Here is a 55426-nt window from a genome sequence, read left to right as displayed (position 1 = left end):
CCGCCACCGCCGCCCGGACCCGCATGTTCCCCTCGTCCGCGCGGTGCAGATGCTCCTCCGGCCAGTCGTCCCGGCCGAACTCGTGCGCCCCGTAGAGCAGCAGCGCGGCCTCCTGGGGGTGCGTGCGACTCCACGCGACCACGTGCCGGGAGGCCGCCCGGCCCCCGGCCCGCGGCCCGTCCCCTGAGCGCAGGGCCGCGAAATAGCCCTCCTGGAAGCCCTCGACGGTGCGCAGCCACACCTCGGCGAGGAGTGCCGGGCGGCCGGCGAAACGGTGGTACAGCGAGCCGCTGGGGGCGCCGACGGCCTGGGCCACCGCGGACATGGTGACGCCCGAGGGCCCGTGCGCGGCCGCCAGCCGTACGGCGGCGTCGAGAAGCTGCGAGATGTCGAAGCGAGGTGGCCTGGCCATGTTCTAGAGGGTACTCTCCATAATATTGGAGGGAGCCCTCCAAAACCGTCCCTCCCTGCGCCGGGCTCGCGCCTGCCCACGAGCCGGCGCCGGCCCCACACCTCACGGAAAGGCCGCCCGATGGGTGTCTACAACGTGCACGAGCGGGTGCTGCCCGTCCCCGACGCCGAGGCCGGCCTGCTGCTCGACGGCCTCTCCGGCACCGGCGACCGGCTCTGGCCGGGCCGGGACTGGCCCCCGATGGTGTTCGACGGCCCGCTCGCGGCGGGCGCCGCCGGCGGCCACGGCCCGGTCCGCTACACCGTCGCCGCGTACGTCCCGGGCCGCTGGGTGCGCTTCACCTTCAGCGGCCCGCGCGGCTTCGACGGCTTCCACGAGTACACCGTCCACCCGCTCGGACCCGAGCGCACCCTGCTGCGCCACACCCTCGCCATGCGCGCCCGCGGCCCGGCCCGGCTCAGCTGGCCGCTGGCCTTCCGCCAGCTCCACGACGCGTGCCTGGAGGACAGCCTGGACCGCGCCGAACACGCCTGCACCGGCCACGTCGCCCGGCCCGCCCGCCGGAGCCGCTACGTCCGCCTGCTGCGCCGCCTCGTCCACTGAGCGCCCTCACGGCCCAGCGGGATCACCAGCAGCCGGCCGGACAAGACCAGGACCGCGGCCGCCAGCACGGCGCTCGCGCCCACGCCGCACCACAGGGGAGTGCGACGCGGCAGCAGCACCGGTGCGACGGCCGGGCCGGCGAGGGTCACCGCCGCCGGACGGGTGGCGGTGACCCTCATCCGAACGGCGCGTAGCGCGCGACGCCGCCGAACACAGCGCGCCGCCGCCCCCCACACGCGGAGGGGGCGGCGGCACTCCCGGCGCCAGCCGGGCCTGTGGGGGGGCTTGTGGGGTCTTGTGGGGGGTGGGGCTCAGAGGGTCTCAGCCGTGGTGGCGGGCGGCCTTGCGGCGGGTGGTGGCGAACAGTACCCCGGCACCGGTGGCCAGCACGGCCGCACCACCGATGGCCAGCGGGGCGGTGGCGGAGTCACCCCCGGTCTCGGCCAGCCGCTGCCCGCCGACCGGCTTGGCGTCCCCGTCGGTCCGCGCGGCATTGCCGGCGGCCTTCGGGACGACCGCACCCTGGTCCGCGGCCGGCGCACCGGCCCCCTTCGCGGGCGCCGTCACGTCGTGGCCGCCACCGTGGTGACCGTGTCGGCCCATGTCCATCGAGGACTTGTCCGCACCCGCCGCGAGCTGGCCGTCGGTCGGCGCCGAGGCGGCCGGCGCGGGAGCCGCGGGCGCCGCGGCGGACCCGGAACCGCCGCTGCCCTTTCCGAACACCACGTCCGAGCAGGTGTAGAACGCCTCGGGGCTGTCCGACCGCTGCCAGATGCTGTAGATCAGGTGCCGCCCGGACCGCTGCGGGACCGTGCCGTCGAAGACGTACTCCCCGTTGGTCAGCTTCGGGTCGGTGACCTTCACGAAGGGCTTCGACTCCAGGTCCGACCACTTCAGCGGCTTGGCCGGGTTGTAGCCGGGCTTGGTGAGGTAGAGCTCGAAGGAGCCCTTGTGCGGGGCGGTCGCCTTGTAGCGGAACGTGTGCTTGCCGGCCCGCACCTTGGACGCCGGCCAGTCGGCGCGCGGCAGGTCCAGACCCTTGAACTCGGCGTTGCCGGCGCTGCAGAGCTTGCCGTCCGGGATCTTCTCCTTGGACCTGCCGCCGGCGTTGCCGTCCCGCACCCCGTTCCAGTCGTAGAACGCCTGCGCCCCGCCGGCCTGCACGGCCGCCTTGCACGCCGCGGACTTCGGGCTCTCCGGCCCCTCCGCGTAACAGGCCAGAACCCGGCTGACCGGGTCCGACAGCGAACCGTGCGCGACGGCCGGCCCCGCGCACAGCACGGTGAGCGCCAGCGGCGCGATCCCGGCCAGCGCGAGCCGGGTGGCCTTGCGACGAACGGTCATGGTGGGGGTCTCCTTCATCAGATGCGTCGAGCGGGGAGAAGCAGCGGGCGCAAGAGGCAGCCGAAGGTGGGGGGTCGGAACGCGGACACCGGCGCCGCCCCCCGGAGACCGGCGCCGACGGCCCGCAATGCCGCCTTGCGAGAAGCACGCTAGCCCCGCTGAACAGCCAATTCGCCCCCGAAAGCGGGTTGCTGAGGATCTTTATGGCGCCCTTAAGGAACCGCTAAGCGGGGGCACAGGCAGGGCGGGAGGAAACGGGCGCGGGGGGCCGGGGCCGGTCGTCCGGGGTCGTTGTCAGTGGGCGATGGCAGCATCGAGACATGAGCACGCACACCTCCGCAGACCCGTCCCCGCAGCCCTCCGCGGACCCGTCCCCGCAGCCCCACGATCCGACCCCGGACGATGCCGCCCGCCGGCCGGCCGGGCAGGAACCGGCCGCCCTTCCGGTGGCCGACGCGGCCTATTGGGAAGCCGCCGCCGAGACCTTCGACGACGAGCCGGATCACGGGCTGCGCGACCCGGCCGTGCGCGCGGCCTGGGCCGCCCGGTTGCGGACGTGGCTGCCGGCCGGCCCCGCCGAGGTGCTCGACCTGGGCTGCGGCACGGGAAGTCTGGCCCTGCTCGCCGCGGAGCAGGGCCACCGCGTCCTGGGCGTCGACCGTTCGCCGCGCATGATCGAGCGGGCCCGCGGCAAGCTCGCCGGGCGCGACGCCGCCTTCCTGGTCGGCGACGCCGCCGAACCACCCGTGGGGGAGCGGCGGTTCGACGCCGTATTGGTGCGGCATCTGCTGTGGGCACTGCCCGATCCGGCGGCCGCACTGCGCCGCTGGGCCGGTCTGCTGGTGCCCGGCGGGCGGCTGGTCCTCATAGAAGGCCGGTGGGGAGAGTCGGACCCGATCGGCATACCGGCGGACGAACTGACCCGCCTCGTCAGCCCGTTGGCGGCCCATACGTCCGTGCAGGACCTCGCGCACGACATGGTGCTGTGGGGCAAGGAGGTCCACGACGAGCGGTACGCACTGCTGGCGGAACTTCTCCCACGTCCCTAGCCGGTCCGCTGCGCTTTGCGGGTGATCCCCACGTACCCGTCTGTCCCGCCGTCGGGGTTGCTCGCCGTTGCGCTTTGCGGCGCCCCGCACGTGGTTGTCTGCGGCGCCGCGGGTCGTCTGGCCGTTGCGCCTGCGGCGGGCTGGGTTTGTGGTGGGTGCGGTGACGGGCCTCCGGGGCCGGTTGTGTGGACTGCTGACGCTTTACGTCCACACAACCGGCCCCTCCGGCCCGTCCCCTCCCGTGGGGGGAGTGTGCGGGTGAGTGGGGGCGCGCGTCGTATCGCGCGCACCTCGCGTCGCCGGTCAGCGGGAATAGCTTCCCCGGCGTGTCCAGTTGTGGCCCCGCAGGGGGCCCTCCCGACCCTTACGGGATCTGTTCGACCACCCCGTAGGGGTACCCAAGCCCCCTTGCAGGCCTCAACGCCCACCCCCACATACCGCATTCCCTTCCCCCAACGGGAGGGGACGGGCCGGAGGGGCCTTGTTCGTGGACGTAAAGCGTCAGCAGTCCACGAACAAGGCCCCGCAGGCCCGTCACCGCACCCAACACAAACCCAGCCCGCCGCAGGCGCAACGGCGACCAAGCCCCGCGGCGCAGCAGACAGCCACGTACGGGGCGCCGCAAAGCGCGCAACGGCGACCAAGCCCCGCGGCGCAGCAGACAGCCACGTGCGGGGCGCCGCAAAGCGCGCAACGGCGAGCGAGCCCCGCGGCGGGAGAGACAGGTACGTGCGGTGGCGCCGCAAAGCGCACAACGGCGAGCGCGCCCCGCGGCGGGAAAGACGGGTACGTGCGGGGGCCCGCGAGGGCGCAACGGCGAGCCCCGCGGCGCAGCAGACGGGTACGTGGGCGGCAAGCCAAGCGCAGCGCATGGCTGGATCGGGGTGGTTCGGCGGCGGGTTGGGTGGTCGGTACATCTATCTGCGCGTACGGTGATCGTGTCGGCCGTCACCGGAATGCGGTGGCCGGCCGCCCACGAAGGAGGAGCCGCCAGGATGTGCGGAATCACCGGATGGATCGCCTACGACAACGACCTCACCACGCAGCGCCCCACCCTCGAAGCGATGACCGAGACCATGGCCTGCCGCGGCCCGGACGCCGCCGGGGTCTGGCTCGGTGCGCACGCCGCTCTGGGTCACCGCCGGCTCGCCGTCATCGACATCGACGGCGGCAAGCAGCCCATGCCCGTCGACCACGACGGCCGCACCGTGCTCGTCACGACGTACAGCGGCGAGGTCTACAACTACCGCGAACTGCGCGCCGAACTGGAGCGGTCGGGTCACTCCTTCCGCACCAGCAGCGACACCGAAGTGGTGCTGCACGCCTACCTCGAATGGGGCGAGGCGTTCGCCGACCGCCTCAACGGCATGTACGCGTTCGCGCTCTGGGACCCGCGCACCGAGGAACTCCTGCTGGTCCGCGACCGGATGGGCATCAAGCCGCTCTACTACCACCCCACCCCGGACGGTGTGCTGTTCGGTTCCGAGCCCAAGGCGATCCTGGCCCACCCGGACGTCCAGCCGACCGTCGACGCCGAGGGCCTCGCCGAGCTGATCACCTTCACCAAGACGCCCGGCCACGCCGTCTACAAGGGCATGCACGAGGTGCGCCCCGGCCACCTCGTCCGGGTCCGCCGGGGCGGCCTGACCGTCCGCCGATACTGGGCCCTCGAAGCGCGCGAGCACACCGACGACCGGGCCACCACCGTCGCGCACATCCGCGAACTCCTCGACGACATCGTCGCCCGCCAGCTGATCGCCGACGTACCGTTGTGCACCCTGCTCTCCGGCGGACTGGACTCCTCCGCCATCACCGCGCTCGCCGCCAAAGCGCTGGCGGAATCCGGCCGCGGCCCGGTGCGCTCGTTCGCCGTCGACTTCACCGGCTACACCGAGAACTTCCGGCCCGACGATCTGCGCGGCACCCCCGACGGGCCGTACGCGCACGCCCTCGCCGCACACGTCCGGTCCGACCACCGCGACATCGTCCTGGACACCGCCGCCTTGATGGACCCCGGCCACCGCGCCGCGGTGCTCGCCGCCCGCGACCTGCCCAACGGTTTCGGCGACGGCGACACCTCGCTCTACCTGCTGTTCAAGGCCGTCCGCGAACAGTCCACGGTCGCCCTGTCCGGCGAGTCAGCGGACGAGGTCTTCGGCGGCTACCGCTGGTTCCACGACCCCGCGGCCGTGCACGCCGACACCTTCCCCTGGATCGCCGCGGGCCTCTCCGGCCGCTTCGCCGGCGGCACCGCGGTCCGCGAGGCGCTGCTCGACGCCGGACTGCTCGCCCGGCTCGACCTGCCCGGCTACGAGGCCCGCCGCTACCGCGAGGCGCTCGCCGAAGTGCCGTACCTCGACGGCGACACCGGCCACCAGCGCCGGATGCGCGAGATCAGCTACCTCCACCTCACCCGCTTCGTGCAGATCCTCCTCGACCGCAAGGACCGCGCCAGTATGGCCGTCGGCCTGGAGGTCCGGGTTCCGTTCTGCGACCACCGCCTGGTCGACTACGTCTTCAACACCCCCTGGTCGCTGAAGACCTTCGACGGCCGGGAGAAGTCGCTGCTGCGCGCCGCCACCCGCGACGTCCTGCCCGACGTGGTCGCCGACCGCGTCAAGAGCCCCTACCCCAGCACCCAGGACCCCCGCTACGGCGAGGCGCTGCGCGCCGAACTGAGAGAACTGGCCGCCGACCACCACGCCCCCGTCCGGCCGTTGCTGGACCCCGGCACGCTCGCCGAGGTCACCGCCGACGGCGCGACCCAGGACATCCGCCCCGGCGCCGAACTGGCCCTCGGCATGAACGCCTGGCTGCGGACCACGGGCACCACGCTGGAGGTGTAGCGAGCCCCCGGGAGCCCGCACCCTGCGGGCTTGCTGCCTGCACCGCCCTGCCGTGCTCCCGGCAGGCCGGGCGCTCCTGGCGCACAATGGGTGCCACAAACACATCACGGCACCACCAGGAGCGCCCCCGTGTCCCCCCAGACCGTGAGCATCACCATCGACCAGACCTCGGCCGTCGCGCCCTTCGAGCAGGTACGCACCCAGATCGCGGACCAGGCCCGGGAGGGCGCGCTGCCGGTCGGCTACAAACTCCCCACCGTCCGCGGCCTCGCCGAGGACCTCGGCCTGGCCGCCAACACCGTCGCCAAGGCGTACCGCGCCCTGGAGACCGACGGTGTGATCGAGACCCGCGGCCGCAACGGCAGCTTCATCGCGGCGGCCGGCGACGCCGCGGACAAGGAGGCCGCCGCGGCCGCCGAGGGCTACGCCCGGCGCGTCCAGCGCCTCGGCCTGGACCGGCGCGCCGCCCGCACCGCCGTCGAGGACGCCCTGCGCGCCACGTATGGAGCCGAGGACTGACGGGCACGACCACGGGGGCCGGAGACCGCCCGGCCCCTACGGCACTCCCCACCGCGCCTCCCGAAAGGACCGCCACCCCATGCCCAGCAAGCAGGCCCTCGTCCGCCGCCCCGGCCCGCGCCTCGCCGAGGGTCTGGTCACCCATATCGCCCGGCGCCCGGTCGACCCCGCACTCGCCCTGCGCCAGTGGGAGGGCTACGTCCAGGCCCTCGAGGACCACGGCTGGCGGACCACCGAGGTGGCGCCCGCCGACGACTGCCCCGACGCGGTGTTCGTCGAGGACACCATGGTCATGTTCCGCAACGTCGCGCTGCTCGCCCGCCCCGGTGCCGACCCCCGCAGGCCCGAGACGGCGGCCGCCCGGGAGGCCGTCGAGGCGCTCGGCTGCTCCGTCAACGCGATCCGCTCGCCCGGCACCCTGGACGGCGGCGACGTCCTGAAGATCGGCGACACGGTCTACGTGGGCCGCGGCGGCCGCACCAACGCCGAAGGGGTGCGCCAACTCCGCGCCGCCTTCGAGCCGTTGGGCGCCCGCGTGATCGCCGTTCCGGTCAGCCGGGTGCTGCACCTCAAATCCGCGGTGACCGCACTCCCCGACGGCACCGTCATCGGCCACCCGCCGCTGGTCGACGACCCGGCCGCCTTCCCGCGCTTCCTGCCCGTCCCCGAGGAGGCCGGCGCCCATGTCGTCCACCTCGGCGGCGACGCCCTCCTGATGTCCGCCGACGCCCCGAAGTCCGCCGCCCTCTTCACCGACCTCGGCTACCGGCCCGTCCCCGTGGAGATCTCCGAGTTCGAAAAGCTGGAGGGCTGCGTCACCTGCCTCTCCGTGCGGCTGCGCGGCCTCTACGCCTGAGCCCTGCCGCGCGCCGGGCGGCCCCGCCGCCGCACCCGGGCACCTCGCGCCTGCCGCCGCCCGCCCCCGCACCCGGCCTATCGTGACGCCATGAGCAACCTCGATACCAGACCAGCGCCGAGTCTGTGCGGGGGCACCGGCCGCACCGGCCCGGTCCGCGACCTCCAGCCGGGGAAACAGGTGCCGCTCGGCGAGAGCACCGTGGTCCGCCGGCTGCTGCCCAACCTCGGCCGGCGGATGGTCGGCGCCTGGTGCTTCGTCGACCACTACGGCCCCGACGACATCGTCGACCAGCCCGGTATGCAGGTGCCGCCGCACCCGCACATGGGCCTGCAGACCGTCAGCTGGCTGCACGCGGGCGAGGTGCTGCACCGCGACAGCGTGGGCAGCCTGCGGACCATCCGCCCGCGCGAACTCGGCCTGATGACGTCCGGAGGGGCCATCGCCCACTCCGAGGAATCCCCGGGCGGCCACGGACCGCTGCTGCACGGCGCCCAGCTGTGGGTCGCCCTCCCCGGCGAACACCGCCGCACCGCGGCGCACTTCGAGCACCACACCGACCTGCCGCGGGTCACCGGCGGCCACGGCGGCCTCACCGCCACCGTCATCCTCGGCGAACTGGACGGCGCGGTGTCCCCGGGGACCACCTACTCGCCCCTCGTCGGCGCCGACCTCACCCTCGCCGCCACCACGGACACCCGCCTCCCCCTCGACCCCGACTTCGAGTACGCGGCCCTGACCATCTCCGGTGAAACCGAGGTCGACGGCGTCCGCCTCGCCCCCGGCGCCCTCCTCTACCTCGGCTGCGGCCGCACCGACCTGCCGCTCCGCGCCCACTCCGACAGCAGCCTGATGCTGCTGGGCGGCGTACCGTTCGAGGAGCGGATCGTGATGTGGTGGAACTTCGTCGGCCGCACCCACGAGGAGATCGCCGAGGCCCGCACCGACTGGATGGACACCACCCGCTTCGGCACCGTCCACGGCTATGCCGGCCCCCGCCTCCCGGCCCCCGACCTCCCCCCGGTGGTGCTGAAGCCACGGGGACGGGAGCGCTGACGGCACGCCCGGCCGGCCCGCCCGGAGGCGAGCGCCGCGCGCCGTCGCTGCCGACCGCTTGCCCCGCCCCAGGACGCCCCGGATAGGGTCACGCGGTCGGAGGGGGGCGGGCGAAGCGAGGTTTCGGTGTGCTCTGGATAGGTGTGGCCGGGTTGGCCGTTGCAGGGGTCTGTGTGTACGTGGTGCGGGTGGCGCACGCGCGGGCGCGGGCCATGGAAAGCACCGAGACCCTGCCGGTGGCGGATCTGCGGGCGTTGCACGAGGCGGCGGCTAAGGCCGCCGGGGCCGGGCACTTCCGGTACCGCTGTGAGGTCGTGGGCCAGGCCCGTCCGCACAAGGACGGCGTGCTGCGCTCCGAGCTTCAGGGCGTGGACTGCGTGTGGCACAAGCACCGGATCACGCGCAAGTACGAGGAGGTCTACCGCGACGGCAGCGGCAACCGGCGGCGCCGGACATGCACCGATGTGCTGTCCGAGCACTCCAGCTCCACCGCGTTCTTCGTCGAGGACGCGACCGGAAGGGTGGTGGTCCGCCCCGGGGAGCACGAGGTCGTCGGCGCGGAGAAGGTGCTCGACCGGTTCGACCCGCACACCCAGCAAGGCGGCAGGCGCCTTCGGATCGGGCCGCTGAGCCTCGACCTCGGGGGCGGCGACGGGACGATCGGGTACCGGCGCGAGGAGTGGGTCGTCCGGTCCGGCAGCCGGTTCTACGTGCACGGCGAGGCCGCCGACGGGGACGGCCGGCTGGCGGTCGGCGCGCCGGCCGAGGGCGGGGTCTTCGTCATGTCGGTCAGGTCCGAGGAGGAACTGCTCCGCGGCGAGAACAACAAGGTGTGGATCTTCGGGCTGGGGGCGGGGCTCGCCGCCGTCGCGGGAACGGTGTTCCTGGTCCTGGCGCTCGTGCGTTGAGCGCCCACCCCCACCTCGAAGCGGCCTCAGCGGGCCGCGTGGAGCAGGAAGGTGGGGTCCGGCAGGTCGTGGTCGGGGCCGGGGCGGGCCGGGGTTTTGAGTTCGAGGGCGCCGGTGCAGGCGACCCGGTCGGCCACCCGGGCGCAGGCCACCGCGCTGTGCAGGTCCTCCGTGGCCAGCATCGGGCTGACCGCGCGTCCCGTGCGGCCGCCCGGATGCGAGGTGAGCCGGGCGTCGCGGCCCACCCAGATCGACACCTTCTGCGCGCCGCCGGAACGCGGCCGCACCTCCGACCAGACCGTGCCGCAGGACGGGCTGAAGAGCAGTCGCACGGTGTAGGTGGCGTCCGTGATCGTGCTCTCCGTCCGGGCGTCGCGGTGGCAGCCGAACCGACTCGGGTAGCGGCCCTGGCACCGGTGGCCGTGGCAGCTGTCGGGCGCCGTCCACTCGGCCCGTACGGCGTGCGCCGGGATGCTCGCGATCGAGGCCGCCGCCCCCACGGTGGCCAGCACGGCCGTCAGGGCCATCAGGACGGCGGCGCCGCGGAGTTTCCGCCGGGCGGGTCCGTCCGCCGGCGCCGGCGGCCCGGACTCCGTGGCGGCCGGCGCGTTCCCGGCGGGCGCCGGTGCCGTACGGGCCCGGTGCGCCGCTTCGTACAGCCCCAGCAGCGGGAGCTGGTCCGCCCCGGCCACCCGGCCCAGCGCCTCGACCGCGGCGCGCGGCGGCAGCTTCTCGCCGTTGAGGTAGCGGTGCCACGCGGACTTGCTGTACGGCGTCTTCCGGGCCAGCCCGTCCAGGCTCAGCGCGGTCCGCTCCTTGAGTACGCGCAGTTCCTGGGCCAGGAGCTGCCCGGCCGGATCGAGTGTGTCGGGCAGCGGCCGCCAGCGGGACACCATGTGCGCCTCCCTTACCGCCCTGCCGGTGATGCGGCAGTGGTTCCCCCGCAGAGGCCCCAACCGGTTGCCCGGGGCGTCTGATTCCTCCTGGATGGCGGAATGTGTACCCATGACCAGGCGTTGATGACACACCGTACGAAAAGGGCGGGAAAGGTCAGTTGAGCGCTTTTTCGTACAGGCGGAAACTGCGGCCGCCCGCCGGGCCCTCGGTGAAGCCCAGGCACAGCCGCGGCAGGCCGCCGTCGCCGCCCCGCCATACGGCCAGCCCCTCCGGCTCGCGCGGGGACAACTCCGGCGCCGTCCGGTCGATCTGCTGCCACACCACCGTGCCGGTGCGCAGATCGATCCGGTAGAGGCGGGCGTTGCCGCCCGAGGACGGCGGATTGCCCACCCCGTACGCACTGCCGAGCAACTGGTACGCGGACGTGCCGTGCAGGGCCATGCCCTGGAAGGGCAGTCCGAGGCGGGCCCCGGGCTGGGCGAAGGTGATCAGCGGCCGGAACCACCCGGCCCGGAACCGGTCGAGATCGTGCAGCGCGAAGTGCGGTACTCCCCTCCTCTTGTACCGCAGCAGCAGACGCCGGTACACCGGGTCGACGGCGGGGGAGTTGCTGGTGGAGCCGGGGAGCGGCCGGCAGGTCCGCAGGCCGGGGGCGGCCCGCGACAGCACCCGCCCGTCCTCGAACCGGAAGCGGCACAGCCCGCGCCCGTACCCGGACGCGGGGTTGGCGTCCCACTCGGTCCACAGCGTGACACCGTCCCAGGACTCCTCCAGGCCGATCGAACCGCCGTGCCCGAAGCCCTTCAGATACATGTGCCCGGCCGGTGATCCGTCCAGCGCCAGCCGGTTCAGGCACAGATCGCCCCGCCGGACCCGGGCCGCGTGCGGGACGGCCGCCCGCTCGCCCGCCAGCCGGACGCCGCCCGCCACCACCTGCATTGCATAGATGTGCCCCCGGCGCTCGTCGAAGGCGAACGACTGCAGCACGGTGGTGTGCCGCAGCCGCCCGGCGAGGAACTGCCGCCCCGCCGCGGCCAGTGCGGGCAGCGCCCGGTCCGGCGGAGCCACCACCCGCCCCGCCGCGGTCCGCGGCGGACCGGCCGCCGCGAGGGCCCGCCGCACCGGGACGACCGCGCCCGCGACCGCGGCACCGCCGAGCCATCCGAGAACCGCTCGGCGTCCCGGCCCCGCCGCGGAGAAGTCCCTGCTCATCAAGCCTCCAGGCAATCGGTCCGCCCGCCCGCCCGCCGTCGTGCCCGGGCGGGCGGCCGGAGGTCATCCGGACGCCGCTACCCGCGCGGCGCCCGTCGTGGCGGTATCAGCGCCACCGACAGCAGCACCACGGCGTTCAGCACCACGGAACGGTGCCGAACGCATGGACGTAGTGGGCGGAGACATAGCCCGGCCGGTGCGCGAGCCGGTACCAGTACGGGTTGCCGTGCACGCGGCTGCCGGTCGTCGTGCACCGCAGCCCGTGCACGCTCCCCGAACGCAGCTCATCGATCACCCGGTACCCGACACCCGGCCCCGAGCGGACGTTCAGCGGCACACCGCGCGGCGTCACCACCTCCCCCTGCGCGTCATGGACATGACGGCCCGCCACCCCCGGTGCACCACCACCGTGGTGGACCGCGTGCGCATGCCGCCCGGGATGGCGGTACGGACCGGAGTCGGCCACCGCCACCGCGGGGACCATCGCGAGAGCGGCCACCAGGGCGACCACACCGTTGCGGAACAGGCGTCGGTTCATCGGAACCTCCTCGAACGACTGGCAGCGGCACCGGAGCGTGCCCTGCTCGCTCAGCGTTTCCGACCGGCCGCCCGACGATGCCGTCCCAGCCGTCCCAGGGAGGAAGTGGAACTCCGGCGCGGCCGGGGAAGCCCCCGCCCGTTGCCCCGAAACGGCATGTACTGGGCAGTTGGTTCGTTAATCTGCCCGTGTGCTACGTCGTGGTGGGGAACGTCAGGGTACGGCCTGGGTGATCGTGGCCGGGGCGGTGGTGCTGGGCGTGGGGCTGCTGTTCGTCCTGTGGAGCGCACCGGGGGGCGGGCAGCGGGACGCCAAGGGGCCGACGCCGCAACGGGCGGCCGGGCCGGCGGTCGGGTGGGGCTTCACGCACACCCAGTTCAGTGCGGACCGGGGCGCGGACGCGGCGGTGACACGGGCGGCCCACCTGCTCGCCGGGCAGCCGATGGCACAGAACCAGCACCTCATGGGCTGGGGCGCGGGGAACCCGGAACCGAGCCCCGGACGGTACGCATTCGACGATCTGGACCGGCGGACGGCACTGATCCGGCGCACCGGCGGCACGCCCGTACTGACGCTGTGCTGTGCGCCGGACTGGATGAAGGGCGGGACGCCCGGCCGGACGGACTGGAGCAAGCTGGAGAAGGCCCCGGAACCGGAGCACTACGCGGATTTCGCGGCGCTCGCCGGAAAGGTCGCCCGACGCTATCCGGAGATCCGGCATTTCGTCGTCTGGAACGAATTCAAGGGGTTCTTCGACGACGCCAAGGGGCGGTGGGACGCCGAGAATTACACCCGGCTGTACAACCTCGTGTACCAGGAGCTGAAGAAGGCCGACAAGCGCAACCAGGTGGGCGGGCCCTATCTGGTGATGGACAGCTATGTGCCGGGCGACGACCGGTATCCGTCGGCGCTCAAGGGCCCGTGGGGGCATGTCGACCAGCGGACGCTGGACGCCTTCGCCTACTGGAACCGGCACAAGGCCGGGGCGGATTTCCTGGTCGTCGACGGGTCCAGCTACAGCAAGGACGACCGTTACGCCCCCGGGGTCTTCACCGCCGCCCGGAAGTTCGCCGAGGTGGGACGGTGGCTGCGGAACAAGACCGGGCTGCCGCTGTGGTGGGCGGAGTGGTACGTCGAGGTCGCGGACGAGAAGGGCGGGCGGAGCGGCTGGAGCGAGCGCAAGCGGGTCGCCGCACAGGCCGTCGCGCTGATCGAGATGGCGGAGGGCGGCGCGGCCAGCGGCTTCTACTGGAACCCGGAGGTGGCCGGGAAGGGGCAGGGCGGGCGGGACTGCCCGGGGTGCCTGTGGAGCAGTACCGAATCGGCGGACGGGGGGCGGGAACTGCCCATGTGGAGCCTGCTGGCGCGCTTTTCCCGGGCCTTTCCGCCGGGCGCCCAGCCCCGGGAAATGGCCACCGGCAGCGACGGCATCCTGGGGCTGAGCGACGGGCGGACGGCGCTGCTGGTGAATACCGCGGAACGGCCGGGGTCGGTGCGCGTGGGCGGAAAGGAGCGCCTGGTGGACGCGTACGGGGTGCAGTGGATCTCCCTCGCGGAGTGAGTGCTGCTACGACATCGTCAGAAAACGCTGGACCAGGGACGCCAGGAACGTCAGCAGCAGGGGCACCGCGAACCAGAAGAGCGCCTGGAGCCGCCGGTGCTGCCGGGGAGTGGGGGAGGGCGCCGTCACGCGGAGCAGTTCGCGGAGGGTGAGCACCGCCAGCAGGGCGAGCAGGGACAGCGCGCCCAGCACCGACCAGGGCGTCCAGGTCACCCGGGGGCCGGCCGGACCAGGATGGGGCGCGGGGGCCGTGCCCGGCGGGCGCTGCGCGAGCGTGTACAGCGCGGCGTGTGCGTTGCCGAGCACCCGCCGGAGGTCCCGGCGGCCGTCGAGGGCGGTGCGCAGCCGCTGCTCCCAGCCCCGCGGGTACGCCGAGTCCAGCCGCAGTGACTCCGACTGGCCGTGATTGACGATCAGATACGACTGCGGACCGGCCTTCCGGAGGGCGGTGACCAGCGACACCACCGCGGCCGGGTCGCGGGGCGCCAGGATCGGCACGTACTCCACCCGCTCCATGTCCCTGGCGCCCCAGGGCATCGCCGGGGTGACGCTGCCCACCGGGTCGTTGCTCAGCCACAGCAGCCGCACCGTCGGGCGGTCGTGGGCGTAGACGTAGTCCATGGCGGCCACCTCGCCCGGCCGGACCCGCTCGAAGGGCTCGTTGCCCCACCGGGCGACGAGGAAGCCGGCGGTCAGGAGCAGACCGGTCAGCAGCGCGGCGAGCGGACCGAGGATGCCGCGCCGGGCGGCCGTACCGTGCGGGAAGAGGGCGAGGGCGGCCAGCGCGCAGGCACCCGGCAGGGCGAACAGGAAGACCCGCAGGGCCATTTCGCCGCCGTACGACTGCAGGCCGAAGGCCAGGAACGGGACGGCGGCCAGGGTCAGCAGGGCGCGGTCGCTGAAGCCGGCCGCGCGCCGGCGCAGGAAGCCCCAGCAGGCCAGCGCCAGCACCCCGCCGGCCAGCGCCACCCGGGTGAGGAGGACGAGCTGGTGGGTGGGATCGCCGCCGCTGATCCGGTCCGTGACGGACGAGCTGACGTTGGCGCCGACGCCGCCGAGACCGCCGAACAGCTCGTCGAAGTGGCCCGACCAGTAGGGCTCGGCCAGGAACCCCACCCACCCGGCGACCAGCGCCCCGAGCAGCAGCGGCAGCCCCGGCAGGATGCAGCGGCGGGCCACCACCAGGACGGTGAGCACCCCCAGCATCACGAAGGGGGTGAGCTGATGGCCCGCCACGGACGCCGTGAAGAGGGCGAGGAGGACGGCAAGCAGGACCGCCCGACGACCGGGGCCGGCCGGCAGGACGGCGGCCTCGCCCGGGCGGCGGCGGCCCGCGTCCTGGTGCGGGGCCCGGAACCACACCAGCAGAATCGCGACGAAGCAGAGGTGGAGGAGGTAGGTGAACCCCTGGGGGGAGAAGTAGTCCTGGCCGACCCAGCCGCACAGCACGAACAGCCAGGCCGCGCACCACTTCGCCCGCCACCCGGCCCGCACCGCCTTCAGCAGGAGGAACAGCGGTGCCAGGTAGAGGAGTTGGAGGGCGAGCGGCCACCAGCGGAGGAGTCCGGTGAGGTCGGTGACGCCGCACGCGCCGGCGAGGAACTGCGCCCCGGCGAAGAAACCGGGCCAGCTCCAGCGCGCGTCCAGGTCCGGTACGGCCGTCCCGGTCCGGGCGAGGCGATCCAGGAATCCCAGGTGCTGCCAGGCCGTGGGGAAGCGCGGTTCGGCCTCCAGCACGGCGGGCAGGGCGTGCAGGGCGACCACCGTCAGCAGCAGAAGAAACGCGAGCAGCGCCCGGTGCTGCCGAGGGAGTCGGAGCGCCGCGGCGAACGCGGCCACCAGGAGGGCCGCCCCGGCGAGGGTCGCGCCGGGCAGGACGGAGATCAGGCCGAGGCCGTTCATCCGGTCCAGGGCGGTGTCGCCCAGGCCGCGCAGCGGCAGCCAGAAGAGGGCCGCGGCGGTGGCCGCCAGGAGCACGACGAGCGCGGTGGCCGCCCGGTCCGTACGGCGCCGGGGGCGGGGCCGGGCGCGCCGCGGGGGAGCGGTGGGCGGTGGCGGCCCCCGGTGCACGGCGGCCTCCCGCGGCAGCCCGTACGCACCGTCGCCCAGGTCCCCGTAGGCCGCCAGGTCCGCCAGATCGCCGTCCGGAGCGCGACCTTCCGGGGGGACCCGGCACGGCGGCGCCGGGGCGGTGCCGCCGCGCAGCACCCGCCGGAGCCGCGGGGCGGCCAGCGCGACGATCACCGTCAGGCTGCTGACCTCGGCCATCCCGGCACCGGCCAGCCCCCGGTGCGGCAGCAGCACCAGGGTCAGCCCGAGCACCAGGACGCACAACAGGCCCTGCAGCGCGGCGAGTCCGGACGTGCGGCTCCGGGCGCGCAACACCGCGAAGTGCACCTCCATCACGACCCGCAGGGCGGCACCCACCGCGTACCAGCGCAGCAGCGGCGTCGCCGCCCGTGCGTACCCGGGGCCGAACACACCCAGGATCCACGGCGCGAAGAGGAACAGGGCGAGGCAGACCGGCAGCATGATGCGGGTCATCCGGCGCAGCGCGGCCCGGGTGTGCCGGGCCAGCTCCGCCGGGTCGTGCGCCCCTTCCACGGTCAGCGAGGCGCCCATGTTGAGGGCCAGCAGATTGACCGTGCCGCCGATGGTGGTGGTGACGTAGAAGTACGCGTTGTCCGCCGCGCCGACCTGCGAGGCGACCAGGACCGGTACGAGGTAGACGACGGCGAGCGAGAAGAGCGAGCCGGTGGAGTCGCCGGCCAGGAAGCGGGCCAGTTCGCCGGGCGACGGCGGCCGGGCGGTCCGCCGGGTGGCCCGTACGTGGCGCGGGATCAGCCGCCGGAAGACCAGCCAGCCCAGCGGCAGCACCGACACCGCGATCGCCGCGGCCCAGGACACGAAGACCCCGGCGGTCGGGAACGCGGCGGCGAGGACGACCAGCAGGCCCAGCTTCACGGCGGAGAAGGCGAGGTTGCCGGCCGGGACCCAGAAGGCGCTGCGCAGCCCGGTCAGCACCCCGTCCTGGAGGGTGAGCACCGACCAGGCCACCACCGCCACGACGAAGCCGACGCCGGCCGCCGTGCCGTGCAGGAAGTGGTAGGAGGGGCCCCAGAGGCCGAGGGTGAGGAGGAAGGCGGTGGCGGCGAGGGCCACCACGACCGCGCTGCCCAGGTAGGTGCGCCGCACCAGCCGTCCGGTGGTGCGGCCGGCGACCGGGAGGAAGCGGGCCAGCGCACCGGTCAGGGTCACCGCCGTCAGCCCCGCCAGCAGCTTCATCGCGGCGATCGCCGCCGACCCCTGGCCGACCGCGGATTCTGAGTAGTAGCGGGCCGCGACCAGCCAGAACCCCAGGCCGAGCAGACCGGAGACACAGGTGTTCAGCATCAGCGCATAGGCGTTGCGGAACAGCGGACTGCCCGGCGCGCGGCCGGCGGACGCCCGCGCCTCCGGTTCCGGGGCCCGGTGCTCCGCGGCCCGGGTGGTCGTGTCAGACACCGGCGTGGCTGCTCCTTCTTCCGCCGCGGCGGGGCCGCGACGGGCTCGGCGTCAGGGGCCCGGCGGACACGGCCGCACCACCTGACGGGCTCGGCGGACCAGCGCGTACCCCTTGGTGAGCACCCGGTCCGCGGCGTAGGCGCGGACCAGCCCGCGGCCCTCGACGAGCCGGGCGAACTCCCCGGCCCCGGTACGGCGCCGCACGGTCAGCCGGGCCAGCGCGTACGGGCCCTGGGCGCGGGCCGCGAGCGCATTGCCGACCGCGAGCGCCTGCCGGAAGCCGAGCCCGCGCACCACCCCCCGCACCCGCCGGTCGGAGTGGCCGTAGGGATACGCGAAGGACTCCGGCGCCGAGCCCACCTCGTCGGCGATCAGCTCCCGGCAGTGCCGCACCTCGTGCCGCAGCCGCCGGTCGTCGAGGCCGTCCAGCGGGGGGTGGCCGTGGCTGTGCCCGCCGATCTCCACACCGGCCGCGGCCAGTTCGCGCACCTGCCGCCAGTCGAGCATGGTGTCCGGTGCGTCCCCGGTGTCGTGCGGGCCGCGCAGCCAGCCGGTGGAGAGGAAGAGGGTGGCCGGGAAGCCGTACCGGGCGAGGGCGGGCAGGGCGTAGCGGTGGACGCCCTCGTAGCCGTCGTCGAACGTGATCAGCACCGGCCGGTCCGGGAGCGGGCCGCCGCCCCGCCAGGCCGTGGCGAGGGCGGCGGCCGTCAGCGGGGTGAAGCCGCCGTCGGCGAGCGCGGCGAGCTGCTCGGCGAACGCGTCCGGGGTGACGGAGAGCGCCCGTACGGCCGGGGTCGGGGCGAAGGTCACCGCGTGGTACATCAGGATGGGCACTCTCGGGGGGCGGTCGTCGCTCATACCGCCGCTCCTTCGTGCGCGGCGGTCACGGCGGTCGCGCCGTCGTCGGGGAAGGTATCAACTCCCTTGTCGTATCGCGTACTTGAGCCGGTGCGGGCGCGGAGGGTGCCCCGGGCGTAGCCGGCCGCGGCGGCCGCCGTGCCGGCCAGGATCGCGCCCGCCCGGCCGGCCCCGCCCGGGCGTCCGAGCAGCGCGTCGCGCAGCCCGCGCAGCACGCCCGCGGGCAGCACCCGGGCGGTGTGGCGCCGCTCGGCCGCCAGCCCGTCCCGGGCGCCGACGCTCCGTGTCACCAGGGCCTTGGACAGGCCCTCCGCGTAGGCCCGGCGGCGGAAGTAGCCGAACCGCTGCCGCTCGGCCGGCACCCGGTGGTGGATCACCGCACGATCGTCGATCAGCAGCACCGCGTCCGGGAGGGTACGGCTGATCCGGATGCACAGCTCGGTCTCCTCGCAGCCGAGCGGCCGCCGGTCACCGTCCCGCCCGATCCCTATCGGGAACCCGCCGACGAGGTCGAAGGCGATCCTGCGGAACGAGGCGTTGCCGCCGAGCACGTTGCGCACCCGCACCTTCCCCGGCGGCAGACCGCGGTACGTGCAGCCCACCACCCAGTCGAACTCCTCGGGGAACCACACCGGCCGGCGACCGGACGCCCACACCGGCTCGGTGCGCCCGCCGACCGCCAGCACTGCCGGATCCGCGTAGGCCGCGGCGAAGTGGCGCAGCCAGTCCCGCTCGGCGACCGCGTCGTCGTCGAGGAACGCGATGACCTCGCCGTCCGCCGCGGCGATCCCGGTGTTCCGGCCCGCGGACAGCCCGCGGGGGCCGGAATTGGCCATGATCAGCACGGGCACCGGCGGCGCACCGGGAGCGGACGCGCCCGCGCGGGCGCCCCCGAAGTGCTCCCGGAGCCGGTCGAGCAGCCGCGCATGGTGGTCGACCACCAGCAGCACCTCATGGGCGGGGTGGGACTGGCCGCGCACCGAGGCCACCGCGGCCAGGATGTCGGCCCAGCGGTCCTCCGTGTGCACGCAGATGACGACGGAGATCCGCAGCGCCGGTCCCACCGCCGGCCCGGCCACCCGTCTGCCGGGGCTCATCGGGCCTCCCCGGTGAGCAGCGCAGGGCGGGGCACCCGTTTCCGCCCGGCCCCCCGTTCGCGGGCGATCACCTTCAGCACCCGCAGTCCGTCGCGGACCGCCCGCAGATTGCTGTCGCCGTGGATGCGGGGGTACTCGTGGCTGGGGATCTCCTGCACCCGCAGGCCGGCCTTGACCACCCGGATGTTCATCAGCGTCTCGACCTCGAACCCGGCGCAGTCCAGGGCGAGTTGACCCAGGCAGCGGCGCCAGAAGGCGTTGTAGCCGTAGCACAGGTCGGTGTAGCGCGCGCCGAACTTGGCGTTGACGAGGGCGGTCAGCATCCGGTTGCCGAGCCGGCGGATCCACGTCATGTCGTCCGTGCCGCCGCCGTTGGCGAAGCGTGAGCCCTTGGCGAAGTCCGCGCCGGACACCAGCGCCGAGACGTAGCTGACGATCTCGCCGCCGTCGGCCGAGCCGTCCGCGTCGACCATCACGATGATCTCGCCGGTGCAGGCCGCGAACCCGCTGATCAGCGCGTCCCCCTTGCCCTTGCCGTGCTGCGGTACGACGGTGACGCCCGGCCACAGCTCGCGGGCGACCCGGACGGTGTCGTCGGTGGAGTTCCCGTCGACCAGGACCACTTCGTGGATCCAGTCCGGGAGGGTCTTGAAGACATGCGGGAGGTTCGCCGCCTCGTTCATCGCCGGGATGACGACGCTGACGGGCGGCGCGATGGCCAGGTGTGAGGAGACGGGACGGTAGACGGCCTGGTCCGGCAGCAGCGTCAGCGGCTCATCCGCATCGGCCGGGCGAAGAAACGCACTCATGGGATTTCTTTCCCTCTCGTCCGGTGGACCGCCCGCCCCCGGGCGGTCCGTGCTGATATCCGGGTCCGACAGGGGGGTCCGCACCCCTGGCCGGCGCGGCGCGGAGCACCGTGCGGACAGGGCGAGCCGATAGGCGTGACCGGAGAAAGCGCGGCTCGTGACCGGGCCCCGGCAGACCGCGGTCGGCCGCCGAGGACCAGATGCACCAGACCCCCCACCGCGCACCGCACCGGACGCTTTCCCCGGCTGCTCCTCCCCCGGAACAGCACGGCGGTCATCGTCCGATGCGGCTGGAAGTGCGTCGGAAATGAAGTGCGACGGAATGGACGAGGAGGACTCTAAGGCAAGACGTTGCATGTCAAATAGGCTTTAGGGCAATTGGCCACTGCGTACTGATGTACGCCTGTATTCATGCACCGGCGTACGCCCTCCCGGCCTTTGCGAAATGCCGCGGAATACCGGACCGAAAGGCCCGTACGAGCGCTGGAATCAGTGTCCGGTCCGGAGCCGCCCGACCCGCTTGAGCAGGCGGTCCGCGGGATCGAACCACTCGGGGCGGGCGAGCACCGCATTGCGCAGCGCACGCACCGGCGCGCGCCGCACCCAATGCACCGGGGCGGCCGGATGCCGTCGTCTCACCCAACCCTCGGACACCATGAGTTCACGGGTTTTGAGGTAATCCTTGTAATCCTTCGCGCCGCGCCCCAGATCGAGATATCCGAGCGACTCCGCGGCCGCCGCCCGCGCCATGCCCAGATGCAGCACGAGTCCGGGCGAATACTTCGCGAACTGCGGGTCGTAGGCCGGGAACCAACAGGCGAGCACGGAATCGGAACGCAGCCCGAAGTGTGCCGCGACCGGCCGCTCACCGGCGTACAGCACGGACAGCAGCCCGGTGCAGGACTCCGTGCGCGTGTGGAACAACTGCTGCACCAGCCGCACGATCCAGGGGTGCGCGAAGCGGTCGCTGCGGCCGGTCCTGCGGTACTGCGCGGACTTCCACCGCAGCAGCGTGCGCAGCGCCGCCGGATCGCGCTCGTCGTGGACGTGGCGCAGCGGCCCGACGTCCCGGCCGAGCCGGCGCTCCTTGGCCAGGGTGGTCCGGGCGAACTTCGGCGAGCGCGCCCGCAGTCCGGCCAGATACGCCTCGAAGCCCTGGTCCACATCGACGACCGGCGAGGCGAACCGCCCGGACGAGCGGGTTTCGAAGGCGTCCTGGCCCGCCACGAGGTGGTCGAACTCCAGCACCGCCAGCCCGCACGCCCGGAGCAGTTCCCGGGCGTCCCACCGCAGGCCCGGGCGGTGCACCAGCCCCTGCGCGTCCGACAGGCCCAGGCCGATCGCCCGGCCCGCCCCGAGCGCGGACCGCTGGAAGGGCAGGAACCCGGCCGGGCGGCCGTCCTCCCGCAGCACCGCGATCCGTACGTCGCTCCGGCAGCGGCCGACGGCCAGCGCGAAGGCGGGGGAGAGGAACGGGTTCGCCAGCTGCGGCGCCCCGCTCGCCCGCGCCCCGGCCTGCAGCGCGGCCCAGGCGTCGCGTTCGGCCCCGGTCAGCTCGCCCGGCCGGTGCACCGTGATCTCCATGTCCGTGCGTCCCCCTCCGTCCGTACGGCCGGTCCCTACGGCCGGCCCGTACCGCGTGGCCGCGCCCGGCCGGTCCGGCGCCGTACCGCGCAGCCCAGCAGCAGCACAGCGCTGAACGCCGCCACGGCGAGCACCCCGCCGCGCACCGACCACAGATGCAGCGCCAGCATCGCCTGGGCCACCAGCAGGTCGACGGCGAGCGCACCGGCGCCGGCCACCACCGCCCGGCCGAGCGGATCCATCCGCCCGAGCGCCACCGCGAACGCCCCGGCCGGCGCCATCAGGAGGAAGAAGAGCGTGAACGGCGCGCGCAACGGCGAATCGAGACCGGTGAGCGCCAGTACCGCCCCCATCGCGCCGGCCGCGAGCGCGGCACCCAGGGCCAGTGACCGGACCATGCCGCCCGGCGGTGCGTGCGCCGCGGGCGGTGCGCCGGGCGGGGACGGCTCGTACGGGCCGTCGCCCCGGATGGTGTCCGTCTGCATGAGCGGCTCTGCCCTCCCCCGGCCGGATGCCGGGCTCAATGTCGCGTAACGCCCGGAGCACCGTCAAGGCATGAAGAAGGCCGGAAACGACCGCAACCCGGGCGGCGGGTGCGGGTCACCGGGCCGCCCACAGACGGCGCAATGGCCGTGGCCGGGGGCCGGTCCCGCGCAGACTGGGGGCGAGAGCGCGAGGTGAGGTGCCCGCGGGAAGGAGCCGGGCCCGTGGAGCCGCCGAGCGGAATCGCCCTGACGGTGGTCATGGTGTGTCTGACCGTGGCCACCGGCGTGGTGGACGCGGTCACCTTTCTGACGCTGGGCCAGGTCTTCTCCGCCATGCAGACCGGCAATCTGCTCTTCCTCGGCTTCGGTGTGGCGGGCCAGGGCGGGCTGCCCGTGCTGGCGACGGCGGTCTCGCTCGGTGCCTTCGCCCTGGGCGCGGCCCTCGGAGCCCGGTGGGAGTCCGGACTGGCCGCGCGGGAGCAGCAGTGGTTCCCGGCCGGCCTGTTCACCGAGGCGGCCCTGCTGGCCGGCGCGGCGGCGGTCGCCTGGGGGATGGATCCGGCCCCCGGACTGCCGCCGGGCCGGCGCTACGCGGTCATCGGGCTGATGGCACTGGCGATGGGCATGCGCAACGTCACCGCCATGCGGTCCGCCCCGCCCGACCTCACCACCACCGTGGCGACCCGCACGATGACGGCGCTGGTCAGCGGTTCGGTGCTGGGGCACGACAAGCGGCTGGGCCATGGCAGCCGGACGGCACTCCGGCGCCTGCTCTCGGTGGGCGCGATGTTCGCGGGCGGTCTGCTCGGGGCCGCGCTGCTCGGCCTGGGCACCCGTCCGGCGCTGGTGATCCTGCTCGTGGCGGCGTTCCTGGCGGGCACCGCGGCGGTGGTGCCCGCACTGGTCCGGCGCGAGCACCACCCCGAGGGCTAGGGCAGGAGCAGTGAACATCCGCCCGCATCGGCACATTTACCGTGAACACAAAACTACCTTTGGCATGGACACTTCCGGTTACCCGCGAGTCTTGCTACGACGGATGTGGCAGAGATCCTGCTAAGGGAGGTTCCATGAGACTGTCCCGATTCGCGGCCGTGACGTCCGCCTTCTTCGTCACCACGGCGCTCGCGCTCACCGGCGCGAGCGCCGCCGCGTCCGCCCAACTCCCCACCGCAACCGGCTACGTGGCGCTCGGCGACTCCTACTCCTCGGGCGTCGGCACCGGCAGTTACGACAGCGCCAGCGGCTCCTGCAAGCGCAGCAGCAAGGCGTACCCGGCCCTGTGGGCCGCCGCACACTCCCCCTCCTCCTTCCAGTTCACCGCCTGTTCCGGCGCCCGAACGGGTGATGTTGTCAGCGGACAGCTCGGCCCGCTCAACAGCTCCACGGGCCTGGTCAGCATCACCGTCGGCGGCAACGACGCCGGTTTCGCCGACACCATGACGACCTGTGCGCTCCAGGGCGAGAGCGCCTGCCTGGCCCGGGTCGCGCAGGCCAGGACGTACATCGACAACACCCTCCCCGGCAAGCTCGACACCGTGTACAGCGCCATCTCCCAGAAGGCCCCGGCCGCGCACGTGGTGGTCCTGGGCTACCCGCGCTTCTACAAGATCGGCGGAAGCTGCTTCGCGGGCCTCTCCGAGAAGTCCCGCACCGCCATCGACGACGCGGCCGACGACCTCAACGGCGTCATCGCCAAGCGCGCCGCCGACCACGGCTTCGCCTTCGCCGACGTCAACACCACCTTCGCCGGCCACGAGCTGTGCTCCGGCAGCGCCTGGCTGCACAGCGTGACCTTCCCCGTCGACGAGTCCTACCACCCGACCTCCGCCGGCCACTCCGGCGGCTATCTGCCGGTGTTCGGCTCCGCCGCCTGACGAGCCGCACCCCGGGGGCGCGTCCCGGGCGCCGGGGAGTGTCCGTGAGATCCCGGTCTCTCCCCGGCGGACCGGGCGGCCCGCCGGCCGTGCGGAAGCCCTCCTTCCGGAAACTTCCGCACCGTCAACTCCCCCTGGTACACGGCCTTTAGGTGACATTCCGTATGGTGTGCGTCAACGTCATGGCGAGGCAGGTGAATCCGTTGACCGGTCTGCACGCGTGTCCTCCAAGAGAGATAGGGTTACCCTGCCCGGGCCGGGTGCCCTCGTAAGGGTGGGGAGAGTCATGGAACAGATAACAGTGCGTAGCAGGGCCAGAGTCCCTGCGATCAATTGCGGGAGCGGTGCGTCCAGTGCGCGCCTCGACCGCCACCTCGCGGTGCTGGGTGGCCCCGCCATCCCGCAGCGGGAGGCGGAAGGCGCGACCTCGCTGATGCAGGAGCTCACCGCGCGCGACCACCTGCGGACGAGGAACGGCCGCGGCGCCAGGGTGTCGCTGTTCGCGCCGCTGCGCAGGCTGCGGCGCTCGCTCTTCGGCGGACACGGCTGAGCCGTTCGTCACACGGCACCTCGGGCGGCCGGCCCGTCCCCGCCCGGCCGGTCCGCTCCCAACCACCCGTCACGACGTGACGGGTGGTTTTTTCGTGCCGCCCCTCCGGAGCCGGCCGGCACCGCCCCCTGACGTGCGCGGTACGTCACTAGGATGGTGGCGAGGTGATCGATCCATGGCAGCAAGCGGCCGCGCGGCCGGACCCGAGGTGATCTGGGCACGCCCCGAGCGGACCGGCCGCGGCCCCCGCCCCGCCTTCACCCGCGACGAGATCGCCGAGGCCGCGGTGCGGATCGCCGACGAGTCCGGGCTCGCGGCGGTCTCCATGCGACGGGTGGCGACCGCGGTCGGCTGCGCCACGATGTCGCTCTACAACTACGTCCCCGGCAAGGGCGACCTGATCGACCTCATGGTCGACCTCGCCGTCGGCGAATACCGGCTGCCCGACCGCCCGTCCGGCGACTGGCGCGCCGATCTGCTCCAGCTCGCCCGCCAGGCCCGCGCGATGATGCGCCGGCACCCCTGGCTGCCGGGCGCCGTGCTGTCCCACACCTTCCTCGGGCCCAACGCGCTGCGCTACATGGAACACTCCCTCGCCGTACTGGAGGACTCCGGGCTCGACGACGCGCTCAAGCTCGAACTGATCTCGATGCTCAACGGCACCGTCGTCTCCATGGCCTCCGCCGAGCAGGCGGCCGCCGAGCGCGCCAAGGAATCCGGCCACAGCCCGGAACAGCGGCAGGCGGCCCAGGCCGGCTATCTGACGTCGGCGGTGGCCACCGGCCGGTACCCCCTCATCGCCCGGGTGCTGGCCGGCAGCGGACCGGTCGGCGACCCCGACGAGGTCTTCGACCGGCTCATCGGCCGGGTCCTCGACGCCTACGCGGGCCCGGCCGCCGGGTAGCCACCGCCCGACCGGCCACGGGCCCGGACAGCCACCGGGCCACCGGCCCACGGCGGTCACACCAGCGCGAACTGCCCGTCCGGGCCCTCCTCGTGGTGGTCCAGCACGGACGCCGGGCGGCGGGCCGAGGACGGCGGAGGCAGCACGCCCGCGGCGCGCAGCTCACCGGCCGGCAACTGCGGCGCATCCGCGGTGGCCACCGCCAACTCCTCCTGTTGCGGCGCAAGTTCGGCCAGCAGCGCCAGCACGGTGATCAGCTCCAGCAACTCCGAGGTCCACTCCCGCGGCCAGTCCGCCGGACCCAGCGCCGCCAGCGAACCGGCCTCCGGCGGCGTCGCCGTACCGTCCTCGGCCGCACCGGTGCGGCCGGCGAACCAGTCCGCCAGCACCCGCACCCCGCCCGCCGAGAAGTCCCACGCGCCCTGCGGCACCGGGGAGATCCGGCCGCCGTCGCCGAGCAGCAGCGCCTCGTCCGCCGGGTCGTACGCCAGGGTCTCCGGCAGCCCCCGGGCCGGCAGCGCGGAACGGACGTACGGGCGGCGGCCGCCCGGCATCCGGGGCCGCCCGCCGGGACCCGCGCAGCCCTCCGGCGGGCCGTCCCCGGGCACGTACCCGCCCCGGGTGTACAGCCACAGCAGCCGCTCGCCCAGCGCCACGCCCCGCGTCCACACCCCGGCATCGGCGGTCAGCGGCACCACGGCACCGTCGGGGGAGTGCCGGGCGCTCGCGGCCACCCAGGCGAGCAACTGCGCCGGCTCCACCGGGCGGTCCAGCCGGCGGGAGAGCAGGGCGAGCAGCCCGGGGGCGAGGTTCGGCTCCCGGCCACCGGGCCGCCGGTAGAGCGGATGGATCCGGCCGGGGCGCCCGGCCGGTGACCGCCCGTCGGGCAGCAGCGCCGCGCACACCACCGCGGGCCCGGCCGGCTGCGGCAGCCGGCCCGGCTCGACCGCGTACAACTGCCGGGCGTCCGCCACCCGCCACAGCTCGGGCCGGGCCGCATCGATCAGCCGGTGGTCGGGCAGCAGCCACTGCTGGTCGAACGGGCCGTGCTGGATCCGCACCGGCTCGGGACACGGGCCGTCCGCGCGGTACAGCCGCCCGGTGGCGGTCCGCTGGCCCGGCAGCTGGCCGACCGCGGAGTACAGGGTCCGGGCCCGCGACGGCCGGAACAGGCGCTCGCGGGCCGCGGTGTCCCCGGCGGCCACCAGCGCCCGCCAACGGGCCCGCAGCGCCGCCGGATCCGGCGACCGGACCCAGGAACGGCCGAGCCGCAGCGGCGCCACGGACCACGGCATGAGATCGGACAGCCGTGGCGCGTCCTGCTTCGCCGTCACGCGGAGCCCCTCCCGGACCGTTCGGTTGACCCCGGCATGGTAGCGACGGCCCCCGCCGCTCCGCCCGGCCGGCCGGACCGGATCCACCCTCCGGGACGACCCGACGCGGTCTTCCGCTTACTGATCTTGGCGGAGTACGGTCCTCGCCGTACGACCGGCACCGCGGTGCGGACGCTGCTCCTCCCCGACGCCTGAACGGCGCGGGGACCCCATCGCGCCGGGACCTGCTCAGGGGAGGACCGCCATGACGGACACCACCTCCCCCACGCCGGAACGGCGCGGGGGAAGCCCCATCGGCAACCGGGCCGCCGCACGGCTGGACCGGCTGCCACCGTCCCGGTGGCACCGCCGGATCACCCTCGTCGTCGGCATCGGCGCCTTCTTCGACCTCTACGAGATCTTCCTCGGCGGAGTGCTCGCCGCCGTCCTCGCCGAACAGTGGCACCTCGGCCACACCGCGAAGTCCTGGGTGATCGCCGCCGGCTTCCTCGGCATGTTCGTCGGCGCGAACCTGCTCTCGGTGCTCGCCGACCGGCTGGGGCGGCGCCGGATGTTCCTGGTCAACCTCGGCGCCTACTCGGTGTTCTCGCTGGCCGCCGCCTTCGCCCCGGACCTGCCGTGGCTGCTGGCGCTGCGCTTCCTGGCGGGCCTGGGCCTGGGAGCCGAACTCGTCCTGGTGGACACCTACCTCGCCGAATTCCTGCCCCGGGCGGTACGCGGCCGGTACCTCGCCCACGCCTACACCCTGGGCTTCGTCGGCGTGCCGGTCGTCGCACTGCTCGGCGCCCGGCTGGTGGCCGCGCACCGGCTGCTGGGCATCGACGGCTGGCGCTGGCTGCTGGTGGCCGGTGCGCTCGGCGCCGCGTTCATCCAGCTGATGCGCCGCCAACTCCCCGAATCCGCCCGGTGGTTGACCGTGCACGGACGGCACGAGGAGGCCGAGCGGATCGTGGCCGGGCTGGAGGAGCGGGTGGCCCGGGAGACCGGCGGCAGCCTGCCCTCCGTACCGGAGACCGAGCCGGTCCCGGAGCGGCGGGTGCCGCTGGCCGCGATGTTCCGCGGCGACTTCCGCCGGCGGACCGTCATGTGGTGGATCTTCCAGGTACTGCAGACCGTCGGCTACTACGGCTTCGGCTCCCTGGCGCCGCTGGTGCTCACCGCGAAGGGCCACACCGTCACCGAGTCGCTGCTCTACGCAGCGCTGAGCTTCTGCGGCTACCCGCTGGGCTCCGCGCTCTCCGTCCCGCTCATCGACCGGATCGAGCGCCGCACCCTGATCATCGCCTCCGCCCTGGCCATCGCCGGCTGCGGCCTGGCCTTCGGCTTCGCCGACGCCACCTGGGCGATCGTCGCCTTCGGCTTCCTGCTGACGGTGGCCGGCAACGTCTTCTCCAACGCCTTCCACGTCTACCAGACGGAGATCTTCCCGACCGGCCTGCGCAGCAGCGCGATCGGCATCGCCTACTCGCTCTCCCGGCTCACCTCCGTCGTCCTCCCCTTCGTCGCCCTCCCCGCCCTCACGGAACTCGGCCCCGCCGCGGTCTTCACCGGCTCCGCCGGCCTGATGCTGCTGCTGTGCGCGAACGTGGCGGCGCTGGGCCCGCGCAGCACGGGGCGCAGCCTGGAACGGATCTGACCGGACCGGGCCCCGCACCGCGGTCGTTCAGCTGCCGGCGGACGTCACCGGGGTGCTCTCGTAGTGCTTCATCTCCTCGATGTCACCGATGTACGGCCTGACGTGAGTGAGGAAGGCGGGGAAGTGCGGGCCGCCGCGGAAGCCCTTGAGGTGGTCCTCCACGGAGGTCCACTCGATGCGCAGGATGTAGTGCTCGGGCTCCTCCACCCCGTGTGCCAGGTCGTACCCGAGGCACTCGGGCGCCGCGTCGAGCTGTTCGGCGGCCGCCGCGTACGCCTGCTCGAAGGCGGCCCGTCGCGCGGGGTCGGTGATCGTGTAACGGATGTACTCGATAGTCATCAGTGGTTCTCCTGAGAGGGGGTGGGGCCGGCCTGCAGGGTGGTCGCATGGTCGGCGAGGAAGGTTTCGATCGGGAGGGCCGGGCGGCCGAGCAACCGGGGCACGCTGTCGGAGACGACCCGCGCCGCACCGGCCGCGTACAGGCCGTAAAGCTCGACCAGCCCGTCGGCCTGCCACGCGGACATGCCCGTGCCGAGCAGGGCGGTACGGGCCTGCTCCGGCGTGATCGCACGGTAGGTCAGCTCCCGGCCCAGGGCCGCGCCGAGCCGCTCGGCGATCTCGTCGTGGGCCAACGCCCGCGGGCCGGTCACATCGAGGACCGCGCCCTCGTGCCCGTCCGTGGTGAGCACGGTGGCGGCGACCTCGGCGACGTCCCGGGCGTCCACGTACGACACGGCGGCATCGCCGGTGGGCAGCGCCAGCGTGCCGGTGCGCCGCAGGTCCGGCAGCAGACCCAGGAAGTTCTGCAGGAATCCGTTCGGCGCGAGCACCGTCCACGGCAGGCCGCTGCCCTTGAGGTGGTCGAGCGCCGCGGTGTGCGCGTCGAAGAACCGCACCGGGACGGTCCGGTGCCGCACGCCGATCGCCGCCTGGAGGACGACCTTGGGGCGGCCGGCACACCGCCCGCGCCACGTACCAGCGCACGGACCGCGGCACCACGGGCGCGCAGCGCGCGCACCAGCGGCCGGCCGACGGTGCCGGTCGCACCTGTCACCAGAATCATGCATCCCCCAGGGTCAACGGGCTTGCTGCACTTGGTCGTTCAGCCCGGGCCACGCTATGTGCGGGCCCCCTCATCAATAAGCGCGGCTTGTTGTCGGCCGACAAGGCGGGCTTGTCGACGGGTGCGGCCGGGCGGCCCTACCATGCGGTCACATGGAACCCGAGCTGCGCCAGATGCGGTACTTCGTGGCGGTGGCCGAGCGCCGCAGCTTCACCCGTGCCGCCGACGACGTGTACGTCGCCCAGCAGGCGCTCAGCCAGCAGATCAAAACGCTGGAGGACACCCTCGGCGTACGGCTGCTGGACCGCACCTCCCGCCGGGTCGAGCTCACACCGGCCGGCGCCGCCTACCTGGCCGACTGCAAGCGGCTGCTCGCCGCCGCCGGCCGCGCGGCCCAGCACGCCCGGGCGGTGGCGGACGGGGAGGCCGGGAAGCTGCGCATCGCCTACACGGTCACCGCGGTCTACGAGACCCTCCCCGCGCTCACCGCCCACCTCGCCGCCCGGACGCCCCGGCTGAAGGTGGAGACCCGGGAGATCTTCGCCTCCGACGTCTGCCGGATGCTGCGGGAGGACCGCTGCGACCTCGCGCTCGCGCCCAGGACCGGCTACCCGAGAGGGATCGCCCGGCGGACCGTGCGGCGCGAGGCGCTCATGGCGGCGGTCGGCGACGGCCATCCGTCCGCCGGGGCCCCGGCCGTGGAACTCGCCGGGCTGCGCGACGAGACGTTCCAGCTGTGGCCGCGCGACATGGCGCCCGGCTACTACGACGCGGTGGCCGGTGCCTGCCGGGCCGCCGGGTTCGAGCCGGTGCTCGACGAGACCGCCTCCGGCTCCAACGCCTGGGCCGGTATCGCCGCCGGCCGCGGGGTCAACCTCGTCGTGGCCTCGCTCGCCCACCAACTCCCGCGCGGCATCACGCTCGTGCCCCTCGCGGGGCACGCGCCCGAGCTCCGCCTGGACGCCGTCTGGCGGGCCGAGCATCCGCATCCGGCGGTGTCCCGCGTCCTCGACGGGTGTGCGGAGCTCTGGCCCGCGGCGCGGGCCGGCGGCGCGGTCAGTGCGCGTCCAGCGTCACCGTGAAGGAGAACCGGTCCCCCCGGTAGTGAATGCGCGCGACGTCGACCGGGCGGCCGTCGGTGTCGTAGGTGACACCCGTGTAGTCGAGGATCGGGCTGAGCAGGGGGACCTCCAGCAGGCGGGCGGTCTCCGGGTCGGCGAGCCGGGCCTCGACCGTGTCGGTGATCCGGCTGATCCGGACGCCCACCGCGTCCCGCAGCACCTTCGTCATCGGCCAGCGCAGCAGATCCGCCGGGTCGATCCGCTCCGCGACGTCGGGGCGCACGTAGTTGCGCGCATGATTGGTCGGCTCGCCCGTCTTCTCGTCGCTGCGCAGCCGGCGGAACCCGGCCACCTCCGTCAACTCGGGGAAGTACTCGGCCAGTTCGGCCGGGACCGCGACCGGACCGTGGTCCAGCAGTTCGGTGGCCATCCCGGACTGCTGGGCCACGATCGCGTCCACCGAGCCCAGCAGCCGCACCGGCGCACCGCGCCGCGCACCCGGCTCGATGAAGGTGCCGCGGCGCCGGTGCCGGCTGATCAACCCCTCCGCCTCCAGCTCCTTCAGCGCCTGCCGCATGGTCAGCACGCTCACGCCGTAGTGCGCCGCGAGCGCGTCCTCGGTGGGCAGCCGCAGCGGGGCGTCGGGGGAGCGGCCCAGTATGGAGGCGCGCAACGACTGCGAGACCTGGTACCACAGCGGCAGCTTGCGGTTCAGGTCCAGCGAGTCGGGAGCGAAGGTGGTCACGAGCGGTCCCCGGGTGTCACAGGCGGAAGTGGCGCTGGAGACCCTGCCACACGTCGTCGTAGCCGCGCTGCAGATGCCCGGCGTCCCGGGCCTGGGCGGTGAGCGTCAGCGGCCACCGGGTCTCGAACATGAACGCCAGCCCGTCGTCGATCTTCTGCGGCACCAGCTCGGCGGCGCTCGCCCGGTCGAACGTCTCCCGGTCCGGCCCGTGCGCCGACATCATGTTGTGCAGCGACCCGCCGCCCGGTACGAAACCCCCTTCCCCGGCGGCCTTGGCGTCGTAGGCGCCCTCGATCAGCCCCATGTACTCGGTCATCACATTGCGGTGGAAATAGGGCGGCCGGAAGGTGTCCTCACCGACCAGCCACCGCGGCGCGAACACCACGAAGTCCACGCCGGCCAGCCCCGGGGTGTCGGACGGGGAGGTCAGCACCGTGAAGATCGACGGGTCCGGGTGGTCATAGCTGATCGACCCGATGACGTTGAAACGCCGCAGGTCGTAGACGTACGGGACGTGATTGCCGTGCCAGGCGACGACGTCCAGCGGCGAGTGGTCGTAGGTGGCGGTCCAGAGGTTGCCGCAGAACTTGTTGACCACCTCGACCGGGCCCTCGACGTCCTCGTAGGCGGCGACCGGCGCCCGGAAGTCCCGGGCGTTGGCCAGGCCGTTGGCGCCGATCGGACCGAGGTCGGGGAGCCGGAAGGGCTGCCCGTAGTTCTCGCAGACATAACCACGGGCTGCCGGGCCCTGCCCGTCGGGCGCAGCGTCCAGCAGCTCGACGCGGAACCGCACCCCGCGCGGGATCAGCGCCACCTCACCCGGTACGGCCCGCAGCAGCCCGAGCTCGGTGCGCAGCAGCAGCCCGCCCCGCTCGGGGACGATCAGCAGCTCGCCGTCCGCGTCGCTGAACACCCGCCGTTCCATGGACGCGTTGGCGTGGTACAGGTGCACGGCCATGCCGCTGCGCTGCGCCGCGTCGCCGTTGCCGCCCAGCGTCCACAGCCCGTCGAGGAAGTCCGTCGGGCCCTCGGGGGCGGGCAGCGGGTTCCAGCGCAGCCGGTTGGGATCGGGGGCGCACTCGGTGAACGGCGCCGAGCGCACCGCGCGCGGCTCGGCGCGGACGAACGGCGGGTGCGCGGCCGACGGGCGGATGCGGTACAGCCAGGAGCGGTGGTTGGCCGCCCGCGGTTCGGTGAACGCCGAGCCGCTGAGCTGCTCGGCGTACAGCCCGAGCGGGGCTCGCTGGGGGGAATTGCGGCCCGTCGGAAGCGCGCCCGGGACGGCCTCCGAGCTGTGCTCGTTGCCGAACCCGGTGGCATAAACCAGCCCTTCGGCCGTCTTCCTCGCCTGCTCGTTGGCCGTGCCTGTCATCGCGCGCTCCCGCCGCTCAAGGAATCCTATGGAAGACCTTAGGATTGCGGGGGAGGGCCGTCAACGGACACTCCCGGCCGGAAGGGCGGGCAGGATGGACGGGTGCAGCAGCCGACCCCGCGCCCCGACCGGCCGCCCCGCTCCCTGCGCCGCGCCCCCGTGCAGCGGCGCAGCGCCCAGCGCCTGGCCCGCATCCTCGACGCCTGCGCCGAACTCCTCGACGAGACCGGCTACGAGGACCTGAGCACCCGGGCCGTGGCCGGCCGGGCCGGCGTCCCGATCGGCTCGGTCTACCGCTTCTTCCCCAACAAACGGGCCATGGCGGAGGCCCTCGCCCACCGCAACCTCGACGCCTACGCGGACCGGATCACCGCCCGGCTGACCGCACCGGAGGGGCAGCGGCCGGAGTGGCGCCGGGCGATGGACGTGGTGATCGACGAGTACCTCGCCATGAAGCGGACCGTGCCGGGGTTCGCCCTGGTCGAATTCACGGTCCCCGCGCCGCGCGAGTCCCGCCAGGCGAACTACGACGTCGCGGACCGCCTCCTGGCCCTCCTCGCGCGTCCCCTCGGCCTGGACCCGGCCGACGCACGCCTCCGCACGGCCTTCCTCGTCGGCGTCGAAACGGCCGACGCGTTGCTGCAACTGGCATTCCGCGTCGACCCGGCCGGCGACCCGGCCATCGTCGCCGAGGCAAAGTCCCTCTTGCGGGCCTACCTGTCCCAGTACCTGGGGTAATTTCCGCCCACGTACCTGGCTTTCCCGCCGCGGGGCGCTGCGCTTTGCGGCGTCGCGTACGTAGCTGGCTTTCCCGGCGCGGGGCTTCTCGCCGTTGCGCCTGGCGGCGGGCGTTTGTGTGTCGGGTGCGGTGACAGCCCTCCAGACTTCGTCCTCCGGTCTGTCCCCTCCCGGGAGTGGGGGGTGGAAGGCCGGTGGGGGCGGGCGTCGTCGTCTTGGGCGTAGCTCGCGTCGTGGGGTGGGGTGGGGTGGGTGTCGGGAATACCTTCCCGGTCGGTCGAGTTGAGGCCCTGCGAGGGGCGCTCGTAACCCTTACGGGTTCTGTTCGACCGTCCCCTACGGGTACCCAGGCCCCCTTGCATGCCTCAACGCCCACCCCCACGCACCGCATTCCCTTCCCCCAACGGGAGGGGACGGGCCGGAGGGGCCGGTGTTTGGGACGTAAAGCGTCAGCAGTCCCAAACACCGGCCCCGGAGGCCCGTCACCGCACCCACCACAAACCCAGCCCGCCGCAGGCGCAACGGCGAGAAGCAACCACGGCGGGAAAGACGGCTACGTGCGGGGCGCCGCAAAGCGCAACGGTGAGCAACCCCGACGGCGGGACAGACGGCTACGTGGGCGGCACCGCAAAGTACGTGGGATTGACCTGCACTTTTGCGCTTATTGCTCGGGTGTCAAGGTCTTGTTAACAAAAGTTTGCGGGTCCTAACGTTCCTGGACCGCCACCCCCGGCAGATGTTCAAGGGCGAACGTGAGGTACCCCAAATGCTGACGATCCTCGGATTCGTCATGATCGGCGCGTTCCTGGTGCTGATCATGATGAAGAAGATGTCACCGATGGCAGCGCTCGTGCTGATTCCCGCGCTGTTCTGCGTCCTGGTCGGACAGGGCGCCCACCTGGGCGACTATGTCCTCAAGGGCATCGGTGACCTGGCCCCCACGGCCGCGATGCTGATGTTCGCGATCATCTACTTCGGAGTGATGATCGACGTCGGGCTCTTCGACCCGGTCGTCCGCGGCATCCTCCGGTTCTGCAAGGCGGACCCGGTGCGGGTCGTGGTCGGTACCGCGCTGCTCGCCGCGATCGTCTCGCTCGACGGTGACGGCTCCACCACCTTCATGATCACCGTTTCGGCGCTCTACCCGCTCTACAAGCGGCTGAAGATGAGCCTGGTCGTCATGACCGGCGTCGCCGCCACCGCCAACGGCGTGATGAACACCCTCCCGTGGGGCGGTCCGACCGCCCGAGCCGCCACCGCGCTCAAGCTGGACGCCGGTGACATCTTCGTGCCGATGATCCCGGCCCTGGCGGTCGGGCTGGTCGCGGTCTTCGCCCTCGCGTACGTCCTCGGCCGGCGCGAGCGCAAGCGGCTCGGTGTGCTGACGCTCGGGGAGACCCGGGTGGTCGACGAGACCGTGGAGGAGAAGGAGACCGCGCAGGTCCTGGTCGGCGCGGGTGCCGGCGGCAAGGGTGGGGCGGCGGCCGCAGCGCGCGGGACCGGCGGCGGCACCGGGGGCGCCGGAGCGGACGCCGCAGCGGGCGCCGGGGACGGTGGTGGCGACGGCGGGGGCGACGAACTCCAGGGGCTGGACCCGCACCGGGCGACGCTGCGGCCCAAGCTCTACTGGTTCAACGCCGCGCTCACCGTCGCGCTGCTCACCCTGCTCATCCTGCAGACGCTGCCGATCCCGGTGCTCTTCCTGCTCGGCGCCGCGCTCGCGCTGACCGTCAACTTCCCGCACATGAAGGACCAGAAGGCCCGGGTCGCCGCGCACGCCGAGAACGTGCTCAACGTCTCCGGCATGGTCTTCGCCGCCGCCGTCTTCACCGGTGTGCTCACCGGCACCGGCATGGTCGAGCACATGGCCCGCTGGCTGGTCTCCGGCATCCCCGACGCGCTCGGCCCGCACATGGGCCTCGTCACCGGCGTCCTCAGCATCCCGCTGACGTACTTCATGTCCAACGACGGCTTCTACTTCGGCATCGTGCCGATCCTCGCCGAGGCCGGTGCCGCGCACGGTGTCGCCCCGGTGGAGATCGCCCGGGCCTCCCTCGTCGGGCAGGCGCTGCACATGTCCAGCCCGCTGGTCCCCGCCGTCTACGTCCTCGTCGGCATGGCGAAGGTCGAGTTCGGCGACCACACCAGGTTCACCGTCAAGTGGGCGGCCCTGACGTCCCTGGTCGTCCTGGGGGCCGGTCTGCTCTTCGGCATCCTCTAGAGGACCGCGCACGCACAGATGGCGGCGAACGAACCCGCGAGGCCCGGCAGGAGCCGGCCGCTGCGGCTGGTCATCACCTTCTCCTTCGCACAGGGAGTGGTGAGCACGGCCAGCCCGGCGGTCTCCTACCGGGCCCTCGCCCTGGGCCGGGCAGCCCGTACAGGACGCGTAAGCAGACCCGAAGGGACCGTAAGCAGACCCGAAGGGAACCGTAAGCGCAGGGCGGCAGGGTGGTGTGCAGCGCGGGACCGGCACCGGGCCGGACCCGCAGCGGCCCGCGAGGAGCAGCTGTGAACACCCCGAAGGACACCCCGAACAACACCCTTAGCAACACCCCGAACAACACCCCCAACACCCCCAACACCCCCAACACCCCCAACACCCCCAACACACCCAACACCCCCAACGAAACCCCCCACGACCCCCGCACCCCCGTCACCGTCCTCGGTCTCGGTGCCATGGGTCGGGCGCTGGCCGGTGCCTTTCTGCGGGCCGGGCATCCCACGACCGTCTGGAACCGCACGCCGGGTCGGGCCGGCGAACTGGTCGCCCAGGGCGCGTCGTTGGCGGACACCGCGGCCGAGGCGGTGGCCGCCGCCCCGCTGGTGGTCGTCTGCGTGCTGGATGACGACGCGGTCCGGGCGATCCTGGAGCCGATCGGTGCCCGGCTGTCCGGCCGGGTGCTGGTCAACCTCACCTCCGACACCCCCGAGCGGGCCCGGTCCATCGCCACCTGGGCCGCCGGGCACGGCATCGACTACCTCGACGGCTCGATCATGGTGCCGACCCCGGTCATGGGGAAGCCCGAGGCGACCGTCCTCTACAGCGGGGCCCGCGAGGCGTTCGAGACGTACGAGGAGACGCTCAAGGCGCTGGGCGGCCGGGCGCCGTTCCTCGGCGAGGACCCCGGCACCGCGGCGGTGTACGACCTCGCCCTGCTGGGCTTCTTCTTCTCGGCGATGGCCGGGCTGGTGCACGGTTTCGCGCTGGCGGGTGCGGAGGGCGTGGCGGCGAAGGACTTCGCGCCGTTCACCGGGACGATCGCCGCCATCCTGCCGCCGATCGCCGCGGGGATGGCCGAGGACCTGGAGCGCGGGGCCTACTCCGGTGACCAGGACAACCTGGTCATGGAGGCGACGGGCATCGCGCACGTCCTGGAGGCGGCGCGGCACCGCGGACTCAACACCGAGGTGCTCGACGCGGTCAAGGGGCTGGCGGACCGCACCATCGCCGCCGGCCACGGCGACGCCGGATTCATCAGCGTCATCGAGGAAATGCGGAGGTCCTCGACGGGCGCGTGACCCGGGCCGGTCCTTCTGGGCGAGGGGGAGTGGCGACCGTCACCGGGGAGGTGGCGCGGGGCTCCCTGGCGGCGGAAAACTACCGGCGCTAGTTTGGGGGCGATGACCACCAGCCCGGCGCGGGAGGACCACGACGTGAAGCAGCACGACGCGATGTACATCGACGGAAGCTGGCGGCCCGCCGAGGGCGGCGGAACGATCGAGGTCGTCAACCCGGCCGACGGACAGGTCATCGCGACCGTCCCGGCCGGTTCCGCCGAGGACGTGGACGCCGCGGTGCGCGCCGCCCGCGCCGCGCTCCCCGGCTGGGCCGCCACCCCGCCGCAGGAGCGCGCCGCCCGGCTGGCCGCGCTCCGCGACCAACTGGTGGCGCGCGCCGACGAGATCGCCGCCACCGTCACCGCCGAGCTCGGCGCCCCGCTCGCCTTCAGCAAGGTGGTGCACGCCGGGGCGCCGATCGCGGTCTGCGGCTCGTACGCCGAACTGGCCGGTACGTACGCCTTCGAGGAGAAGATCGGCAACTCCACGGTGCTGCACGAACCGGTCGGCGTGGTCGGGGCGATCACGCCCTGGAACTACCCGCTGCACCAGGTCGTCGCCAAGGTGGCGCCGGCGCTCGCGGCGGGCTGCACGGTGGTGCTGAAGCCCGCCGAGGACACCCCGCTGGTGGCCCAGCTGTTCGCCGAGTGCGTGGACACGGCCGGGATACCCGCCGGGGTGTTCAACCTCGTCACCGGCCTCGGCCCGGTCGCCGGCCAGGCACTCGCCGCGCACGACGGGATCGACCTGGTCTCCTTCACCGGCTCCACGGCCGTCGGCCGGAAGATCGGCGCCCTGGCCGGTGCCGCGGTCAAGCGGGTGGCGCTGGAGCTCGGCGGCAAGTCCGCCAACGTCATCCTCCCCAGCGCCGACCTGGCCAAGGCGGTCGCCGTCGGGGTCGCCAACGTCATGGCCAACTCGGGCCAGACCTGCAGCGCCTGGACCCGGATGCTGGTGCACCGGGACCGGTACGACGAGGCCGTCGAGCTGGCGGCCGCCGCGGCCGCCAAGTACGTCCCCGGCGAGAAGATCGGCCCGCTGGTCAACGCCACCCAGCAGGACCGGGTGCGCGGCTACATCGAGCGGGGCGTCGCCGAGGGTGCACGGCTGGTCGCCGGCGGCCCCGAGGCGCCCCTGGAGGCGGGCTTCTACGTCCGCCCGACCGTCTTCGCGGACGTCACACCGGAGATGACCATCGCCCAGGAGGAGATCTTCGGCCCGGTGCTGTCCGTGCTCGCCTACGAGGGCGAGGACGACGCCGCCCGGATCGCCAACGGCACCGTCTACGGGCTGGCCGGCGCGGTCTGGGCCGGCGACGAGGCCGAAGCGGTCGCCTTCGCCCGCCGGCTGGACACCGGCCAGGTCGACATCAACGGCGGCCGCTTCAACCCGCTCGCACCGTTCGGCGGCTACAAGCAGTCCGGCGTCGGGCGGGAGCTGGGCCGGCACGGCCTGACCGAATACCTTCAGACCAAGTCCTTGCAGTTCTGAGGGCTCGCACCGCTCCGGCAGCCCCGACCCGGCTGTCCCGTCCCGCCCCGCCCTGTCCTTGGCCCGAGGAGATCCCGTGGTCCGCGCCGCCGTCCTGCCCGCCGTCAACGCCCCGCTGACGATCACCGAGATCGACCTGCCCGAGCCCGGCCCCGGCGAGGTCCGCATCCGGCTCGCCGCGGCCGGGGTCTGCCACTCCGACCTCTCCCTGTCCAACGGCACCCTGCGCCAGCCCGCGCCGGCCGTCCTCGGGCACGAGGGCGCGGGCACGGTCACCGCGGTGGGGCCCGACGTGACCTCGGTGGCGCCGGGCGACCAGATCGTCCTCAACTGGGCGCCGTCCTGCGGCGACTGCCACTTCTGCGGCCTCGCCGAGCCCTGGCTGTGCGTGAACTCCGGCCTCGCCGCGAACGCCCCGTACGCCACCACCGCCGACGGCACCGAGCTCTACCCCGGCCTCGGCACCGCCGCCTTCGCCGAGGAGACCGTGGTGCCCGCGCGGGCCGCGCTGCCGCTGCCGGACGGGGTGCCGCTCGCCGACGCCGCACTGCTCGGCTGCGCGGTACTGACCGGCTGGGGCGCCGTCCACCACAGCGCCCGGGTGCGGGCGGGGGAGTCGGTGGCGGTCTTCGGCGTGGGCGGGGTGGGGCTGGCCACGATCCAGGCGGCCCGGATCGCGGGGGCCGCTTCGATCGTCGCGGTCGATGTCTCCCCGGCGAAGGAGGAGCTGGCCCGGGCCGCGGGCGCCACCGACTTCGTGACCGCCGGCGAGGACACCGCCCGGCGGATCCGCAAGCTCACCGGGGGGTTGGGCACCGATGCCGCGGTGGAGTGCGTGGGCCGCGCCGACACCATCCGTACGGCCTGGTCGGCCACCCGGCGCGGCGGCCGGACCACGGTGGTCGGCATCGGCGGCCAGGAGCAGCAGGTGACCTTCTCGGCCCTGGAGCTCTTCTACTTCGGCCGGACGCTGTCCGGCTGCGTCTACGGCAACAGCGACCCGGCCCGCGATCTGCCGGTCATCGCCGGGCACGTCCGTTCCGGCGCGCTGGACCTGTCGCAGCTGGTCACCGACCGCATCGGCCTGGACGGCATCCCGGCCGCCTTCGACGCGATGCTCGCGGGCAGGGGCGGCCGGTCCCTGGTGGTCTTCTAGGAGCCCCGCGGTGGTCCGGCTCCGGTCGACGCCGAGGCCGCGTGCGGTGGCGGTGCCGACCGCGGTGCCTGTCAGCCCGTAGAGCCCGTACTCCCACCCCGCCGCGAACAGGGCGACCGTGAACACCACACCGGTCAGCGCGTTCGGCAGGAAATCGACCTTTGCCTGACCGCGCAGCACCTCGACGACGAACCGTCCGTAAGGGGCCCGGAAGGGGCCGCGATGGCCGTGCCCGGCTCGTGCACATCGCCCCCCGCGCCATGGCCCACCTGCCCTGCCCGTCAGAGGCGTGCGCACTTGACAGCCGCTGTCAGCTACCCGGCGGTACGCGTTCGGGGTGCTGGAGGGCCAGTCCGTCCACCAGCGCCCGCAGCCCGGTCTCGAAGGCGCCCTCGTCGACCTGGCGCTGATGCTCCGCCAGGAGGTGCGCCTGGCCCAGGTGCGGATAGTCGGCCGGGTCGTAGGCGCTCGGGTCGTCGACGAAGCCGCGGGCGAACGAGCCCAGCGCCGAGCCGGCGACGAAGTAGCGGACCATCGCGCAGATCCGGGTGGCCTGTGCGGGCGGCCAGCCCGCCTGGACCATCCCGCCGAAGGCCGCGTCGGCCATCTTCAGACCGGCCGGGCGGCGGCCGGGGCCCTGGGCGAGGAACGGCACGATCTGCGGATGGGCGGCGAGCGCGGCGCGGTAGGAACGCGCCCAGCCGAGCAGCCCGGTGCGCCAGTCGCCGCCCGCCGCGGTGAACGCCGAGACGTCGACCTGGGCGATGACCGTGTCGGCGACCGCGTCGAGGATCTCGTCCTTGGTGGTGAAGTGGTTGTAGAGGGACGGGCCACTGACCCCCAGTTCGGCGGCGAGACGCCGGGTCGAGAGCGCCGGCAGTCCCTCGGAGTCGATCAGCGCGAGCGCCGTGGAGACGATGCGCTCCCGGCTCAGCAGGGGCTTGCGGGGTCGGGCCATGGGCCACATAGTAGAGGCTGTTCCGCAAAAACTAGCAGTGCTAATTAAATGCCTTCTCCTCGTCCACAAGGGGTCCGAGATGAATCTGGAGCTCAGCGCGGAGCAGACCGCGGTCCGGCAGCTCGCCCGGGACTTCGTCGACCGCGAGGTCGCCCCGCACGCCGCCGCCTGGGACCGCGCCGAGAAGGTCGACCGCGGCATCGTGAAGACCCTCGGCGACCTCGGCTTCCTCGGCCTGACCGTCCCCGAGGAGTACGGCGGCTCCGGCGGCGACCACCTCTCCTACGTCCTGGTCACCGAGGAACTGGGCCGCGGCGACTCCTCCGTGCGCGGCATCGTCTCGGTCTCCCTCGGCCTGGTGGCCAAGACGGTCGCCGCCTGGGGCGACGCAGACCAGAAGCGACAGTGGCTGCCCCGGCTCACCTCCGGCGAGGCGGTCGGCTGCTTCGGCCTCACCGAGCCCGGCACCGGCTCCGACGCCGCCCACCTCGCCACCCGCGCGGTCCGGGACGGCGACACCTACGTCATCAACGGCGCCAAGACCTTCATCACCAACGGCACCTGGGCCGATGTGGTGCTGCTCTTCGCCCGCACCGGCGAGGCCCCCGGACACCGGGGCATCAGCGCCTTCCTCGTCCCCGCCGACACCCCGGGTCTGGAACGGCGCGAGATCCACGGCAAGCTCGGACTGCGCGGCCAGGCCACCGCCGAACTGGTCCTGGACGGCGTCCGGGTGCCGGCCGGCGCGATGCTCGGCCCCGCGGGCAAGGGCTTCTCGGTCGCGATGTCCGCGCTGGCCAAGGGCCGGATGTCGGTCGCCGCGGGCTGCGTCGGCATCGCCCAGGCCGCCCTGGAGGCCGCCCTCGCCTACGCGGGCCGGCGCGAGCAGTTCGGCAAGCCGATCGCCGGGCACCAGCTGGTCCAGGAGCTGATCAGCGACATCGCCGTGGACGTCGAGGCCGCCCGCCTGCTGACCTGGCGGGTCGCCGATCTGATCGACCGCGGCGAGCCGTTCACCCCCGCCGCCTCCCAGGCCAAGCTGTTCGCCTCCGAAGCCGCGGTACGCGCCGCCAACAACGCCCTCCAGGTCTTCGGCGGCTACGGCTACATCGACGAGTACCCCGTCGGCAAACTCCTCCGGGACGCCCGGGTGATGACGCTCTACGAAGGCACCAGCCAGATACAGAAGCTGGTCATCGGCCGCGCGCTGACCGGCGTCTCGGCCTTCTGAGCGCCCGCCCGGCACGCCGCCGCACCCGGGTCGGGGCCCCCGGACGCCCCTAAGCGCTTGCTCACCAGCCAGGTATGGTGTTCGATCCGTCAGAGGAAGGTCCCTGGCGGATCGAGGAGCGGGGTGCGCGATGGGTGCGGCGGCACAGCGGGCTGCTGAGGAGAGCGAGGAGTGGGCCGGGGTGACCCCGGACGCCGCGCGACGGCTGGTCAGCGCCGCCGTCGAGGCGTTCGCCGAGCGCGGCTACCACGCCACCACCACCCGCGACATCGCCGGCCGGGCAGGGATGAGCCCGGCCGCCCTCTACATCCACTACAAGACCAAGGAAGAGCTGCTCTACCGCATCAGCGGCATCGGCCACGAGAAGGCGCTGCGCATCATAAGCGCCGCCGCCGAGGCCGATGCCGGCGCCACCGAGCGGCTCCGCGACGCGGTGCGCACCTTCGCCCGCTGGCACGCCGAGCACCACACCACCGCCCGGGTCATCCAGTACGAGCTCCAGGCACTGAGCCCCGAGCACTACACCGAGATCGCCGGGCTGCGCCGCCGCACCGACCGGCTCCTGCGGCAGATCATCCAGGACGGCGCGGACAGCGGGGAGTTCCGCGCCGACGACGTACCGGGCACCACCCTCGCGGTGCTGTCCCTCTGCGTCGACGTCGCCCGCTGGTTCTCCGCGGACGGCCCGCGCACCCCCGACGAGGTCGGCGCCCTCTACGCCGATCTCGTACTGCGCATGGTGGGCGCCCAGTAGGACACCCGGTGACTCCGGAGCAGCGCGAGCAGTGAGAGCAGCGAGGAAGAGGAGCAGCCCATGCGCATCGTGGTCAGCGAGTTCATGAGCCTGGACGGCGTCGTACAGGCGCCGGGCGGACCCGACGAGGACACCGACGGCGGCTTCGCCCACGGCGGCTGGTCGCACCCGTACTTCGACCCCGAGGTCATGGGCGGCGCCATCAGCGACGCGGTGGCCACGACGGAGGCGCTGCTGTTCGGCCGCCGCACCTGGCAGACCATGGCCGCGGCCTGGCCCGGGCGGGCCGGCGACCCGTTCGCTGACCACATGAACGCCGTCCGCAAGTACGTGGTGACCGGCACCCTCGACGACGCCGACCTGACCTGGAACAACACCACCCGGATCCCGGCCGGCGAGGTCGTCGCCCGCATCCGCGACCTGCACGCCACCGACGGCGGCGACCTCCACGTCATGGGCAGCCCGACGCTCGTCCGCACCCTGCTGACCGAGGGCCTGGTCGACGAACTCCGGCTCATGATCATGCCGGTGCTGCTCGGCGGCGGAAAGACGGTCTTCCCCGCGGACGGCGGACGGCGCCCCCTCGAACTGGTCTCGACGGTCACCACCGGCACGGGCGTCCACGTGGCGACGTACCGGCCCGCCGAGAAGGGCTGACAGGGCGGGAAGCGCCGACGGGGCCGGAAGGGCCGGCAGGGCCGGGAAGGGCTCAGCGGTACGCGGAAACGGGGCGCCGGCGCGGGCTCTCCGCCCGTACGCTGCGCCCATGTCATCCGTCATCGTGGACCCGGGCGTCGACGTGCCGGTGCCCGCCCGGGGCGAGCTCTGGACGGTCGGCGCGGTCATCCTCAACCGGCGCGGCCAAGCCTTCGCGCAGAAGCGCAGCGCCGACCGCCGCCTCTTCCCCGGTGCCTGGGACATCGTGGGCGGCCACGTCGAGCCCGGCGAAACGCTCCTTCAGGCGCTGGCGCGCGAGGTGGCGGAGGAGACCGGCTGGCGCCTGCGCCGGGTGCGCACGCTGCTGGGCGTCACCGCCTGGACAGGGGACGACGGCGGCGGGCTCCGGCACGAGGCCGATTACCTCGTCGAGGTCGACGGGGACCTGGACCGGCCGGCCCTGGAGTGGTCCAAGCACTCCGCCTACGACTGGTTCGGCCCCGCCGACCTGCACCGCCTCACCGAGGACCGCGCGCCCGGCGAGCTCCTGATCCACGACCTGATCGCACAGGTCGTGGGAGGCGCGCCCTACAGGTAGAACCGGCTGACCGACTCCGCGACGCACACCGGCTTGTCGCCGCCCTCGCGCTCGATCGTCACGACCGTGGTGAGCTGGACGCCGCCGGTCACCTCGGTCACCTCCGCGAGCTTGGCGGTGGCGCGGAGCCGGGAGCCGACCGGGACGGTGGCGGGGAAGCGGACCTTGTTGGTGCCGTAGTTGATCCCCATCTTCACGTTGTCCACCCGCATCAGCTGCGGAACGAGGGCGGGCAGCAGCGACAGCGTCAGATAGCCGTGCGCGATGGTCGTGCCGAACGGGCCGGCCGCGGCCTTCTCCTGGTCGACGTGGATCCACTGGTGGTCGCCGGTGGCGTCCGCGAACAGATCGATCCGCTTCTGGTCGACCTCCAGCCAGTCACTGGGGCCGAGCTCCTCGCCGACCGCGGCCCGCAGTTCGTCGAGCGATCCAAACACTCGGGGCTCTGCCATCTCCGTCTGCCTCCTCGGGATCCGTTCGCCGCCGTCGTCACCGGCCGGACGCTTACTAAGCGCTTGCTCAGAATGCTGAGTGCGACCACCGGCTGTCAACGCCCGGGCCGCGATCATCGGAAGCCGGAACATCGGAAGCCGGATCACCGGAAGCCGGATCATCGGAAGGTGGGAGGGGGCACCCCGTAGGCTGGAAAGGTGCCTCAGCTTCCCCACAAGGTTCACGAACTCACCGTCGGCCAGCTCTCCGCGCGCAGCGGCGCCGCGGTCTCCGCGCTGCACTTCTACGAGTCCAAGGGGCTGATCAGCAGCACCCGGACGGCGGGCAACCAGCGGCGCTACGCCCGTGACGCACTGCGCCGGGTCGCTTTCGTCCGGGCGGCGCAGCGGGTCGGGATCCCGCTCGCGGTGATCCGGGACGCGCTGGCGGAGCTGCCGGACGAGCGCACGCCCAACCGCGACGACTGGGCCAAGCTCTCCCAGGCCTGGCGCACCGAACTGGACGAGCGGATCAGTCAACTCGTCGAACTCCGCGACCGGTTGACCGACTGCATCGGCTGCGGCTGTCTGTCGCTGGACCGGTGCGGGCTGTCCAACCCCTACGACAACCTGGGCGAACGCGGGCAGGGTGCACGGCGGTTGCGGGTCGACCGCGCCACCAAGGACCCGGAGGACGGTCGGCGCCGCGCGGACGGGGAGCAGCCGCGCGAGGACGCCGGCCGGTCCCGCGCGGAGGGCGCACGGCGCGGCACGGGTGGCGAGCAGGAGTGCGTGCGCGACGACCAGCGGTGCTGAGCCGGCGTGACGGCCCGCGCGGCGTCGGCCCCTGAGGCGCTGCTTCAGCTCGTCAATGCCCGTGCCGCGGCGACCAGTTGGGCGTTGTCGGCGGCCGGGCGGCCGTCCGGCAGCAGCAGGGTGTCCTCGAAGCCGATCCGGGTGTCCAGGCCCAGCTCGACGGCGAGCCGCAGCACCGGCCAGGCGCCGCCGTCCCAGCCGTGCAGCAGCACCGGGCGGCCGTGCGCTCCGCCGGCCACCTCGGCGAGCAGCGCGCGGGCGGTGGCCGGCGCCGACCCGGCGTCGGTGTCGGTGACTTCGGCGAGCACCCGCAGGACCCGCGGCGCGAGCGGCGAGCGGAGGAACCGCCCCGGACCCGGCGTGCCCGACCAGAGACCGGCCTCGACCGCCGTGCCGCGCTCCAGCAGGGCGGCGGCCAGCGCCTCGGCGCCCTCCTCGTGCCAGTTCACCGAGGCGTGATCGGGCAGCACCGTCCATGAGCGTATGCGCTCCACGCGGCGGTCTGCGGGTCTGCCTGACCCGTCGGACGGGGCGGGCGGGTCCGGCTCGGTCCAGGCGCCGGTCGTCACGCCCACCGGGACGTCCACCGCCGCCCTGACGGCCTCCAGGGCGGGGCCCACCACGCGCGGCGAGAGCGAATCCCTGCCGCACGGGGTCTTGGGATGGACGTGGACCTCCTCGGCGCCGGCCGCCACCGCCCGCCGCGCCGCCTCCGCGAGCGCGGCCGGCGACATCGGCACTGCTCCCGAATCCGCCGCGGTCCGGGGCCCGTTGAGACATACCTGCAGCACGTTTCCCAGCATGCCACCGGGGTCCGACAACGGCCTGGCGCCAGGGTCCGAACAAACGGCCCGACGCCGGGGAATGACGGCTGGGTCCGGCAATGGGTCCCGGCAACGGGCTCCGGCCGTACGCGACGCGGGCTCAGGCCGCCGCGAACGCCCCCGCTAGGTGGGTCCGGTGGGCGGCCCGCAGCGTTTCGGGGGTCAGGACAGCCACCGGGGCCAGCACACCGCACTGGCGGCAGGCCGGGCCGGGCGCCGGGGCGTCCGCGGTCTCCGGGAGCCAGGCGAAGCGGGTGGAGCCGCAGACGGGGCAGTCATGGCGCGGCCGGCCGGCCTCCATGGCCGTGATCATGCGGTGCAGCACCACCGCGAGCCGGGCGGCCGGATGCCGGTGCGGTGACTCGCACGGCACGATGTCACAGCCGCCCCAGGTACGGCGGTGCCAGTCGTCGAGGGCGCCGACCTGCCGGATGCCGTCGTGCTTCTCCTTGCGGCGCCGGGCGGCGAACTCCTCCTCGTACGCGAGCCAGAGGCTACGGGCCTCCTCCAGCTCGGTGAGCGCGGCGACCAGCCGCTCCGGGTCCGGATCGCGGTCCTGGGTCGCGATACCGGCCCGGGTGCACAGATGGTGCCAGGTGGCGCGGTGCCCGTAAGGGGCGAACCGCTCAAGGCACTTGCGCAGGGCGGTGCGGCGCTGGGCCGCGACGAGTCGTGGATTGCGGACCTGTTCTGCGAGGGCTCTGAAACCGGCCATTTCATCCCACCTCCGGGGGGAGGACCCGACTGGACGGGGATGGGACGTAACCGATCACCAATCGGATCCCTCGAATTTTTTTGCGGTTTCGCGAGCGATGTTCCGACGTGTCGGGCGGTCAACTGCCGAGGTCTGTGGGGAAGAAGAAAAGATGACGGTTGTTCATCTTCCGGCCGGGGATAACCGCCGGTAACGTCCCGCCCACCCTCTCTCCCCGTGCCCTCGCGGAGCAGCGGGAGACCCCCATCGAGGAGCAGGAATGCGACGACGTACCGGACGGCTCAGGACTGCCGCGGTGGCGGCCCTGTGCGCCTTGGGTGCCACGCTCATGGCGCCACCCCCCGTCGCGGCCGCCACCGCGGCCGACGAGACCCACGACTACTGCCAGGGCCGGTGCGCCGACATCCTGCCGCCCGGCGCCACCGGCAACGCCACCCTGGTGGAGATCCTCGGCAACAAGCTGTTCGGCACCCACCCCGAGCACTCCACCGACCAGCTCGGCCCGTACGCCGCCCTGGCCGGCGGCTACCAGTCGCTCACCGACGACACCCTCACCCACTTCTTCAACGACGCGTCCTTCGGCGTCCCGGCCGACCAGGTGGGCAAGGTCACCGCGCCCCGCGACGACGTGACCATCACCCGCGACAAGAAGACCGGCGTCCCGCACATCAAGGGCACCACCCGCTACGGCACCGAATTCGGCGCCGGCTACGCGGCGGGTCAGGACCGCCTCTGGCTGATGGACCTCTTCCGCCACATCGGACGCGGCGAGCTGACCTCCTTCGCCGGCGGCGCACCCGCCAACCAGGGTCTGGAGCAGGAGTTCTGGCCGCAGGCGCCGTACACCGAGAAGGACCTCCAGGAGCAGATCGACTACATCAGGGACCACAACGGGGAGCGCGGCAAGCAGGCCATGGCGGACGCCCAGGCGTACGTCGACGGCATCAACGCCTACCGCGAACAGTCCAAGAACGGCCGCTACTTCCCCGGCGAATACGTCCTCACCGGCCACATCGACGCGATCACCAACGCCGGGGAGATCCAGCCCTTCAAGCTCACCGACCTGATAGCCCTGGCCTCCGTCGTCGGCGGCCTCTTCGGCAACGGCGGGGGCGGCGAGGTCACCAACGCCCTGTCGCTGCTCGCCGCCCAGCAGAAGTACGGCATGAAGAAGGGCACCGAGGTCTGGGAGTCCTTCCGCGAGCGCAACGACCCCGAGGCCGCCAAGACCCTGCACGACGGCCAGAGCTTCCCCTACGCCGTCAAACCGGACAAGGCGCAGGGAACGGCACTGCCCGACCGCGGCTCGGTCACCCCCGAACCCCTGGTCTTCGACCGGACCGGCGCCGCCACCGCCAAGGGCGGGACCGCGCCCCAGGACCCGGTCAAGGCCCCGAAGAAGTACCGGAAGCTGGAGGGCCTCTTCAAGGACGGGGTGCTTCCCAAGGGGAGCTTCAACCCCACCCAGCACCGCGGGATGTCCAACGCCCTGCTGGTCTCCGGCAAGCACACCGAAAGCGGCCACCCGGTCGCCGTCTTCGGCCCGCAGACCGGGTACTTCGCGCCGCAGCTGCTGATGCTCCAGGAGATCCAGGGCCCCGGCATCAGCGCCCGCGGCGCCTCCTTCGCCGGCGTCGGGATGTACATCCAGCTCGGCCGCGGCCAGGACTACGCCTGGAGCGCCACCTCCGCCGGCCAGGACATCACCGACAGCTACGCCGTCGACCTGTGCAACCAGGACGGCTCACCGGCCACCAAGGACTCCACCTCCTACCGCTACCACGGCTCGTGCGTCCCGATGGAGAAGCTGGAGCGCACCAACTCCTGGAAGCCCACCGTCGCCGACCCGACCGCGGCCGGCTCGTACCGGATGCAGGTCTTCCGGACGAAGTACGGCACGGTCACCCACCGCGCCACCATCGGCGGCAAGCCCGTCGCCTACACCGCGCAGCGCTCCACCTACCGCCACGAGGCCGACTCCATCATCGGCTTCCAGATGTTCAACGACCCCTCGGCCGTGCACGACGCGACGTCCTTCCAGCAGGCCGCGGCGCACATCGGCTACGCCTTCAACTGGTTCTACGCCGACTCCCGCGACATCGCGTACTTCAACAGCGGCCTCAACCCCGTCCGCAACCCCGACGTCGACCCCTCCCTGCCGGTCAGGGCGGACGACGCCTACGAGTGGCGCGGCTACGACGCCGCCACCAACACCAGCGACTACACCCCGCCCGCACAGCACCCGCAGTCGGTCGGCCAGGACTACTACATCTCCTGGAACAACAAACAGGCCAAGGACTACGACTCGGCCGGCTTCGGCAACGGCCCGGTGCACCGCGCCAACCTGCTGGACGACCGGGTGCGCGCGCTGACCCAGGAGGGCGGGGTCACCCGGGCGTCCCTCACCCGCGCGATGTCCGAGGCCGCGGTCACCGACCTGCGCGGTGAGGACGTGCTGCCCGAACTCCTGCGGGTCCTGGGCAGCAAGCCGGTCACCGACCCCGCGCTGAAGACCGCCGTCCAGCAGCTGGCGGCCTGGCGCAAGGACGGCGCCCAACGCCGGGAGACCAGCCCCGGCTCGCACACCTACACCCACCCCGAAGCGGTCCGTCTGATGGACGCCTGGTGGCCGCTGATGATCGAGGGCGTCTTCAAGCCCGGCCTCGGCGACGACCTGTACGGCGCCCTCACCTCCGACCTCGGCATCGACGAGTCGCCGTCGGCGGGCCACGGCCCCACGGGGGCGCACGCCGGATCCGCCTTCCAGTACGGCTGGTGGTCCTACGCGGACAAGGACCTGCGCTCCGTACTGGGCGAGACGGTCAAGGGCCCGCTGGCCCAGCGGTACTGCGGCGGCGGCGACCTGTCCGCCTGCCGCGACACCCTGCTGGCCACCCTCCGGCAGGCCACCGCCAGGACGGCCGAGCAGGTCTACCCGGGCGACGCCAGCTGCAAGGCCGGCGACCAGTGGTGCGCGGACGCGATCGTCCACCGCGCGGTCGGCGGGCTGACCCACGACACCATCAGCTGGCAGAACCGGCCGACCTTCCAGCAGGTGGTGGAGTTCCCCACCCACCGGTAGGAAGCAGGCCGCAGGACACGAAGGCCCCGGAGCCCGCTCGGCGGCGCACCGGGGCCTTCGTGCGTAACCACCCCTGCACCGGCGGTGATCGAGGGCTTGGCTATGCTGCACAGTCCTGAATTCCAGGCACGGGAAAGCGAGTACGAGTAGGGGCGCATGGCCTTGTCCGGACCGCAGCAGTACCCGACGGAGCTGCTTGACACCACGATGGACCAGCTGCGCACGCTGATCGTCGTCCACGAGGCGGGCACCGCGCTGGGTGCCGCCCGCCGGCTGGGCCGCGAACAGTCCAGCGTGCAGAAGCAGTTGGACACCCTGAACCGCACCTTCGCCGGGCTGTGCGGCGAGGAGCTGGTACGCAAACAGGGGCGCGGCCGGGACGCCCTGTTCACCGCGACCGGCGAGGCACTGGTCGGGCTGGCCCGCCGCACGCTGGGGGAGTGGGCCGAGGGCGTGCACGACGCCCGGCGCCGGCTCGGCCGGACCCTGTCGGTCGGCACCACCCGCTACACCCTCGGCTTCCTGCTCGACGCCGCGGAACGGGTCAGCGAGGACTACGCGCGCGAGAACGTCGACCTCAAGGTCACGCACGTCCGCACCGGCGACCTCTTCACCAAGCTGCGCAGCACCGAACTCGACCTGGTCTGCGGCAGCGTGGTGGTCACCGAGGGCGAAGAAACGGAACTGCTGGCCCCCTACGAGGTCATGGAGTGGCGGCGCAGCGGCCTCTCCCTGCTGACCAACCTGCCGCCGGACCGGCTTCCCGGCGCCTCCCTCCCCGCCCACGAGCTGGACCGGCTGCCCCTGGTGATCTCCGCACGGGGACTCATCGGCCGCTTCCTGACCGCCTGGTACGGCACCGACTACCGCCAGAAGCTCTCCATAGCGGCCGAGATAGAGGCCGCCCACTACGGCTTCGAACTGCTGCGTTCGGGCCTGGTGAGCGGCGCGATGCTGGTCACCCGGGGCATCGGCGAGGCCGCCGCGGACGGCCGGCTCCCGGAGGCCGGGGGCCTGCGCACCCTGGAGATCGTCGGGGACGTGGGCCCGCGGACCGAGGTCCTGGTCGGCGTCTTCACCCGGCGCGGGGAGCGGGCCTCGTACCCGCCCGGCCATCCGCTCAACCTCCTGTGGAAGGCGCTGTCGGCGGAGAACGAGCGCTGGTGGCTCCAGTCGTGAACGCCTGAGGCGTCAACTCCCGTGCGGTCGCCGGTGGTTCGTCCGGCGGCAGCAGCCCTCCGCCGCGGCGCTCAGCCCAGGTCGCGCTCCCGGGTCTCCGGCAGCGCCAGCACGCACACCAGCGAGACCACCGCCATGGCGCTGACATACCAGCCCACCGAGGCGGAGCCGAACGAGGACTGGAGCCGGGTGGCGACCAGCGGAGCCACCGCGCCGCCCAGCACGCCGCCGAGGTTGTACGCGAGCGAGGCCCCCGAGTAGCGCACCGTCGTGCCGAACAGCTCCGGCAGGAACGCGCCCATCGGGCCGTAGATCACGCCCATGCAGAACAGCGCCCCGCCGATGCCGAGCGCGACCAGCACCGGCTGGCGGGTGTCCAGCAGCGGGAAGAGCGCCGGGCCCCAGACGGCGGCGCACCCGCTGCCGAGCAGGACCAGCTTGCGGCGGCCGGCCCCGTCCGAGCGGGTGGCGGCGAGCCAGGTGCCGGCGGCGAGGAACAGGCAGGCGACGAGGGACAGCCCCAGCATGGTGTTGCGGGAGATGCCCAGGGTGCCGGTGGCGTAGGAGAGGCAGTAGGTGGTGGCGGTGTAGAAGAGGCCGTACGCGATGATCATGCCGCCGGCGCCCAGCAGCAGTTCGCGCGGATGGCGGCGCAGTACGTCGGCCGCGGGGACCTTGCCGGCTTCCTGGGCGTCCAGCACCCGGGCGAACACCGGGGTCTCGCTGATCTTCAGCCGGACGAACAGTCCGACGCCGACGAGGAGGAAGGACAGCAGGAACGGCACCCGCCAGCCCCACGACCGGAACGCCGCGTCGTCGAGCCCGGACGACAGCAGCCAGAAGACTCCGGTCGCCGCGAAGAACCCGACCGAGGGGCCGAGTTGGGGGAAGGCGGCGTACCGGCCCCGGCGTCCGCGCGGGGCGTGCTCGACGGCCAGCAGCGCGGCCCCGCCCCACTCGCCGCCCAGCCCGATGCCCTGCAGGAAGCGGAGGAGGATCAGCAGCAGCGGGGCCCAGATGCCCCAGGTGCCGTAGCCCGGCAGCAGTCCGACGAACGCGGTGGACAGTCCCATCAGCAGCAGCGAGGCGACCAGTACGGACTTGCGGCCCACCCGGTCGCCGAAGTGGCCGAATATCACCGACCCGAGGGGCCGGGCGGCGAACGCCACCGCGTAGGTGGAGAAGGACGCGAGGGTGGCGTTCACCGGGTCGAGGGTCGGGAAGAACGCCTGGTTGAGGACGAGCGCGGCGGCCGTCCCGTAGATGTAGAAGTCGTAGAACTCGATGGCCGTCCCGATGAACGAGGCCACGGCGACCCGCCGCAGGCTCTCCTTGCTCTCCGCGGGCGCTGCCGTGGACCGGTCCGTCTGGCCCGTCTGGTCCGCCTGGTCCGAAGTGGTTTCACTCTGCACCTGTCGCACTCTCACGTGGTCGGCCGAGCCAGTCAATACGTGGGATGCGAGATCTCGGTACATGAGATGTCGGTGGGGTGCGCGTGGCGTTCCGACGCGATGCGGAAATGGCCATTTCTCGGCGCAACCGGATACCTCTGCCGGGAGTCCTCAGAAAGGGAATCGGGCGACGTTCGGCTCTCCGTGGGGCGACGAACGGCGGCCGGTGGCCGGAACAATGGGGGTGTGAGGTGCTGACCGGCAGCGGGATTGAAGGATTCCGTTTGGCTTCCCGCGGCATGTGGATTCCGTCCCGGCCAATCCGCAGTTGGTGCAGCATAAGAAAGATATCCGCTTCAACTACTCGATCGTAGTTTACCTTTGGCTGGTTGCCGGGGGCGCGTGGCGTGAACTATGCTTCAAGTGGGGGTCATTCAAAGGTTTGGTGACGCTTCATTTGATGTCACCACATCAAATGAAGGGGACATCACGCGGCCGGTCCGAGCCGACTTTTCACTCTTCACTCTGAGTGCGGTAAGGGCCAATACTGCTGCGGGGGGAGCAGAGGTACACACTCTCGGCCTGATCCGCGCCGACTCTCCGTGCAGCAGCACGGAGAGGTAGTTCCATACGCGATCTTCTACAGGCCAGATCCGGTGCCGTAACCGCCGACGGGGTGCCGTGACGAGGACTGAAGCATTGCTGTACGCCGGGGCCGACCGACCCCGGCGCACAGGCGTGAACGTGGTTCACCAGTGGTTCTTCTGAACGGGGGAAAAGAAGTGACCCAAGCGGTCGGACTTCATCTGGGTACAAACGTCGACATTCCCGTATCGATAGCGTTTCTTCCGGGAGTCTCTGTCATCTCCTTGCTGGCCGATGTCCTCGGTGTCGCGCAAGGCGTACCGGTGAGCCGGCGCAGGCTGCTGCGGAAGGCCTGCCCCGAGTATCTGGCGGATGTGATGGGGCCGATCACCGCGGGCGGCTCCCTGCACATTCCCGAATCCCTCCTGATGCGGGGGGAACTCAAGGAAAGCAGTATGCGCGAGGAGGTCCGGCGCATTGCCGAGATGCCGCCGGACGCACTCCTCACCGACCTGGCCCGCACATTCGGCGGAGAAGTGCCGCCGGCCTGGCGCAAGGCCACGGACAATCCCGCCGACTTCCTGAATGCATATGCCGGACTGGCGCGAAAGGTATGGAACGCGGTGGCCCCCGTATGGCAGCAGGGAAAGCCCTTACTGGAACGGGAAATCGAGCGCGCGGGAGTGGCCTCGGTCACCGGAACGATGAGCGCGTTCCTCGCGAATCTCAGCCCGCGCATCGCCTTCGTCGACGGAAACATCCTGCTGCCCGACCACGCACCGATCGAAAAGGGCGCCACGGTACGCAAGTTGACGCTCATGCCGCTGGTCTCCGGCACCCGCGCCTGCGCCTACCACCTCGACCGCCACGGCCACATGTACCTCGGCTATCCCGTCGCCGGTCTCGCCCCGCTCCTGCAGGGCGAGGCCGCACGGGCGGAGACGGCCGCCGACGCGCTCGCCATGATGCTCGGCGAGCTGCGGGCCGACATCCTCCGGACGGGCAACCAGCCGGTCACCATGGGCAAGCTGGCCGACCTGCTGCACTGCACCGCCGGCACGGTGACGTACCACTGCCGGCAACTGGAACAGGCCGGTCTCCTCTCCCGCGAACGGCGCGGCCGGGAGGTCCGGATACTGCGCACGCTGCGGGGCGACGCACTGGTGGACGCCCTGTCATGAAGGCGACGAACAGAACGGACATGCCCCACATGACGAACGCGAGGGACGCGGCGGACATGATCGAACGACGAGCACCGGACCTCCGCCTCGTCGTCCTGGTCTCGGGCTCCGGCACGAACCTCCAGGCCCTCCTCGACGCGATCGCCGCCGATCCGGCGGGCTTCGGTGCGCAGATCGTCGCGGTCGGTGCCGACCGGCCGGGCATCACCGGTCTGGAACGTGCGCAGCGCGCCGGACTGCCGACCTTCGTGTGCCGGGTGAAGGACCACGCCACCCGAGAGGAGTGGGACGAGGCCCTGGCCGAGGCGACCGCGGCCTACCGGCCGGACCTGGTGGTCTCGGCGGGCTTCATGAAGATCGTCGGCAAGGCGTTCCTCGCCCGGTTCGGCGGCCGCGTCCTCAACACGCACCCCGCCCTGCTGCCCAGCTTCCCCGGCGCCCACGGCGTACGCGACGCACTCGCCCACGGCGTCCGGGTGACCGGCTGCACGGTGCACCTCGTCGACGACGGCGTGGACACCGGCCCGATCATCGCGCAGGGCGTGGTGCAGGTACGGGACGAGGACGACGAGGCCACGCTGCACGAACGCATCAAGGAGGTCGAGCGCGCACTGCTGGTCGACGTCGTACGAAGGATCGCCCGGAACGGCTACCGGGTGGTGGGGCGAAGAGTCCTGATTCCCTGAGTGTGGTGGTGGCTGTGGCCCCGTTGCCGGTCCGGCAACGGGGCCACAGCCACCGTCAGGTCACCTCATGTCAGGCGATCAGCCCTGGGATGGTGCTCTCGTGGGCGGTGCGCAGTTCGCTGAGCGGGATGCTGAACTCGCCCTGGACGTCGATCTCTTCGCCGTCGACGACACCGATGCGGGTGGCCGGCAGGCCCCGGACGGTGCACATGTCGGTGAAGCGGACTTCCTCGCTGCGCGGCACGGCGACGACCGCACGGCCCGCCGACTCGGAGAAGAGGAAGGTGAACGCGTCCAGTCCGTCGGGCACGACGAGCCGGGCACCGGTCCCGCCGCGCAGGCAGGACTCGACGAGGGCCTGGATCAGGCCGCCGTCGGACAGGTCGTGGGCGGCGTCGATCATGCCGTCGCGGGAGGCGGAGATCAGGATCTCGGCCAGCAGCCGCTCGCGCTCCAGATCCACGGCCGGCGGCAGACCGCCGAGGTGCTCGTGGACGACCTGCGACCAGGCCGAACCGCCGAACTCCTCACGGGTGTCACCGAGCAGGTAGATCAACTGTCCTTCCTCGGCGAACCCGATCGGCGTGCGGCGCGTGACGTCATCGATCACACCCAGCACGGCCACGACCGGCGTGGGGTGGATCGCGGTCTCGCCGGTCTGGTTGTACAGCGAGACGTTGCCGCCGGTCACCGGGGTGCCCAGGATCTGGCAGGC

General features: G+C 72.9%; 51 protein-coding genes and 3 pseudogenes (1 of these 54 cut by a window edge). 29 read left to right on the top strand and 25 right to left on the bottom strand.

Going from position 1 to position 55426, the window contains the following annotated elements:
• Window positions 1–412, bottom strand: partial view of a TetR/AcrR family transcriptional regulator gene (locus ACZ7MX_RS35455; protein ID WP_472138281.1) — the 5' portion only. The gene continues 176 nt to the left of window position 1, outside the view; the window shows 412 of its 588 coding nt (coding positions 1–412); its start codon is at window positions 410–412; its stop codon lies off the left edge, out of view.
• A 120-nt stretch (window positions 413–532) separates the two neighbouring features.
• On the opposite strand from ACZ7MX_RS35455, the gene ACZ7MX_RS35450 reads away from it, so the two are divergent.
• Window positions 533–1015, top strand: coding sequence for an SRPBCC family protein (locus tag ACZ7MX_RS35450; RefSeq protein WP_472138279.1), 483 nt, complete (start codon window positions 533–535; stop codon window positions 1013–1015).
• Here ACZ7MX_RS35450 and ACZ7MX_RS35445 read toward each other — a convergent pair.
• Together ACZ7MX_RS35445 and ACZ7MX_RS35440 are read right to left on the bottom strand one after the other, a co-directional pair.
• Window positions 982–1194: a hypothetical protein gene (locus ACZ7MX_RS35445; protein ID WP_472138277.1), complete on the bottom strand. Its 213-nt coding sequence runs from the start codon at window positions 1192–1194 to the stop codon at window positions 982–984. The genes ACZ7MX_RS35450 and ACZ7MX_RS35445 overlap by 34 nt on opposite strands.
• A gap of 142 nt (window positions 1195–1336) precedes the next feature.
• Complete coding sequence (locus ACZ7MX_RS35440) at window positions 1337–2359, bottom strand: lytic polysaccharide monooxygenase (RefSeq protein ID WP_472138276.1); 1023 nt, start codon at window positions 2357–2359, stop codon at window positions 1337–1339.
• A 320-nt stretch (window positions 2360–2679) separates the two neighbouring features.
• On the opposite strand from ACZ7MX_RS35440, the gene ACZ7MX_RS35435 reads away from it, so the two are divergent.
• The 6 genes from ACZ7MX_RS35435 to ACZ7MX_RS35410 all read left to right on the top strand — a co-directional run bounded on the left by ACZ7MX_RS35435 (window position 2680) and on the right by ACZ7MX_RS35410 (window position 9593).
• A complete protein-coding gene (locus ACZ7MX_RS35435; RefSeq protein ID WP_472138274.1) occupies window positions 2680–3408 on the top strand; it encodes a class I SAM-dependent methyltransferase in 729 nt (242 codons plus the stop codon).
• A 995-nt stretch (window positions 3409–4403) separates the two neighbouring features.
• Complete coding sequence (asnB, locus tag ACZ7MX_RS35430) at window positions 4404–6254, top strand: asparagine synthase (glutamine-hydrolyzing) (RefSeq protein WP_472138273.1); 1851 nt, start codon at window positions 4404–4406, stop codon at window positions 6252–6254.
• A 129-nt stretch (window positions 6255–6383) separates the two neighbouring features.
• Window positions 6384–6773, top strand: coding sequence for a GntR family transcriptional regulator (locus ACZ7MX_RS35425; protein WP_472138271.1), 390 nt, complete (start codon window positions 6384–6386; stop codon window positions 6771–6773).
• A 79-nt stretch (window positions 6774–6852) separates the two neighbouring features.
• Window positions 6853–7629 carry a dimethylargininase gene (gene ddaH, locus ACZ7MX_RS35420; RefSeq protein WP_472138269.1) on the top strand — a complete coding sequence of 259 codons (777 nt, stop codon included), beginning with the start codon at window positions 6853–6855 and terminating at the stop codon, window positions 7627–7629.
• 90 nt (window positions 7630–7719) lie between these two features.
• Window positions 7720–8685 (top strand): pirin family protein, encoded by a 966-nt coding sequence (locus ACZ7MX_RS35415; RefSeq protein WP_472138267.1) that lies wholly within the window; start codon window positions 7720–7722, stop codon window positions 8683–8685.
• A gap of 212 nt (window positions 8686–8897) precedes the next feature.
• The gene (locus tag ACZ7MX_RS35410; RefSeq protein WP_472138266.1) at window positions 8898–9593 is read left to right on the top strand and encodes a GIDE domain-containing protein; all 696 of its coding nucleotides are present in this window, start codon (window positions 8898–8900) and stop codon (window positions 9591–9593) included.
• A 26-nt stretch (window positions 9594–9619) separates the two neighbouring features.
• On the opposite strand, the gene ACZ7MX_RS35405 is transcribed toward ACZ7MX_RS35410, so the two are convergent.
• From ACZ7MX_RS35405 to ACZ7MX_RS35395, 3 genes are all read right to left on the bottom strand, one after another.
• Window positions 9620–10489 carry a helix-turn-helix domain-containing protein gene (locus tag ACZ7MX_RS35405; protein WP_472138265.1) on the bottom strand — a complete coding sequence of 290 codons (870 nt, stop codon included), beginning with the start codon at window positions 10487–10489 and terminating at the stop codon, window positions 9620–9622.
• Between the two features lie 154 nt (window positions 10490–10643).
• On the bottom strand, window positions 10644–11702 hold the full coding sequence (locus tag ACZ7MX_RS35400) for a phage baseplate protein (RefSeq protein ID WP_472138263.1): 1059 nt from the start codon (window positions 11700–11702) through the stop codon (window positions 10644–10646).
• A 136-nt stretch (window positions 11703–11838) separates the two neighbouring features.
• Complete coding sequence (locus tag ACZ7MX_RS35395) at window positions 11839–12240, bottom strand: SH3 domain-containing protein (RefSeq protein WP_472138262.1); 402 nt, start codon at window positions 12238–12240, stop codon at window positions 11839–11841.
• 229 nt (window positions 12241–12469) lie between these two features.
• On the opposite strand from ACZ7MX_RS35395, the gene ACZ7MX_RS35390 reads away from it, so the two are divergent.
• Window positions 12470–13801: a xylan 1,4-beta-xylosidase gene (locus ACZ7MX_RS35390; protein WP_472138260.1), complete on the top strand. Its 1332-nt coding sequence runs from the start codon at window positions 12470–12472 to the stop codon at window positions 13799–13801.
• Window positions 13802–13807: 6 nt separating this feature from the next.
• Here ACZ7MX_RS35390 and ACZ7MX_RS35385 read toward each other — a convergent pair whose 3' ends face one another.
• The 6 genes from ACZ7MX_RS35385 to ACZ7MX_RS35360 form a co-directional block, all read right to left on the bottom strand.
• A complete protein-coding gene (locus ACZ7MX_RS35385; RefSeq protein ID WP_472138258.1) occupies window positions 13808–17305 on the bottom strand; it encodes a lipopolysaccharide biosynthesis protein in 3498 nt (1165 codons plus the stop codon).
• A gap of 51 nt (window positions 17306–17356) precedes the next feature.
• Window positions 17357–18163: a polysaccharide deacetylase family protein gene (locus ACZ7MX_RS35380; RefSeq protein ID WP_472138256.1), complete on the bottom strand. Its 807-nt coding sequence runs from the start codon at window positions 18161–18163 to the stop codon at window positions 17357–17359.
• Window positions 18160–19260 carry a glycosyltransferase family 2 protein gene (locus ACZ7MX_RS35375; protein WP_472138254.1) on the bottom strand — a complete coding sequence of 367 codons (1101 nt, stop codon included), beginning with the start codon at window positions 19258–19260 and terminating at the stop codon, window positions 18160–18162. The genes ACZ7MX_RS35380 and ACZ7MX_RS35375 overlap by 4 nt, the downstream gene beginning before the upstream one ends.
• Complete coding sequence (locus tag ACZ7MX_RS35370; protein ID WP_472138252.1) at window positions 19257–20069, bottom strand: glycosyltransferase family 2 protein; 813 nt, start codon at window positions 20067–20069, stop codon at window positions 19257–19259. The genes ACZ7MX_RS35375 and ACZ7MX_RS35370 overlap by 4 nt, the downstream gene beginning before the upstream one ends.
• A gap of 489 nt (window positions 20070–20558) precedes the next feature.
• Window positions 20559–21653, bottom strand: coding sequence for a GNAT family N-acetyltransferase (locus ACZ7MX_RS35365; protein WP_472138250.1), 1095 nt, complete (start codon window positions 21651–21653; stop codon window positions 20559–20561).
• 35 nt (window positions 21654–21688) lie between these two features.
• Window positions 21689–22138, bottom strand: a complete 450-nt coding sequence (locus tag ACZ7MX_RS35360; protein ID WP_472138248.1) for a hypothetical protein — start codon at window positions 22136–22138, stop codon at window positions 21689–21691.
• 222 nt (window positions 22139–22360) lie between these two features.
• Between ACZ7MX_RS35360 and ACZ7MX_RS35355 the strand changes: the two genes are divergently transcribed.
• The 4 genes from ACZ7MX_RS35355 (at window position 22361) to ACZ7MX_RS35340 (ending at window position 25466) form a co-directional block, all read left to right on the top strand.
• On the top strand, window positions 22361–23071 hold the full coding sequence (locus ACZ7MX_RS35355) for a DUF1275 family protein (protein ID WP_472138246.1): 711 nt from the start codon (window positions 22361–22363) through the stop codon (window positions 23069–23071).
• A gap of 134 nt (window positions 23072–23205) precedes the next feature.
• Complete coding sequence (locus tag ACZ7MX_RS35350; RefSeq protein ID WP_472138244.1) at window positions 23206–24012, top strand: SGNH/GDSL hydrolase family protein; 807 nt, start codon at window positions 23206–23208, stop codon at window positions 24010–24012.
• Window positions 24013–24298: 286 nt separating this feature from the next.
• Window positions 24299–24562 (top strand): hypothetical protein, encoded by a 264-nt coding sequence (locus tag ACZ7MX_RS35345; protein WP_030415749.1) that lies wholly within the window; start codon window positions 24299–24301, stop codon window positions 24560–24562.
• 175 nt (window positions 24563–24737) lie between these two features.
• Window positions 24738–25466 (top strand): TetR/AcrR family transcriptional regulator, encoded by a 729-nt coding sequence (locus tag ACZ7MX_RS35340; protein WP_472138243.1) that lies wholly within the window; start codon window positions 24738–24740, stop codon window positions 25464–25466.
• Window positions 25467–25522: 56 nt separating this feature from the next.
• On the opposite strand, the gene ACZ7MX_RS35335 is transcribed toward ACZ7MX_RS35340, so the two are convergent.
• The gene (locus ACZ7MX_RS35335; protein ID WP_472138242.1) at window positions 25523–26800 is read right to left on the bottom strand and encodes a type ISP restriction/modification enzyme; all 1278 of its coding nucleotides are present in this window, start codon (window positions 26798–26800) and stop codon (window positions 25523–25525) included.
• Window positions 26801–27044: 244 nt separating this feature from the next.
• Between ACZ7MX_RS35335 and ACZ7MX_RS35330 the strand changes: the two genes are divergently transcribed.
• The gene (locus ACZ7MX_RS35330; protein WP_472138240.1) at window positions 27045–28436 is read left to right on the top strand and encodes an MFS transporter; all 1392 of its coding nucleotides are present in this window, start codon (window positions 27045–27047) and stop codon (window positions 28434–28436) included.
• A gap of 27 nt (window positions 28437–28463) precedes the next feature.
• On the opposite strand, the gene ACZ7MX_RS35325 is transcribed toward ACZ7MX_RS35330, so the two are convergent.
• From ACZ7MX_RS35325 to ACZ7MX_RS35315, 3 genes and pseudogenes are all read right to left on the bottom strand, one after another.
• Window positions 28464–28775 carry a putative quinol monooxygenase gene (locus tag ACZ7MX_RS35325; protein WP_472138238.1) on the bottom strand — a complete coding sequence of 104 codons (312 nt, stop codon included), beginning with the start codon at window positions 28773–28775 and terminating at the stop codon, window positions 28464–28466.
• Window positions 28775–29353 carry an NmrA family NAD(P)-binding protein gene (locus ACZ7MX_RS35320; protein WP_472138236.1) on the bottom strand — a complete coding sequence of 193 codons (579 nt, stop codon included), beginning with the start codon at window positions 29351–29353 and terminating at the stop codon, window positions 28775–28777. The genes ACZ7MX_RS35325 and ACZ7MX_RS35320 overlap by 1 nt, the downstream gene beginning before the upstream one ends.
• 47 nt (window positions 29354–29400) lie before the next feature.
• A pseudogene (locus ACZ7MX_RS35315) lies at window positions 29401–29499 on the bottom strand (NmrA family NAD(P)-binding protein); the annotation flags it as partial.
• A gap of 152 nt (window positions 29500–29651) precedes the next feature.
• Between ACZ7MX_RS35315 and ACZ7MX_RS35310 the strand changes: the two are divergent.
• Window positions 29652–30581, top strand: coding sequence for a LysR family transcriptional regulator (locus ACZ7MX_RS35310; RefSeq protein ID WP_472138235.1), 930 nt, complete (start codon window positions 29652–29654; stop codon window positions 30579–30581).
• Here the strand turns inward: ACZ7MX_RS35310 and ACZ7MX_RS35305 are convergent.
• Both ACZ7MX_RS35305 and hmgA read right to left on the bottom strand, forming a co-directional pair.
• Window positions 30556–31305: a GntR family transcriptional regulator gene (locus tag ACZ7MX_RS35305; protein WP_472138233.1), complete on the bottom strand. Its 750-nt coding sequence runs from the start codon at window positions 31303–31305 to the stop codon at window positions 30556–30558. The genes ACZ7MX_RS35310 and ACZ7MX_RS35305 overlap by 26 nt on opposite strands.
• A gap of 16 nt (window positions 31306–31321) precedes the next feature.
• Window positions 31322–32677: a homogentisate 1,2-dioxygenase gene (gene hmgA, locus ACZ7MX_RS35300; RefSeq protein ID WP_472138231.1), complete on the bottom strand. Its 1356-nt coding sequence runs from the start codon at window positions 32675–32677 to the stop codon at window positions 31322–31324.
• 102 nt (window positions 32678–32779) lie between these two features.
• Between hmgA and ACZ7MX_RS35295 the strand changes: the two genes are divergently transcribed.
• The 6 genes and pseudogenes from ACZ7MX_RS35295 (at window position 32780) to ACZ7MX_RS35270 (ending at window position 39623) form a co-directional block, all read left to right on the top strand.
• Window positions 32780–33415, top strand: a complete 636-nt coding sequence (locus ACZ7MX_RS35295) for a TetR/AcrR family transcriptional regulator (RefSeq protein WP_472138229.1) — start codon at window positions 32780–32782, stop codon at window positions 33413–33415.
• 766 nt (window positions 33416–34181) lie between these two features.
• Entirely contained in the window at window positions 34182–35636 is a 1455-nt protein-coding gene (locus tag ACZ7MX_RS35290) for a CitMHS family transporter (RefSeq protein ID WP_472138227.1), read from the top strand.
• A gap of 18 nt (window positions 35637–35654) precedes the next feature.
• Window positions 35655–35795, top strand: a pseudogene (locus tag ACZ7MX_RS35285) (MFS transporter); the annotation flags it as partial.
• A gap of 131 nt (window positions 35796–35926) precedes the next feature.
• Entirely contained in the window at window positions 35927–36937 is a 1011-nt protein-coding gene (locus ACZ7MX_RS35280; RefSeq protein ID WP_472138226.1) for an NAD(P)-dependent oxidoreductase, read from the top strand.
• Between the two features lie 135 nt (window positions 36938–37072).
• Complete coding sequence (locus tag ACZ7MX_RS35275) at window positions 37073–38467, top strand: aldehyde dehydrogenase family protein (RefSeq protein ID WP_472138396.1); 1395 nt, start codon at window positions 37073–37075, stop codon at window positions 38465–38467.
• A 76-nt stretch (window positions 38468–38543) separates the two neighbouring features.
• Window positions 38544–39623: a Zn-dependent alcohol dehydrogenase gene (locus tag ACZ7MX_RS35270; protein WP_472138224.1), complete on the top strand. Its 1080-nt coding sequence runs from the start codon at window positions 38544–38546 to the stop codon at window positions 39621–39623.
• A gap of 9 nt (window positions 39624–39632) precedes the next feature.
• Here the strand turns inward: ACZ7MX_RS35270 and ACZ7MX_RS35265 are convergent.
• Window positions 39633–39803: pseudogene (locus tag ACZ7MX_RS35265) on the bottom strand (urea transporter); the annotation flags it as partial.
• Between the two features lie 130 nt (window positions 39804–39933).
• Window positions 39934–40581, bottom strand: coding sequence for a TetR/AcrR family transcriptional regulator C-terminal domain-containing protein (locus ACZ7MX_RS35260; RefSeq protein WP_472138222.1), 648 nt, complete (start codon window positions 40579–40581; stop codon window positions 39934–39936).
• A gap of 79 nt (window positions 40582–40660) precedes the next feature.
• Between ACZ7MX_RS35260 and ACZ7MX_RS35255 the strand changes: the two genes are divergently transcribed.
• The 4 genes from ACZ7MX_RS35255 to ACZ7MX_RS35240 all read left to right on the top strand — a co-directional run bounded on the left by ACZ7MX_RS35255 (window position 40661) and on the right by ACZ7MX_RS35240 (window position 43821).
• Window positions 40661–41812 (top strand): acyl-CoA dehydrogenase family protein, encoded by a 1152-nt coding sequence (locus ACZ7MX_RS35255; RefSeq protein WP_472138220.1) that lies wholly within the window; start codon window positions 40661–40663, stop codon window positions 41810–41812.
• Window positions 41813–41942: 130 nt separating this feature from the next.
• Complete coding sequence (locus ACZ7MX_RS35250; protein WP_472138218.1) at window positions 41943–42566, top strand: TetR/AcrR family transcriptional regulator; 624 nt, start codon at window positions 41943–41945, stop codon at window positions 42564–42566.
• Window positions 42567–42626: 60 nt separating this feature from the next.
• Window positions 42627–43223 carry a dihydrofolate reductase family protein gene (locus tag ACZ7MX_RS35245; RefSeq protein ID WP_472138216.1) on the top strand — a complete coding sequence of 199 codons (597 nt, stop codon included), beginning with the start codon at window positions 42627–42629 and terminating at the stop codon, window positions 43221–43223.
• Window positions 43224–43332: 109 nt separating this feature from the next.
• Window positions 43333–43821 carry an NUDIX hydrolase gene (locus ACZ7MX_RS35240; RefSeq protein WP_472138214.1) on the top strand — a complete coding sequence of 163 codons (489 nt, stop codon included), beginning with the start codon at window positions 43333–43335 and terminating at the stop codon, window positions 43819–43821.
• Here ACZ7MX_RS35240 and ACZ7MX_RS35235 read toward each other — a convergent pair.
• Window positions 43812–44273: a MaoC family dehydratase gene (locus tag ACZ7MX_RS35235; protein ID WP_030814872.1), complete on the bottom strand. Its 462-nt coding sequence runs from the start codon at window positions 44271–44273 to the stop codon at window positions 43812–43814. The two genes, ACZ7MX_RS35240 and ACZ7MX_RS35235, sit on opposite strands and share 10 nt — an antisense overlap.
• A gap of 198 nt (window positions 44274–44471) precedes the next feature.
• On the opposite strand from ACZ7MX_RS35235, the gene soxR reads away from it, so the two are divergent.
• The gene (gene soxR, locus ACZ7MX_RS35230; protein ID WP_472138213.1) at window positions 44472–45068 is read left to right on the top strand and encodes a redox-sensitive transcriptional activator SoxR; all 597 of its coding nucleotides are present in this window, start codon (window positions 44472–44474) and stop codon (window positions 45066–45068) included.
• 44 nt (window positions 45069–45112) lie between these two features.
• Here soxR and ACZ7MX_RS35225 read toward each other — a convergent pair whose 3' ends face one another.
• Window positions 45113–45859, bottom strand: a complete 747-nt coding sequence (locus ACZ7MX_RS35225; protein ID WP_472138211.1) for a 3-keto-5-aminohexanoate cleavage protein — start codon at window positions 45857–45859, stop codon at window positions 45113–45115.
• A 133-nt stretch (window positions 45860–45992) separates the two neighbouring features.
• Window positions 45993–46607, bottom strand: a complete 615-nt coding sequence (locus ACZ7MX_RS35220; RefSeq protein ID WP_472138210.1) for a hypothetical protein — start codon at window positions 46605–46607, stop codon at window positions 45993–45995.
• Window positions 46608–46866: 259 nt separating this feature from the next.
• On the opposite strand from ACZ7MX_RS35220, the gene ACZ7MX_RS35215 reads away from it, so the two are divergent.
• Together ACZ7MX_RS35215 and ACZ7MX_RS35210 are read left to right on the top strand one after the other, a co-directional pair.
• A complete protein-coding gene (locus ACZ7MX_RS35215) occupies window positions 46867–49689 on the top strand; it encodes a penicillin acylase family protein (protein ID WP_472138208.1) in 2823 nt (940 codons plus the stop codon).
• Window positions 49690–49845: 156 nt separating this feature from the next.
• Window positions 49846–50868: a LysR family transcriptional regulator gene (locus ACZ7MX_RS35210; RefSeq protein ID WP_472138206.1), complete on the top strand. Its 1023-nt coding sequence runs from the start codon at window positions 49846–49848 to the stop codon at window positions 50866–50868.
• 71 nt (window positions 50869–50939) lie between these two features.
• Here ACZ7MX_RS35210 and ACZ7MX_RS35205 read toward each other — a convergent pair whose 3' ends face one another.
• The gene (locus tag ACZ7MX_RS35205) at window positions 50940–52193 is read right to left on the bottom strand and encodes an MFS transporter (RefSeq protein ID WP_472138394.1); all 1254 of its coding nucleotides are present in this window, start codon (window positions 52191–52193) and stop codon (window positions 50940–50942) included.
• 974 nt (window positions 52194–53167) lie between these two features.
• Between ACZ7MX_RS35205 and ACZ7MX_RS35200 the strand changes: the two genes are divergently transcribed.
• Entirely contained in the window at window positions 53168–54025 is an 858-nt protein-coding gene (locus ACZ7MX_RS35200; protein WP_472138205.1) for a winged helix-turn-helix domain-containing protein, read from the top strand.
• A gap of 29 nt (window positions 54026–54054) precedes the next feature.
• A complete protein-coding gene (gene purN / locus ACZ7MX_RS35195; protein WP_472138203.1) occupies window positions 54055–54711 on the top strand; it encodes a phosphoribosylglycinamide formyltransferase in 657 nt (218 codons plus the stop codon).
• 70 nt (window positions 54712–54781) lie between these two features.
• Here the strand turns inward: purN and ACZ7MX_RS35190 are convergent.
• Window positions 54782–55426: AIR synthase-related protein (locus ACZ7MX_RS35190; protein WP_472138202.1), on the bottom strand; the 645-nt coding region annotated here is incomplete at its 5' end.

The organism is Streptomyces sp. NPDC107765 (assembly GCF_055657085.1).
This window is presented reverse-complemented; position numbering and strand designations above follow the sequence as displayed.

Excerpts from the sequence above, each read along its gene's own strand:
- ACZ7MX_RS35450 (WP_472138279.1), top strand. The coding sequence starts at position 533 with ATGGGTGTCTACAACGTGCACGAGCGGGTGCTGCCCGTCCCCGACGCC.
- ACZ7MX_RS35445 (WP_472138277.1), bottom strand. The coding sequence starts at position 1,194 with ATGAGGGTCACCGCCACCCGTCCGGCGGCGGTGACCCTCGCCGGCCCG.
- ACZ7MX_RS35440 (WP_472138276.1), bottom strand. The coding sequence starts at position 2,359 with ATGACCGTTCGTCGCAAGGCCACCCGGCTCGCGCTGGCCGGGATCGCG.
- ACZ7MX_RS35435 (WP_472138274.1), top strand. The coding sequence starts at position 2,680 with ATGAGCACGCACACCTCCGCAGACCCGTCCCCGCAGCCCTCCGCGGAC.
- asnB (WP_472138273.1), top strand. The coding sequence starts at position 4,404 with ATGTGCGGAATCACCGGATGGATCGCCTACGACAACGACCTCACCACG.
- ddaH (WP_472138269.1), top strand. The coding sequence starts at position 6,853 with ATGCCCAGCAAGCAGGCCCTCGTCCGCCGCCCCGGCCCGCGCCTCGCC.
- ACZ7MX_RS35415 (WP_472138267.1), top strand. The coding sequence starts at position 7,720 with ATGAGCAACCTCGATACCAGACCAGCGCCGAGTCTGTGCGGGGGCACC.
- ACZ7MX_RS35410 (WP_472138266.1), top strand. The coding sequence starts at position 8,898 with ATGGAAAGCACCGAGACCCTGCCGGTGGCGGATCTGCGGGCGTTGCAC.
- ACZ7MX_RS35405 (WP_472138265.1), bottom strand. The coding sequence starts at position 10,489 with ATGGTGTCCCGCTGGCGGCCGCTGCCCGACACACTCGATCCGGCCGGG.
- ACZ7MX_RS35400 (WP_472138263.1), bottom strand. The coding sequence starts at position 11,702 with ATGAGCAGGGACTTCTCCGCGGCGGGGCCGGGACGCCGAGCGGTTCTC.
- ACZ7MX_RS35395 (WP_472138262.1), bottom strand. The coding sequence starts at position 12,240 with ATGAACCGACGCCTGTTCCGCAACGGTGTGGTCGCCCTGGTGGCCGCT.
- ACZ7MX_RS35380 (WP_472138256.1), bottom strand. The coding sequence starts at position 18,163 with ATGAGCGACGACCGCCCCCCGAGAGTGCCCATCCTGATGTACCACGCG.
- ACZ7MX_RS35375 (WP_472138254.1), bottom strand. The coding sequence starts at position 19,260 with ATGAGCCCCGGCAGACGGGTGGCCGGGCCGGCGGTGGGACCGGCGCTG.
- ACZ7MX_RS35370 (WP_472138252.1), bottom strand. The coding sequence starts at position 20,069 with ATGAGTGCGTTTCTTCGCCCGGCCGATGCGGATGAGCCGCTGACGCTG.
- ACZ7MX_RS35365 (WP_472138250.1), bottom strand. The coding sequence starts at position 21,653 with ATGGAGATCACGGTGCACCGGCCGGGCGAGCTGACCGGGGCCGAACGC.
- ACZ7MX_RS35360 (WP_472138248.1), bottom strand. The coding sequence starts at position 22,138 with ATGCAGACGGACACCATCCGGGGCGACGGCCCGTACGAGCCGTCCCCG.
- ACZ7MX_RS35350 (WP_472138244.1), top strand. The coding sequence starts at position 23,206 with ATGAGACTGTCCCGATTCGCGGCCGTGACGTCCGCCTTCTTCGTCACC.
- ACZ7MX_RS35345 (WP_030415749.1), top strand. The coding sequence starts at position 24,299 with ATGGAACAGATAACAGTGCGTAGCAGGGCCAGAGTCCCTGCGATCAAT.
- ACZ7MX_RS35340 (WP_472138243.1), top strand. The coding sequence starts at position 24,738 with ATGGCAGCAAGCGGCCGCGCGGCCGGACCCGAGGTGATCTGGGCACGC.
- ACZ7MX_RS35330 (WP_472138240.1), top strand. The coding sequence starts at position 27,045 with ATGACGGACACCACCTCCCCCACGCCGGAACGGCGCGGGGGAAGCCCC.
- ACZ7MX_RS35325 (WP_472138238.1), bottom strand. The coding sequence starts at position 28,775 with ATGACTATCGAGTACATCCGTTACACGATCACCGACCCCGCGCGACGG.
- ACZ7MX_RS35310 (WP_472138235.1), top strand. The coding sequence starts at position 29,652 with ATGGAACCCGAGCTGCGCCAGATGCGGTACTTCGTGGCGGTGGCCGAG.
- hmgA (WP_472138231.1), bottom strand. The coding sequence starts at position 32,677 with ATGACAGGCACGGCCAACGAGCAGGCGAGGAAGACGGCCGAAGGGCTG.
- ACZ7MX_RS35290 (WP_472138227.1), top strand. The coding sequence starts at position 34,182 with ATGCTGACGATCCTCGGATTCGTCATGATCGGCGCGTTCCTGGTGCTG.
- ACZ7MX_RS35260 (WP_472138222.1), bottom strand. The coding sequence starts at position 40,581 with ATGGCCCGACCCCGCAAGCCCCTGCTGAGCCGGGAGCGCATCGTCTCC.
- ACZ7MX_RS35255 (WP_472138220.1), top strand. The coding sequence starts at position 40,661 with ATGAATCTGGAGCTCAGCGCGGAGCAGACCGCGGTCCGGCAGCTCGCC.
- ACZ7MX_RS35250 (WP_472138218.1), top strand. The coding sequence starts at position 41,943 with ATGGGTGCGGCGGCACAGCGGGCTGCTGAGGAGAGCGAGGAGTGGGCC.
- ACZ7MX_RS35245 (WP_472138216.1), top strand. The coding sequence starts at position 42,627 with ATGCGCATCGTGGTCAGCGAGTTCATGAGCCTGGACGGCGTCGTACAG.
- ACZ7MX_RS35240 (WP_472138214.1), top strand. The coding sequence starts at position 43,333 with ATGTCATCCGTCATCGTGGACCCGGGCGTCGACGTGCCGGTGCCCGCC.
- ACZ7MX_RS35235 (WP_030814872.1), bottom strand. The coding sequence starts at position 44,273 with ATGGCAGAGCCCCGAGTGTTTGGATCGCTCGACGAACTGCGGGCCGCG.
- ACZ7MX_RS35220 (WP_472138210.1), bottom strand. The coding sequence starts at position 46,607 with ATGGCCGGTTTCAGAGCCCTCGCAGAACAGGTCCGCAATCCACGACTC.
- ACZ7MX_RS35215 (WP_472138208.1), top strand. The coding sequence starts at position 46,867 with ATGCGACGACGTACCGGACGGCTCAGGACTGCCGCGGTGGCGGCCCTG.
- ACZ7MX_RS35210 (WP_472138206.1), top strand. The coding sequence starts at position 49,846 with ATGGCCTTGTCCGGACCGCAGCAGTACCCGACGGAGCTGCTTGACACC.
- purN (WP_472138203.1), top strand. The coding sequence starts at position 54,055 with ATGACGAACGCGAGGGACGCGGCGGACATGATCGAACGACGAGCACCG.